The organism is Actinomyces bouchesdurhonensis (assembly GCF_900128465.1).
Taxonomy (GTDB): domain Bacteria; phylum Actinomycetota; class Actinomycetes; order Actinomycetales; family Actinomycetaceae; genus Pauljensenia; species Pauljensenia bouchesdurhonensis.
Map to the genome: position 1 here is coordinate 513,519 of NZ_LT635868.1, position 57,671 is coordinate 571,189.

Here is a 57,671-nt window from a genome sequence, read left to right on the forward strand (position 1 = left end):
TGCCGCGGCGACGCCCCGTCGGGCGCGAGCGGCACCGCGCACTCCACCTCGCGCGCGGCGCGCATATCCCGCGAAAACACCTCGCGATCAGGCCAGACAAGACACGCATCCGGACCGGCGAAGAGGGAGGCAACATGCCCCCGCCCATTGACGAGCGCACGCGGATGGGAGCGATCGCGCACCGCCGAGGCGAGGACGCGCGCCCACGCACGCCGATCATCCGCCACGCGCGAATCAAGCCCACCTGGCCCGACCAGCACGAACTGGTAACTCACGATGACATCGGCGGGCAGAGCGCACGACAACACCCATGGCTCCACTCCGCGCACCCGCTCCATACGAAAGAGCTCCAGGCGATCGCGCGCCCGATCCGTCACCGTATTGAGGACCAGATAGGCCCCCGAGGCACCATCCCCGGCGCATCGGAAGGTCACCCGAACGGCCTCACGACCATCGATCACCATCCGCGCGCCGACAAGCGGCCCGGTTGAGACGCCAGCGCGCAGCAACTCGGAGCGCTCCGCAGCGAGACGGAGAAAACCCGTCTCAGAAAACGAAGGTGCGTCGATGATCGGGCGATCAGTCAAAGAGCGAGATGTCGCCCGCGCCCACGCGAGCAACAACCGCGTCGCCGCCCGCAAAGTCGATAACTGTCGTCGGCTCAGCCACGCCGACCGGCCCAACGACGACGAGATCAACCTGGTGACCGATGCGCTCATCCACGTCGAATCCATCCGTCAGAGGCTCAGTCTCACCGGGCATGATGAGAGTCGAACACGCGAGGGGCTCGCCGAGCGCCTCGACGATCGTCTGCGTGATGACGTGATCCGGAATGCGCACGCCGACCGTGTGCTTCTTCTTGTTGAGCATCACGCGCGGTACCTCCTTGGTGCCACGGAGAATGAACGTGTAAGGTCCGGGCGTCAGGGCCTTCATCGTGCGGAACTCGTGATTATCCACGATTACCAGCTCACCGAGCTGAGCGAACGAGTGACACAGCAATGAAAAGTTGTGCTTGTCGTCGAGCTTGCGCACCGCGCGAATCGTATCCATGCCCGACTTATTGCCGATCTTAGTCGCGATCGCATAACCGGAGTCCGTGGGCAGCGCAATCGTGCCGCCGCGCTCCAGCAGGTCAACGACCGTGTTTACCAGACGTGCTTGAGGATTTACCGGATGCATCTCAACGTACGACATGACTCTATTGTGCACGAAACCCCCTCCGACCGGGGCCGGATGGGGGTTTCGTGGACAAGACTTCCGAGAGCTAGATCACTTCTTTGCCTCGTCGGTGGATTCCTCGCCACGCTTCTTCGGCTTGGCATCCACGCCCGCCTCCTTACGCTGCGCGGGCGTGATCGGGGCCGGGGCCTCGGTCAGCGGATCGAAACCGCCACCGGACTTCGGGAAAGCGATGACGTCGCGGATCGACTCGGACTTCGTCAGCAGCGAGACGATACGGTCCCAGCCAAAAGCGACGCCGCCGTGCGGCGGGGCGCCGAACTTGAAGGCATCCAGCAGGAAGCCGAACTGCGCCTGGGCTTCCTCCTCACCAATCCCCATCACGTTGAACACGCGGTTCTGGATGTCGCGGCGGTGGATACGGATCGAGCCGCCGCCGATCTCGTTGCCGTTGCAGACGATGTCGTAGGCGTAGGCCAGGGCGTTGCCCGGGTCCTTGTCGAAGGAGTCGATCCACTCGGGCTTGGGCGAGGTGAAGGCGTGGTGGACAGCCGTCCACGCGCTGTGGCCCAGCGCGACATCGCCCTCGGCCTCGGCATCGCCGGTGGGCTTAAAGAGCGGGGCGTCCACGACCCAGGTGAAGACCCAGGCGTCGGGATCAATGAGGTCGCAGCGCTTGCCGATCTCCAGGCGGGCAGCGCCGAGCAGCTCGCGCGAGGGGGTGGGTTTGCCTGCTGCGAAGAAGATGCAGTCACCGGGCTTGGCGCCGGTGGCGGCCGCCAGGCCCTCGCGTTCGGCCTCGGTGATGTTCTTGGCCACGGGTCCGCCCAGCGTGCCATCCTCGGCGATCGTGACGTAGGCCAGGCCCTTGGCGCCGCGCGCCTTGGCCCACTCCTGCCACTTGTCGAAGGTGCGACGCGGCTGCGAGCCGCCACCGGGCATGACGACGGCGCCAACATACGGCGCCTGGAATACACGGAACGTCGTGTCCTTGAAGTACTCGGTGAGTTCGGTCAGCTCCAGGCCGAAACGCAGGTCAGGCTTATCGGAGCCGTAACGCTCCATCGCATCCTTGTAGGTCATGCGCGGGATCGGCGTGGACAGATCATAACCGATGAGCGCCCAGACGTTCTTCAAAACGTCCTCGGCGACCTCGATGACGTCGTCTTGGTCCACGAAGCTCATCTCGATGTCAAGCTGGGTGAACTCGGGCTGGCGATCGGCGCGGAAATCCTCGTCGCGATAGCAGCGCGCGATCTGAAAGTAGCGCTCCATACCTGCCACCATGAGCAGCTGCTTGAAGAGCTGGGGCGACTGAGGCAGGGCGTACCAGGAACCCGGGGACAGACGGGCAGGGACGATGAAGTCGCGGGCACCCTCGGGGGTCGAACGCGTCAGGGTCGGGGTCTCGATCTCGACGAAGTCGCGAGCGTAAAGCGCCTCACGGGCGGCGCGCGAGACCTTGGAGCGCAGACGGATCGCGTACTGCTCGGGTTCGCGGCGCAGGTCGAGGTAGCGGTACTTTAGGCGAGTTTCCTCACCCACGTTGCCGGAATCTTCAGCATTGGAGGAGACCTGGAAGGGTAGAGGCGCGCTGGTGTTGAGGATCTCGATGTCGTCGCCCATGACCTCGATGGCGCCGGTGGCCAGATGGGGGTTCTCATTGCCCTCGGGGCGTGCGCAGACCTCGCCAGTGACCTTCAGGACGAACTCGGAGCGCAGCTCGTGGGCGACGCGCTCGTCGCGCACGACCACCTGGGCGATGCCGGAGGCGTCACGCAGGTCGATGAAGGCGACGCCACCATGATCGCGGCGGCGGTCCACCCAACCGGTGAGCGTCACGGTCTGACCAACCAGGTCGGTGCCGAGAGTTCCAATGTTGTGAGTGCGAAGCACTGTGATTCCTTTCGTAGTTACCATCCGCGAGACAGGCGGCGGCAGTGTCATTGTACGCCTGACGTCCGAAGAGTCGCGTGTGCCGTGAGTAGGATAGTCAACATGCCCGCCGCCGATTCCTCCTCCCCCGCCCGCGCCTCGTGGGCCCCGTCCGAAATTGGCTTGGCCATCGGGTCCGTGCTTCTCATTACCCTCGTGGCCTTCGAGGAGCTCGCCGCCACGACGATCATGCCGGTCGTCGTCGAGTCTTTTAACGCGGCGCCCTGGTACCCGATCGCATCGGGTGCGGCACTGGCCACGCAGCTGAGCGCCACCGTGGTCGCGGGCGCCCTGGCCGATTGGAAGGGCCCCCGTGTCGTCCTGCTCGCGGGGCTGGTGCTCTTCGCCGTCGGCCTGCTGGTGTGCGCCGTCGGCTCACACGTCATCGTCTTCGTCGTCGGGCGCGCGCTGCAGGGGCTGGGGGGTGGCCTCCTCATCGTCCCGCTCTACGTGCTCGTGGGCTCGGTTGCTTCCCCTCCGCACCGCCCCACGTTCTTCGCATCTTTCTCCCTGGCGTGGGTGCTTCCCTCCCTGGTCGGCCCCGCGATCGCCGGTCACGTCACCCAGGAGTGGGGCTGGCGCTACGTCTTCGGCGTCGTTCCCCTCCTCGTGCTGATCGCAGCCCTTCCCATCGCCTACGTCCTGCGTTCCGTGCCGACCGCGCAGGGACAGCGCTCCCCCGTCCTCGCGGCCCTGTCTCGTGATGCCGGGCTCGTCGGCGTCGGGGTCATGCTGCTTCAGCTCGCAGGAGCCCTCGCCTCGCCCGTCGCGCAATTCGGTGTCTTCGCCCTCGGCGCGGTCATCACGGTGTGGGCGCTCCCCCGTCTCCTCCCGCGCGGCACCTTCGTGTCGCGCCCAGGCATGCCCTCGGCGATCCTGGCGAGGCTCGGCGCACTCGCGTCCCAGGTCGGCCTCGCCGTCATGATCCCCCTGATCCTCCAGCGCGTGCACGGCTGGTCCGAGGCCTCCTCCGCCTGGTGGGTCACCCTCGGTTCGATCACGTGGTCCATCGGCGCGGTCGNGGACCAGGGCCTGGACGTCGCGCTCGTCGGCGTCGACGATGGCCAGCAGCGGCAGGCCGAAGGCGGCCGTCTTGCCGGTTCCCGTCTGGGCGATACCCACGACGTCGCGCAGCTCTAGGAGCGGCGGGATCGCGGCGGCCTGGATCGGTGTGGGGACGCGGAACCCCATATCGGTGACGGCCTGGAGAATCTCCTCGGGCAGTCCGAGGCTCGCGAAGGTCACGGTATCGCCGTCTTCGCCGTCGGCTTCCTGCCCGGCGTCGCGGTCCTCGCCGTCGGCCTCGTCGACGAGATCGAACTCGTCGTCCATGTCCATGATGTCATCGCGTTCGTCGCGGTCCATGTAGTCGTCGGAGGGCATAGTCATTCCTTGCGTGCTGCGTGTGGGGTAGCAAAACCATCGGGGCGGGCCATCGAGGCTCCTCAGCGCGGCCTCACCCATAACAACAAATCCCGCGTCCCGCGGGGCACCATAACAAGGGGCTGCGCCTCATCGCTGCCACCAGCATAGCGTGCGCTTGCTCGGAAAAGGTACACGTGGTTGGCGACGTCACTGTTCGCGCACACCGATGCGTTCCGCTTCACACCCGCGGGTTGAGGGGCAGACGGGCCACGAACGAGGCAATCGTAACTTGACGGGTATCCTCCGCCCGCAGTGGGGCGACAACAAGGCGATCAACTTCGTCACGGCACAGCGCCCTGACATCCGCCATGACCGCACGCCGACGACGTGAGGCTACCCAAGCGGATGCGACACGGCTGACAAACGCACACAGCACCGTCACCGCGAGGCCGCAGCCGATCAGCGCAGTAGGCATCGGGACGGGACCGAGGGCGGGCACAGAAACATCGATGAGTACCGCCCGACCGAGGTGAATCGCCAGGATCCAGACCCCGCCAATGAGACACACTATCCATGCGATCAGCTGCATGGCACCGAAATACTTCGCAAGTGCCGGCGCGCTCGAACTCACACGCAAGTGTGCGGACACCTCACGGTGAGCGCTGTGAGGAACCTTCGTCGCTCCGCCCAGTGCGCGATCAACGAGACGGCGACGCCAGGACTCGGGCCTGCCCGTCGAGCGCGCAGCGACCTCACTGCGAACCGCATTTGCAAAGGCCGCTTCATCGAAAGCCGAACGTGTAGGCAGCGTCGGAGTAGTCGCGCTTTCCTCGCGCGCCTCCTCGCCCAGGTGCAAGCGTCGCAAAGGATCAGCGCCCATACGTGCCATCCAACGCAAGGGAAGCCACCCACCCGCACGAATGCACGCGCGTCGCGTCGCCCCAGCCACGGCCTCAGCAATGATCGGTGCCCCCGCAAGCTCGGCGGCAGCGCTCGCCAATTCAGTGGCCATTCCCTCTGTCTCAATGCCGCGAATCGGCCCCTCTAATCCGATAGCATCACGCACGAGAACAGCGGCCTCGGCGAGTGCAGCCCGAGCGCGCAACGCCTGCCGTGACACGCGCCGAGCCTCGCTCGCCAGGTGAGCGCGCAGCGCGTCAATCCCCTCCCCTGTGGTTGCTGACACGGCCACGACGGGCGCGTCCATCAGGCCGCGTTCATCCAGGACGCGACGCAGGTCCGTCTCGATCGCGCCGCGCGAAGGAGCATCCAGCATATCGATGTGGGTAAGAGCAACCGTCACGGACGCGTGAGAAGAACCAAGACGCGCCAACCACTCGTCGTGCAGGCACGCATCCGCGTACTTCTGCGGATCAACGACGACGACAAGGGCATCAACACGCGATGCCAAACGGCTGACCACCTCACCGTGCGATTCTATGACCGAGTCAATGTCGGGCAGGTCAATGATCACGGTATCGCCTGCACGATCTCCGGGAGCGTCGACGCGAGATCGCACGCCCAGCCACTCGAGAAGCTCCTTCGGCTCGCGCCCCTTGGGCAAGACAGCGCACGCCTCATTTGTGGTCGGCCGCAGGACGCCCGCACGTACGACCTCTCCCCCGCTGAGCGCATTAACAAGAGAAGACTTGCCCGCTCCCGTACCGCCGAGCATGCCGATCACGCACCACGTCGGATCCATCTCGCTGCGCTCAGAGGTCACGTCGATGAGCTCGCGCACCCGCGCCAGGGTCGCCGGCTCAATGTCGGAAGCGGCGAGCGTCGCAATCTGGTCGAGTTGCGTCGCTGCCGACGCAACAAAGGTCGCTGTGCGCCTCATGTCAGCACTTCCCGTGCCTTGTCGAGCGCCGACGCGAGCGCCTCGATGCGTTCCCTTTCCTGCGAGCGATCCAACCCCGCGGCAATGGGAGCGACGACTTCCGCCAGTGAACTGGCCGCCAGCGATTCCAAGGCCTCACGGGCCTGCACGGTGAGCGAACGCACCGTGCGCTCACCGAAATACGATTCGAGAATCGTCTGCGACAGCGCGGCCGAAGCACCCGCCACGCCGACCTCGACGCCCGTCACACCGCCCGTCATCGCGAAAACACTGACCATGAGCGACACCGTCACGACGTTGATTCCTCCGGCCAGGAGCCGACCCGTCACGCGCGAGGACTCCGCCTGGCCGCGCACAATCTGCGTGACCTCGCTGGTCCAGGCCTGCGCTGTCCTGCGCGCACGCTCAAGGCTCGCCTGAGTGTCCAACAGCTCCTCGAACTCGCCGATCGCGGCGACCGGCTCGGCCAGACGCAGAGCCTCAGTCCACGCGCGGTGATACTGATCGCTCAAACGCTGAGCCAGCCCGCCGGTAAGGTCCCGACGCACTTGTTCCTCGGGAGCGGCACTGCCGCGCACGGCACCCATGATGCGCTCGCGCACGCTACCGAGCACCCTGGCCAGAGTGCGCGTCATATCCCACGAACCCAACACCTCAGAGATGCGGGCGCTCACCTCGCCGCGCAGCACATCGTCGCTCGAGGAGGAGGCAACGTCACGCGCACACGATGCAACCAGGTGATCAATGCCCTCACGAGCTGACGTGACGGCACTCAACGCCAAGCGGGATTCATCCAATGCCCTGAACGCTTCTTCCAGAGCAGAAGCAACAGCTCCAGCAAGGGAACTGCGAACGATTGCCGCGCGCTCGTGCGCATCATCGCCAATACCGCGTAAGAACGCCCCCGCAGGAGCAATCGCTTCGAAAGGCAACCGACCGCGAGTCAGCTCCTGCTCAGCAATCACAATAATCGGAACCTCCCCCAAGCCTCGGCGCTGAGCGAGCGAAGACAGGTCCGCGCGAATCTCCTCCTGGACACCCGCGGGCACCCGGTTGAGCACGATTGCAACGCGCAATCCCCGACGGGCAGCCTCCTCCAGGTGCCGCCACGCGACAGCGTCCGCGTAACGAGCAGCAGTCGTAACAAAAATCCACAGGTCAGCGCTGTCGAGAAGCTCCGAGGCGAGCCGACGGTTACCCTCCTCAACCGAATCTATGTCGGGGGCGTCCAAGATGCCGATCGACGGCCACATCATGTCGTCCACGACGATGGTCACAGCATCGAGACTCGTTCCCTGTCCGCCTTCGTGCTTGGCCAAGCGCGGAAGCACACGATCCGACATGAACCACGCACGCGCCTGCAGCGAACACACCAGGACAGGGCGGCGCGTCGTTGGACGAAGTGTGCCCGACCTGCTGACGTCACGGTCTAGGAGCGAGTTCACGAGGGTCGACTTACCTGCCCCCGTTGAACCCCCTACCACGACGAGGAGGGGCGCTTGCGCATCCTCCAAGCGTGGCACAACCACATCCTGCAGACGACGCAGCGCACGCTCGCCATCGCCGCGGGCAGCCTGTGGCATCGCCTCGAGCGAATGCTCGAGCGCGCCCGCGAGACCGCGTGCTGCGTCAACGGCGGTAGTGGGCACTCAGGCCATCACCTTCTCAATCGACGGAGCTACATCCTCCGCGGGCACAACCCACGTCGCCGCATCGGCATCCACCTGCTCGCCGCTTCGAATGTCCTTCACCGTATCTGCCTTCCCGTCATCACCCGGGAACCAAACGAAAGGAATGCCACGCTTATCTGCGAACTTAATCTGCTTACCGAACTTGGCGGCGCTCGGGGCGACGTCGGTCGAGATGCCGCGCCCGCGCAGCGTCGCCGCGATCTGTTCGGACCGCTCGCGCTGTTCCTCATTCGTTACAGCGACGACCACGACCGTGGGAACCTTACGCGAAGCGCGCACCAGAGGCGCAGAAATCATGCGTGAGACGAGGCGCGAGACACCGATGGACAGGCCGACGCCTGGAAAGGTACGTTTTCCGTCCTTCGCGAGAGAGTCGTAGCGTCCGCCCGAGCAGATCGAGCCGAGGTCCTCGTGGCCCTCGATTTCGGACTCGTAGACGCTTCCCGTGTAGTAGTCGAGGCCTCGCGCGATCTTCAGGTCGGCGACCAGCGCCCCCGGCATGCGCTTGTTGGCGGTGTCGAGCAGCTCCGCAAGCTCGTTCAGGCCCTCGTCCAGCAGCTCTCCGCTCACGCTCAGAGCAGCCAGGCGTTCGCGCACCTCAGCTGAATCAGACGTGCGAATCTGGGCCATCTGGAGTAGGACGGAGGCCTGATCGCCGTTGATACCCGACTCAGACAGCTCCCTAGCTACACCCGCGGACCCGATCTTGTCGATCTTATCCAGCCCGCGCAACGCCGCCTCGACATCACTAACACCCACCGATTCGCACACGCCCTGGACAACCTTGCGGTTATTGACGAGCACGCGCACCGGCGGAATCGGCAAACTGTTAAGCGCCTCCGCCATGACGAGCGGCAGATCCACCTCGAAATGGAATGGCAACTCACCATTGCCGACAACATCAATATCAGCCTGCGTAAACTCGCGGAAACGCCCCTCCTGCGGACGCTCGCCACGCCAGACCTTCTGTATCTGGTAGCGCTTGAACGGAAAATCCAGCTCATTGGCGTTCTCCACGACGTAGCGAGCAAAGGGAACAGTCAGGTCGAAGTGCAGACCCATGCCCTTGTCCTTAAGCGTGCGCGGTCCGGACGCTGCAGCCTTCAGAGCCTGAAGGCGATCGAGGACGTAGATCTCCTTGGAAGTCTCGCCCTTGGCCTCGAGCTGTGCCAGTGTCTCGACCGCGCGCGTCTCAATTCCCACGAAACCGTGGAGTTCAAAGACACGACGCAACACGTCCAGGACGCGCATCTCAATGATGCGTCCCTCGGGGAGCCATTCGGGGAAACCAGACAGAGACGTGCGAGCCATGACGTTATCCTTGAAATCGCGTGGTTGCGGCGCTAACCGATGCGGCGAGCGCGGATCAAATACTGATTTGAGCGTATCTCATCCGCGAGCGTTGTAGCCGGACCATGGCCGGGAATGAGAACTGTTGTCGGGTCAATCGCATTGGAAATAGTGCGCAGCGAATGCCTCATTTGTGTTTCATCGCCGCCAGGCATATCGGTGCGCCCAACGCTGCCCTTGAATACAACGTCCGCGCTCAGCGCCCACGGCACCGAATCCTCGCTGGCAAAGAACGACCGATTACTCACGCGAATGTCCAACGGGCTGTGTCCAAGGAACACCGCCGAACCCTCGGTGTGACCGGGCGCGGGTACCATGCGCAAACACACACCCGGAGTAATCTCGATTGACTCAGCAGGCATCTCGCGCAGGGAGATGGGTTTGACCCACTCCCCAACGAAGTCGGGCGGCGCCATGGGCAAGAATGAAGCCGGATCATCCATACGGTACATGTCCGGCCCCGGCAGGTACACGGGCACGGGAACGCCCGCCTCACCCCACGTCGACACCTGGGCCGCGTCCCACACGTGATCCGGATGCCCGTGGGTCAACAACACGGCACCGACACTGACCCCTTCGCAGTCAAGCACCTCGCGAATAAGGCGCTGGATACCGGCGGAAGGGTCGACAACAAGGGCTGTGCCCGCCCCAGAAGGGACGAGCACAAGCCCATTCGCCGCGTAGAAAGGCGACGGAATCACGTGAAGACGCATGTCACTCCATTGACGAAGAGATCTGCGCGAGCCACGCGCGCTTGGTCTCGAGGGTCTCACGCACGGCGGAAGCTGACTTGTTATCGCCCGTTGACTCCGCATCGGCGAGGGAACGCTCGAGTTGAGCAATCTGTTCTTGAAGCTGTCCCACCATGCCGGCGGCGCGGGCGCGTGTCTCAGGGTTCGTGCGCCTCCACTCCTTTTCTTCGGCTTCGCGAACCGCGGCCTCAACAGCACGCAAACGTCCCTCAACGCGATGTAGATCGGAGGAGGGAACACGACCGACCTCTTCCCAGCGATCCTGAATAAGACGCAGCTGAGCCTTAGCTCGCTCAATGTCTGTCACTGGAAGGATTTTCTCAGCATCAGCCAGGATCGCTTCCTTGGCAACGAGGTTCTCTCGGTACTGTGCGTCCGTAGCCTCGTCCTTAGCGCGACGCGCATCAAAGAACACCTGCTGGGCGGCGCGGAAACGCGCCCACAGCGCGTCATCCTCCTTGCGCGAGGCACGCGGGGCAGCCTTCCAGCGGTTCATAAGCTCACGGTAGGCTCCGGCGGTCCGCGACCAATCCACCGAAGACGACAACGCCTCGGCTTCAGCAATCAATGCTTCCTTTACTCGCTTGGCCTCGGACTGAGCCTGATCAAGCTGAGAGAAGAACTGACGGCGGTGACGGTCAAACTGAGTGCGAGCGGAGGAAAAACGCTTCCACAGTTCGTCCTCGACGGACTTTTCCAGGCGAGGACCGCGACGCTGCAAGGCCTTCCACTCCTCCAGGAGGTCACGCAGGGTCTGACCCGATTGCTTCCAGTGGGTCTTGGCGGGATCCTGGGCGACAACTGCCTCAGCACGCTCGACGACGGCGGTGCGGTCAGCCAGGGCCTGCGCCTTGGCGGCCTTGCGCTCCTCGCGGGCAACTTCCTTACGTTCCTCAGCGGCCTTCTCGACTGCCTCGACGCGGCGTCTCAGCGCCGGAATGTCCCCGATGACGTTCGGTGAGACAACCTGTTCGCGCAGCGTCGCGAGGGTCTGATCAATGTCGCGCGGATTCAAAGAGGCGAGGCGGTCCTCGAAAAGCTTGATTGTCGCCTCAAGATCAGCATAGCGACGCTCGTACAAAGCGAAAGGAGAAGAAGGGATACCCTCCGGGAAGCCACCGATGACACGCTCGTCATCCCCGTCCTTCACGTAGACGGTCCCATCCTCATCGATACGCGCAAAGGGGTGCTCGGGCACCTGGGACGCACTGATCGTCGAGGCCTGGGCCTCCTGGGGCGAAGCCGTGGAAGCTTCAGGGGTGGATTCGTTGTTCGGAATCGACGTTTCGGTCACGATATTCCTTCTCAGACGAGGGCTAATGCCCGGCGCGGTCGTGTGCCTATGTGACACACAAAGCTAGTGTGTCACATCTAACGACAAAATGGGCATAAAACGCCGAAAAAGGGGACGGATGTAACACCGTTACCTGCTCTCTGGAGCGATCGCACCACGGCCTCGTCTATGAAACGGCGCCGATACGCACCGCCTCAAAAACCCCGTCCACCCGACGCAACGCCGACAGCACTGCGTTAAGGTGCGCCAGGTCAGCAAGCTCGAATGAGAAGTTACCCGACGCGACCTGATCACCGTCCGTCTTCAAGGAAGCAGCCAGAATATTGACACGATAATCCGACAGAACCTTCGTCAGATCAGACAGTAGGCCGCCACGGTCGAGTGCGCGCACCTCGATCTGGACGCGGAACGGGGCAGAAGAGCCATCTGAATTCCATGACACATCAACGAAACGCTCCGGCTGAATCTGCCCCAGGCGCACGGCGTTCGCACACGTCCTGCGATGCACCGAAACACCCTGCCCACGCGTGATGAATCCGACGATCGCATCGCCGGGAACGGGCGTACAGCACTTGGCGAGCTTCACCCAAATCTCGTTGGGACTCAGGCCCGACACCGTGATCGCACTATCCCCCGATGCTTCCGAACGCGGCTTCGCCGACCCTGGAGTCACTCCCTCGGAGAGAGTTTCCTCCGTGCCATCTCCCCCTCCCAGGTTGTCAACGAGCCTATTGACCACACTCTGAGCAGACACATGGTTCTCGCCCACAGCCGCGTACAAGCCCGACACATCGGGATAGCCAAAGGATGTAGCCACCGACAGGATCGACTGATGACTCATGAGGCGCTGCAACGGAAGATTCTGCTTGCGCATCGCACGGGCGAGCGCTTCCTTCCCCGACTCAATTGCCTCCTCGCGGCGTTCCTTGGAGAACCACGCCTTAATCTTCGAGCGAGCACGCGGAGAGGCGACAAAAGCCAACCAATCACGCGAAGGACCCGCCTTATCGGACTTTGAGGTCACGACCTCGACCGTCTCACCAGACTCCAAGCGCGTGTCAAGCGAAACCAGACGTCCGTTCACCTTCGCACCCACCGTCCGGTGTCCAACCTCCGTATGGACCGCGTAGGCGAAGTCCACCGGAGTGGCACGCGCCGGCAGCACGATAACCTCACCCTTGGGGGTGAACACATAAACCTCGTCGCCCGCAATTTCGTAGCGCAGCGAATCAAGGAACTCCTCCGGGTCCCCCGTCTCACGCTCCATTTCCACAAGAGCGCGCAACCAGTTCGCTTGTTCTTCGGAACTCATACGATCCGAGTCGCCACTCGAAGCATTCGGGTTCTGCTTGTACTTCCAGTGGGCAGCAACACCATGCTCGGCCCGCTCATGCATGTCGAAGGTGCGGATCTGGATTTCCACGGGCTTGCCGCCTGGACCGATCACCGTCGTATGCAGCGACTGATACAGGTTAAACTTCGGCATCGCGATGTAGTCTTTGAAGCGGCCAGGGATCGGGTTCCAACGCCCATGCAACGCGCCGAGGACTCCGTAACAGTCCTTGATCGAGTCAACCAGCACGCGCACCGCGACCAGGTCAAACACCTCATCGAAGGCCTTGCCGCGCACAATCATCTTCTGGTAGATCGAGTAGTGACTCTTCGGACGGCCACTCACCGTGCCCTTTGTCCCCGAGCGACGCAGGTCCTCCTCGATCTGGTCGATGACATCACGCAGGTATTCTTCGCGCTGAGGGGCTCGTTCGGCGACCAGCCGATCAATCTCCTCGTAAATCTCCGGATAGAGAGTTTTGAAAGAGAGTTCCTCAAGCTCCCACTTCACCATATTCATGCCCAGGCGGTGAGCCAGCGGAGCATAAATCTCAAGGGTTTCCTTCGCCTTCTTCGCCGCCGACGCGGCCGGGACGAAGCGCCACGTCCGGGCGTTATGGAGACGATCGCCGAGCTTGATGAGCAGCACCCGGATGTCGCGGCTCATCGCAACGAGCATCTTGCGCAAAGTTTCAGATTGCGCGGCAGCACCGTAACGCACCTTGTCCAGCTTGGTAACTCCATCGACGAGGTTCGCGATGGGTTCACCGAAGTCAGCGGCGAGCTGCTCGAGGGTGTAATCCGTGTCTTCAACGGTGTCATGGAGCAACGCAGCGACCAACGTCGGAGTCGTCATACCCATTTCCGCGAGGATCGTCGCCACAGCCACCGGGTGAGTGATATACGGCTCCCCGGATTTGCGCATTTGTCCCCGGTGACATTCCTCAGCTGTGCGGTAGGCCCGTTCCACCACGCTGATGTCAGCCTTCGGGTGATTTGCGCGCAAAGCACGAACAAGAGGCTCAATTTCGGGAATCGTCGCGCGCCCGCGAGAACCGAACCACACCAGGCCGGAGCGCACCCGAGAAACCGCCGCAGGCAATGCGGACCCTGAAGTCGTGTCGTCGCTGCTCATGTCCACATGATAGCGACATGCAGGCGGGTCCGGGAATCATCGTAGATCCCTGGACCCGCTCGCATGCGTGACGTGGACGCTCAGACGTACAGAGCGGTCTCCACGTTGATGCTTTCCAACTTGCTCCGACCGTTCAGCCCCTTCAACTCCATCAACACGGCGAGAGCCTCAACCGATGCTCCGCACTGGTTGAGCAGATCGACCGCCGCGCGGGCTGTTCCGCCGGTGGCCAAAACGTCGTCAATGATGAGGACGCGCTGGCCTTCACGCACGGTCTGAGGGCGGATTTCCATGCGGGCGCTGCCGTATTCGAGCGAGTAGTCGACGCCGATGACCTCGCCGGGGAGCTTGCCCGCTTTACGGATCGTCAACATGCCCAAGCCCAGCTCAGCGGCAACGGGCGCACCGAGGATAAATCCACGCGACTCGAGGCCGGCCACCGTGTCGATACGGCCCGCGTAACGGGCACCGATCAACTCCACGAGTTCCTTGAACGCCGGTCCGTTAGCAAACAGGCCCGTAATGTCGCGGAATAGAACGCCCGGCTCAGGAAAGTCCGGGATCTCGACCAGGTTATCCTGCACGAGGGTGGCGATGTGCTCACCAAGTTCACCGATCATCGATGAGTCTTCTTCCTGTGAGGCTGATTCTCGTTGCCCAGACGCTTGCCGGGCTTAATCGGAGCCACCTTAAGTGCCTTCGGGGAGGACGCTTTGTCGGTGGTGTGACGGCTGGCGCGCTCGCGCTCGACAGCCGCATTGTGTTCGCGGGTCTTGCTCGACAGCTCCTGGAACGTCACGAGGAGCGGCGATGCAATAAAGATCGACGAGTAAGTACCCGCGATCATGCCGATGAACAGGGCGAGCGAAATATCTACCAGCGTGCCCGGCCCCAACGCGACAGAACCAATGATGAGAATGGAACCGACCGGCAGAAGCGCCACAACCGAGGTGTTGATCGAGCGGACCATCGTCTGATTGACCGCAAGATTGACGTACTCGACGAAAGTGTAATGCTTTTGATCGTACACGTCGGCGGTGAGTTCACGAACCTTATCGAAGACAACCACCGTATCGTAAAGCGAATAGCCAAGGATCGTCAGGAAGCCGATGACCGTGGCTGGGGACACCTCGACCTGAAGAATGGCGAACACACCGACCGTAACCGCGATGTCGTGAACGAGAGCGAGGAGTGCCGATGCGGCCATCCTCCACGAACGGAAGTACGCGGTCATCAGGAGGGCCACGAGTGCCATGAAGATGGCAAGAGACTGGGCGGCCTTGGTCGTGACCGATGAACCCCATGAGGGGCCGATGGACGAGGACTGAACCTCAGATGTATCCACGCCGTAGGCGCTGGCCAGCGCTTCGCGCATCTGCGCGGTCTGGGCTGAGTCGAGCGAGGTCGTCTGGATACGCACGGAATCCGAACCCACGCGGGTCACCTTCGGAGCGCCCTCAACGAGGCCTGTCGAGCTCACGGTGTGCGAGGCGAATGATTCGCTCTGGTCACTCACGTGAGCGACATCGAACTGGGATCCACCCGTGAACTCGATGGAGCGGTTCAGGCCCATGATCGCAACCAGCGCGAAGCCGATGACGATGACCGCTGCAGCTAGCCCCACGAAGCGCTTGCGGTTGGGCACGACGCGGTAGGACTTGTCGCCGGAGTACAGGGCATTACCCCACTGAGCAAAACTCATCATGTCAGTTCTCCTCTTCCTGGGTCACTGCGTCGGTGGCACCGCTCGTTTCAGGTGCGGATGCCACCTTTTCGGCCTCACGCTGAGCCAAACGAGCCGCACGGCGACGCTCAGCGATCGACAAGCCATCTCCGGCTTCGCCCTCCACACGAGCAGACGAATCGCCGCGCGCGACGAGGCGACCGCGGCCCCCGTACACGAGCGCGTTCTTCGCACCCAAGTGTTCAGGATCAAGGCCCGAGAACTTGTGACCCTCACCGAAGAAGCGCGTGCGAATGAGCAGCTCCATCATCGGGTGCGTGAAAAGGAAGATCACAGCAATGTCGATAACAGTCGTGACACCCAGCGTAAAGGCGAAGCCCTGAACACCACCCACCGCAAGCAGGTAGAGGACGACGGCTGCAACCAGGTTGACCGCGTCGGAGACCAAAATCGTACGCTTGGCTCGATCCCAGCCTTCTTCAACCGCTGCGCGCAGCGGGCGACCATCGCGTACCTCGTCGCGGACTCGCTCAAAATAGACGATGAAGGAGTCGGTGGTCACGCCGATTGCCATGATCAGACCCGCAACACCGGCCAACGAGAGGCGGTAGCCCATCGCCCACGAGAGCAGTGCAATAACCAAGTAGGTAATGATCGAGGCGACGATGAGCGAGCCGGCGGAGATGACGGCCAAGCCTCGATACTGCCAGATCAGGTAGATGATGACCAGCAGGAAACCAATCAACGCAGCCCATAGACCGATTGTCAAGTGGTCGGTGCCAATCGTCGCGGAAATCTGTTGTTCGGACTCGACTTCGAAGTTCAGAGGCAGCGAGCCGAAGCTGAGCTGATTGGCCAGGACTTTCGCCGACTGCGGCGTGAAGTTTCCGGTGATCTCGGCCTGGCCGTTCGGAATGATCGCGTTCATTGAGGGGGCGGTAATAACCGTCCCATCAAGAACGACGGCGAAAGAGTTACGGTCGGGACGCCCCTGGTAGAAGGACGAACCTTGCGGATCGGAATCGTGATAGCCGTATAGGATCGACGAGGTGTCCTTGAACTTTTCGGTTCCAGCGTCGTTGAACTGCAACGAGACAGCCCACTGTCCAGTCACGCCCCCAGTCTGGGTACGGACAGGACCCGAGGTCGCAGACTTCAGATCGGAGCCGGGAACCGCGACCGGGCCGAGGATGTATTTGACCTGACCAGAATCGTCACACGCGGCGTAGGGCTTGTCCGCCGAGCCTTCAACATGTTTCACATCAGCTGAGGCCGAGCAATCGAGTGTGAGGAAGTCATACATCACCTGTTCGGTGATCCACTCCAGAGAAGACGCGTTGTCGGGCGTCTGCGCGGGAGCATCTGAGAGCACGCCGTCGCCATTCGTGTCGGCGACACTCATCGCGGTCGCCTCGTCGAGAGCAGTCGACTGAACGGTTGCTTCCTCCTGTCCGCCGCTCTCAGCGCCGCTCTGCGCGGCTCCCGATTGAGCGCCCGACTGCGCCACGACCTCGTCACCCGACTGAGAGCCGGACTGCCCGCTGACATTATCGCCGGACGTGACCTGCGTGGTTTGCGGGTTACGGACACTGCCCTGCGCCGCACCGATGCGCAGCACGGGGCGGAAGTTCATCTGTGAGGATGAACGGATCAGATCGAGCTGTTCCTGTGAAGGTGTCCCCGGAATCGCCACCATGATATTGGAGTTACCCATGGAGGAAATTTCGGACTCGGACACACCCGAGGCATCAATACGATTACGAATAATCGAAATCGCCTGGGTAATATCGTCGTCGGTGATCTCGCGCTGCCCCTCCGCCGTCACAGTGGGTGTCAGGATCAGCTGAGTACCGCCCTTCAGGTCAAGGGCCAGGTCGGGGTACGGTGATACGCCCTTGACGAAGTGCCCGATCGCCAGCGCCGCGCATGCCGCCACGATGGCGACAATGAGCGTCACGAGCGCGCGCACAGGGCGTCGCTTATGAGATGCCACGGTTCTACTTTCCGTTCAGCCTTGTCTTACTTCTGCTGCTCGTCGGAGTCCTGGGTCGAGGACTGCGCGCCCGTGTCGTCGAGCCCGAGGACGGCCTCATCCTCGTCCGCCGACTCTGGGGCGTCAGATGTCTCCTCCGCCTCGCTTTCTTCAGTCGTGGCCAAGGGCGGTTGGCCGCCAATTTCGGCGATCATTTCACGCTCCCAGTACATCTCGTGGCCATCGCTGGTTTCCAGGACAACAATGTCGCCGTCCAGGTCGACGAACCGACCCCAGAAGCCGACGCGGGTACGCACCCACTTTCCGGGGGTAACAGCGGCGAGCTGGTCACGTTTCTCTTGCTCCATCTTCTCCATCTGCTTCTTGCGGGAGCGCGATGTCCACACCATGAACAAGATGGCGGCGGCGGCCATGAGGTAGAAGGGTAGGTTGTTGCTCATAAAGGCTGTTTCACTTTCGATGACGGTTGGGCGCGTCGAGCGCACCTTGCCAGTCTAATGCCGAGGGAGGATTTTGGCCTAAGCGGTGTCCATGCGGCGCGGCGCATCAACCGACACTTCGTGCGCTGTCATCAGGTGTACGCCTTCGTGTCATACCGGTGGACGAGGCCCGCTCCCCTAGTCGAAGAGTGATCCGACGGGGGTTGGTGGGTTCAGGCCCAGATGGTCCCAGGCTTTCGGGGTGGCCATGCGTCCACGATTGGTTCGTATCAGGAATCCTTCGCGCACGAGATAGGGTTCAGCGACGGTTTCGACGGTTTCTGCCTCTTCGCCTATGGTGACGGACAGGGTTGTGAGGCCCACCGGCCCCCCCGCAAAACGACGACACACAGCATCGAGAACGGCTCGGTCCAGACGATCGAGTCCCGAGGGATCAACCTCGAAAAGCTCCAGGGCGCCGCGCGCCGCCTCCAGTGTCAGTGTTCCATCACCGTGCACTTGCGCGTAGTCGACGACGCGACGCAGCAGGCGATTGGCGATGCGAGGAGTCCCACGCGAGCGAGATGCAATCTCGTGAGCGGCGCGCGCATCAATGGGCGATCCCAGGAGAGAAGCCGACCGCGTGACGACCGACTGGAGTTCCTCGGTTTCGTAGAACTCGAGGTGGGCGGTGAAGCCGAAGCGGTCACGCAGCGGCGCGGGCAGCAGGCCCGAACGAGTCGTCGCACCGACGACTGTGAAAGGTGGCAGGGTCAGCGGGATAGATGTTGCACCGGGACCTTTACCCACGACCACATCCACGCGAAAGTCTTCCATCGCAAGGTAGAGCATTTCCTCGGCGGTGCGCGCCAGGCGGTGGATCTCGTCGATAAAGAGGATGTCGCCTTCCTGCAGGCCCGACAGGATCGCGGCCAGGTCACCGGCGTGTTGAATCGCGGGTCCGGAGGTCAGGCGCAAAGACGTACCCATCTCAGCGGCGATGATCATCGCGAGGGTTGTCTTGCCTAGTCCCGGTGGACCTGCGAGCAGAACATGATCGGGGGACGCCGAGCGCATACGCGCAGCGTCCAGGACAAGCTGGAGCTGGCCGCGTACAACACGCTGGCCAACGAACTCAGAGAGCTTCTTCGGGCGCAATGCCGCCTCGGCGGCGCGCTCCAGCTCGCCAGCATCCGGAGCGACGATACGCATCGTCTCAATATCTGGCTGCTCAGCCACGACCGCCTCCCAAGGCGACCAGCGCGGCACGCAGCATATCGGAGGCTCCCAGTCCGCTGCCCGCGAGTTTCTCGATGGCCTTGGCGGCCTGCGCCTCGGACCAGCCTAAGCCGACGAGGGCGGCGCTGACTTCGGTGGCGACCGCATCCTGACTGGGTGCGGGGGCGGGGGCTGCCTCGGGCAGACTCGCAGGAGTGCCCAGCTTGTCACCTATTTCGAGGGCCATGCGCTGGGCGGACTTCTTGCCGACTCCGGGGATGCGCTGGAGGGCTACCAGGTCCTGGTCTCGCACGGCGCGGCGCAGGTCGTCGGGGCGCAGGACGGCCAGAGCGGCCAGGGCGATCTTCGGGCCGATACCGGAGACGGACATCAGCGTCGTGAAGACGTCGCGCTCGTCCGCCGACTCGAAGCCGTACAGCGTCATCGAATCCTCGCGCACGATCATCGAGGTGTACACGGTGATCTCCTCATCGCGCGGGGCCGCCTGCGCGAAGGCGGGGGTCACGTGGACGCGGAAGCCGATGCCTCCCACCACGACATCGATATGGTCGAGTCCGACGCTCACGGCAATGCCGCGCAGAATCGAGATCACTGCGGTCCTTTCCCTGACGAATCACTCGGCGATTGCGCGAGCGAACATATGTACGATTCTAACCGCGACGCCGGCGCGGATCGACGGCACCTGTTCGGCGTTGCGCCGCCTGCGCCTCGGCCCACGCCCGCTGCGCCGGGGTCATAGACCCGCGCGACGTCAGGCGACCCGAGATCGAAATCGCGACCGCGGAATCCTCGGGCGCTCCCAGCAGGCCGGTCCCCCTCCATGCGTGCGTGATTGCGATCGCGAGCGCATCCGCGGCATCCGCGGGCTTGGGTGCCTTGGCGAGGCCAAGAATGCGAGCGACCATCGTCTGCACCTGGGCCTTGCCAGCGTTTCCGTTGCCGGATACAGCGGATTTGACTTCCGACGGTGTATGGACCGCCATCGGCAGGCCTGCTCGGCCCACGCACGTCATAGCCGCACCCATCACCTGCATGGTCGTCGTCACCGACTGTAGGTTGTCCTGCGCGAACACGCGCTCAATCGCGACGACCTCGGGCCGGTACTGCTCAATGACGGTGTCTATCGCGTCGGCGATAGTGCGCAGGCGAAAGTGCGTGGCCAGGTCCTTGTCGGTGCGCGCGACGCCCACGTAGACGAGGCTCGCGCGCCGCGACTCATCGACGTCGACGACACCGAGGCCGCAGCGCGTCAGGCCAGGGTCGATGCCCATCACGCGCATCAGGCGCGGGCCACCATGTCGACGAAGAGGCCGTGGATACGGTCGTCGCCACCTACCTCGGGGTGGAAAGACGTCGCCATGATGCGACCGCGGCGCACCGCGACGATCGGACCGTCAGCACTGTTACCGGCGCGCGCAATGACCTCGACTCCCTCGCCCACCGACTCAACCCATGGGGCACGGATAAAGACGGCGTGGAAGGGACCGCCCTGAAGACCAGTCACGTCCAGGTCCTCCTCGTAGGAGTCCACCTGGCGCCCAAAGGCGTTGCGGCGAACGACCATGTCAAGCGCGCCGAAGGAACGCTGGTCTTCGCGTCCGTCCAGAATGGTGGAAGCGAGCATGATCATGCCCGCGCACGTCCCGTAAACGGGCATTCCGGCCCTAATGCGCGCACCCAGCGCATCGAATAGGTCAAAAGAGAGCAGCAAATTCGACATGGTCGTCGATTCGCCGCCGGGGATGACCAGGCCATCGACTGCTTCGAGTTCACTCTGCCTGCGCACTAGCAGCACGCGGGCGCCGGAGTTTTCCAGCGCCCGCACGTGCTCTGCGACATCGCCCTGCAGGGCGAGAACGCCGATGGTCACCATCCGCGCTCCGCGAGGCGGTGATCGACCGGCAGGTCGTCGACGTTAATGCCGACCATGGCCTCACCCAGGCCGCGCGAGACCTCGGCGATGACGGACGGATCGTCGTAGAAGGTCGTGGCCTTGACGATGGCGGCAGCACGCTTGGCAGGGTCACCCGACTTAAAGATGCCCGAACCAACGAAGACGCCCTCAGCGCCCAGCTGCATCATCATGGCTGCGTCGGCGGGGGTGGCGATACCGCCAGCCGTGAAGAGCACGACGGGCAGACGTCCCTCGCGGGCGACCTCGGCGACGAGTTCGTATGGGGCCTGCAGTTCCTTGGCCGCGACGTAGAGTTCATCTTCGGGCAGGGAGGTCAGGTGACGGATCTCGTCGCGGATCTTGCGCATGTGCGTGGTCGCATTGGAGACGTCGCCGGTGCCGGCCTCGCCCTTCGAGCGGATCATGGCCGCGCCCTCGTTGATGCGGCGCAGGGCCTCACCGAGGTTAGTGGCACCACACACGAAGGGAACGGTGAAGTTCCACTTGTCGATGTGGTGACTGTAGTCAGCGGGAGTGAGAACCTCGGACTCGTCGATGTAGTCGACACCCAGGGACTGCAGGACTTGGGCCTCGACGAAGTGACCGATGCGGGCCTTGGCCATGACGGGGATCGACACGGCCTCGATGATGCCTTCGATCAGATCGGGGTCGGACATACGGGCCACGCCACCCTGCGCACGGATGTCGGCGGGGACGCGCTCAAGTGCCATGACGGCGACGGCACCAGCGTCCTCGGCGATCTTGGCTTGCTCGGGGGTGACGACGTCCATGATGACGCCGCCCTTGAGCATCTGTGCCATTCCACGCTTGACCTGCGGGGTACCGACCTCACGCTTCGGTGTGTTATCGCTCACGCTCACTCCTGTTCTTCTAGTTGGGCGCGGACCTCGTCGCTCAGCGACATGTTCGTGTAAATATTCTGCACATCGTCGGAGTCCTCGAGGACGTCGATAAGCTTGTTGACCTTGAGGGCAGCTTCAAGGTCGAGCTCTACCTCGGTGGAAGCGACGAACTGGACTTCGGCGGAATCGTAATCGATGCCGGCCTCCTGCAGGGCAGTGCGCACAGCGACGACGTCCTTAGGGTCGGACTCGATGATGAAAAGCTCGCCGGCGTCCTCGACTTCCTCGGCTCCGGCGTCGAGGACGGCCATCATGATGGCCTCCTCATCGACACCGTCGGCGGCAGGCACTTCGACGACACCGCGGCGGGAGAACAGGTAGGAAACCGAACCCGGATCGGCCAGCGAGCCGCCGTGGCGGGTGAAACCCAGGCGCACGTCGGAGGCGGCGCGATTACGATTATCCGTCAGGCATTCAACGAGGAACGCCACACCGCTCGGGCCGTAGCCCTCGTACATGATGGTCTCGTAGTTGGCGCCACCGGCCTCGGCACCGGAGCCACGCTTGACGGCGCGGTCGATGTTGTCGGCGGGAACTGAGTTCTTCTTTGCCTTCTGGATGGCGTCGTACAGCGTCGGGTTACCAGCGGGGTCGCCGCCGCCCGTGCGAGCTGCAACCTCGATGTTCTTGATGAGGCGCGCGAAGAGCTTGCCGCGCTTGGCGTCAATGGCGGCCTTCTTGTGCTTAGTGGTCGCCCACTTAGAGTGTCCCGACATCACTTCTCCCTGTTGGGTGGATAGATACCGGCACATTCTATCGCGTTGAGGGGAGCCTTCCAGGTGTGTGGCGCTCACGCGAACAAACGTAAAGACCGTCACAGGACGGCAACGAGGTCGTGGCCTTTCCCCAGGGGCATGTCGACTATCGGGTAGTCGGGGTGTAGAAGACCCGCATGGCGCACGTTCCGGGCGCGAGGTCCTCCCACGTGCCGTCGAACGTCAGCACGAGGGCAGTGGCGGTGGGCACTCCCCTGTCGGCTGCCCCTCGGTCCTCCTGGCGGGCGAGGATGTATCCGGCGTAGGAGATGACGGGTTCGTGCCCGACGATCAGGCCGGCCTGCCCGGTGAAGGTTCGGGCCAGCTCGATGATTTCTTCCTCGCCGCCGTCGTAGATGGAGCGGTCGTACCAGGCATCGTCGGCGCCCGCGCGCGTGAGGATCGCCGCGAAGGTTTCGCGGGCGCGCTGGGCGTCGGAGGAGACGGCGACGCTGAATGTGCCGACCTCGCGGGCGAGGGTCGCTCCGAGGCGCGCGGCCTGGTCGACGCCGGCCTCGGTGAGGGGGCGGGAGCGGTCGGGGTAGCTGTAGGCGGCCTGCGCGTGGCGAACGAGTACGAGGGTTGGCATACTTCCAAGCGTAACCGCATCGGGAGGACACCATGGCTCTGGGAGTCGAAAGCGCCTCGGGCATCTGCTCGGCGCGCGAATGTACGAACGCCGCGATCTATCGGATCGACTGGCGCAACCCGGCGATCCACCGCGCCCGCACGAAGACGTGGCTGGCGTGCGAGGAGCACCGCTCCTACCTGGAGGGCTACTTCACGTACCGGTCCTTCCCCTACGAGGTCTCAGAGTTCGTCGCCCCCACCGACGGACCGTCAGGCGAGGAGCGCCAGCCTCAGTCCCACTGATCGAGGGCACGGTCGTTCCAGGTCAGGGCGTGCAGGCCCTTGGCCAGCTCGGAGGCCGAGGCCGGGGCGAAGCCGGGAGCCCACTCGAAGATGGTCGTGCCCGTATTAGACANGTCGAGGACGGACATCATGATGGCCTCCTCATCGACACCGTCGGCGGCAGGCACTTCGACGACACCGCGGCGGGAGAACAGGTAGGAAACCGAACCCGGATCGGCAAGCGAGCCGCCGTGGCGGGTGAAACCCAGGCGCACGTCGGAGGCGGCGCGATTACGATTATCCGTCAGGCATTCAACGAGGAACGCCACACCGCTCGGGCCGTAGCCCTCGTACATGATGGTCTCGTAGTTGGCGCCACCGGCCTCGGCACCGGAGCCACGCTTGACGGCGCGGTCGATGTTGTCGGCGGGAACTGAGTTCTTCTTTGCCTTCTGGATGGCGTCGTACAGCGTCGGGTTACCAGCGGGGTCGCCGCCGCCCGTGCGAGCTGCAACCTCGATGTTCTTGATGAGGCGCGCGAAGAGCTTGCCGCGCTTGGCGTCAATGGCGGCCTTCTTGTGCTTAGTGGTCGCCCACTTAGAGTGTCCCGACATCACTTCTCCCTGTTGGGTGGATAGATACCGGCACATTCTATCGCGTTGAGGGGAGCCTTCCAGGTGTGTGGCGCTCACGCGAACAAACGTAAAGACCGTCACAGGACGGCAACGAGGTCGTGGCCTTTCCCCAGGGGCATGTCGACTATCGGGTAGTCGGGGTGTAGAAGACCCGCATGGCGCACGTTCCGGGCGCGAGGTCCTCCCACGTGCCGTCGAACGTCAGCACGAGGGCAGTGGCGGTGGGCACTCCCCTGTCGGCTGCCCCTCGGTCCTCCTGNCCCGAGCGCAGTTCGCGGATCCCCGGGCACACGAGCGGCGTGAGCCCGTAGCGCGCAGCCAGCGGCGCGGCCGTCAGGCGCGTACGATGCAGGCCAGACAAGGCGATGAGAGTAGGAGGAGCGGCAACCTCCACCTCCCACCGCTGTGCGAGGCGGCTTGCCTGAACCATGCCCTCGACGGTCAGGCCGAGGCCGGGGCGGACCGTGTCGAGGGCCCCCAGTCGATTTGCTGGGGTCTGTCCGTGCCGTACCAGCACAATCTTCACTGCTGCTCCCAGAAAGTTCGTTCCATCACGTCGCGCGCTTGTCGTGCACCACGCAACCAGTCCTCTTCGAGGGCGGTCAGCCCGCCACTCCCGTATCCGAGGATAGCGGCAAGCGCACCCAGCTCCGCGCTGTCACGAGGCAAAACGTCAAGCTTCACACCGCTCATACGCCCACTCGCCAAGGTGTTACCCGCGCGGATGCGAGCGGCAAGATCCCAGGCGTTTAGGAGGATGTCAGCGTCACTGGCGGCCAGGAGTCCCTCGTCTCGGGCCGCAACGATGGCTCTGATCGTCGAAGGGGTTCGCAGGGCCGCAACATCGCGCCCAAAGCGCATCTGAATCAGCTGGATCGTCCACTCGACATCGGAGAGGCCACCGGGGCCGAGCTTAACGTGTCGGGCAGGCTCGCTGCCGCGCGGCAGGCGTTCGTTCTCCATCCGGGCCTTCAGCAGACGAATGTCACGCACCTCAGCCTCGCTCACCTCCCGGTAGGCCATAGACTCGAAAAGGGCGCGGGCACGCTCGTCCAGCTCACTGTCACCAATGGGACGTGCGCGCACAGCCGCCTGGCGCTCCCACGTGGACGCCCAACGCGCGGCGTATTCCTCGTGGGATTCTAACGTGCGGCTCATCGGACCGTTCTTACCCTCGGGGCGCAGGTCCAAGTCAACGACGATGCCGAGCTGACTGGTCGCAGATCCGAGTAAGTTCTTCACACGGTTCACAATGACAGTGGCGCTGGCCGCGGCCTCAGAGTCGGAGGCGCCGCCGACCGCCTCGTGCACAGCGATGACGTCTGCGTCGGAGGCATAGGAGCATTCGCGACCACCGTATCGCCCCATCGCGACGAAGACGACTCTGGCCCGCGTGCTCCCCCAGCGCTTGGCATCCTCCCGCNGCGGCGTCCGCCGCATCGTCGTGGCGGTCAATGAGCGCACCGACCTCTCGCTCGAGCCGTTCCCGTGGGCGCGGCGCTAGCTCCGCATCATCGTCCAACCAGGCGACAGCCTCGGGACGCTTAGAGAGGGCATCGGCAATCCAACGGGAGTTCGGCAGCATCGTCATCAGCCTGCGGGCAGCCACGCCGGAGTCGCGCAGAAGCGCCAGATACCAGTGCGATTCTCCGATGTTTTCAGAGAGGATACGGAAATTCAGCAGGCCCATATCGGGGTCCGCGCCGTCCGCCAGCCACGAGATGAACACAGGTAACAAATGACGTTGAATGGCGGCACGGCGACTCGTTCCTCGCGTGAGCGCACCGATGTGTGTGAGGGCACCGACAGGGTCGCGGTAGCCGATGGCGGCCAGGCGATCGCGCGCGCCATCGGCATGCAGGGAGGCCTCGTCGTCGCGAAGCGACGCGGTGGCGGCAACAATCGGACGGTAGAAAACATCCTCGTGCAAGGCACGGACACGCGAGCGCACGTCGTCAATGGCCACTCGAATCGAATCGGCATCCGGATAACGCACCGGATCCATGGCGCGCCCGAGAATACGCAGGTCGCGGTCCCTGTCAGGAATCAGGTGGTTGCGGTGCATGCGTGGCAGCTGCGTGCGATGCTCGAAGGCGCGCAGGAAGCGGTAGCAGGAGGACAGCTGGTCAGCGTCGGAACGAGCGATGTAGCCGCCCTCACGCAGCGCTTCGATAGCTTCCAGCGTCGAGCGTACGCGCAAGAAGGCGTCGGTGCGCCCGTGGACCAGCTGCAGGAGCTGCACGGTAAACTCGACGTCGCGTAGTCCACCCCGGCCTAGTTTGAGTTCACGTGAGGCATGGGTGCGCGAAATGTTGTCCTCGACGCGACGACGCATCGCACGCGCTGCCTCGACGAAACCGTCCCTGCCCGACGCGCTCCACACGTAAGGCTGAGCGGCCTCCTCGAACGACCGACCAAGCTTCACATCACCCGCACAGGCGCGCGCTTTGAGCAGCGCCTGGAACTCCCACGTCTGCGCCCACTTATCCCAGTACTGGTGATAGGACTCGATTGTGCGCACCAGAACACCGTTACGTCCCTCGGGTCGCAGATTCACGTCGATCGTCCACAGAGGAGCTTCGTTGCCGGGACCCGAGCAGGCCGAGGCCGCGCTCGAAGCCAGACGAGTGGCTACCTCGAGGGCAGCTCGTTCGTCACCATCGGCCCCCGCTTCGGCAACGTAGACGACGTCCACGTCCGAGATGTAGTTGAGTTCGCGCGCACCCGTCTTCCCCATCGCGATGACCGCGAATGGCACCAACCCCTCCGGGTCGATGTCGCGCCGAGCCAGAGCGAGCGCCGCGTCGAGTGTGGCATCCACCAGGTCGGAGAGACGCCTTCCCACGCTCGGCATCACTTCCTGCGGGTCACCACTGGTCAAGTCATCTGCGGCAATGGCAAGGAGCACCCGACGATAAGCGGCGCGAAGGTCGTCGGAGCTGGCTGCCGGATCCGCGACCCACGCGCCCGTACCGACCGCGTGGGCCCCCACTGCCTCGTACAAGACATCCCGGGCCGCGCCCGGATCCTCGTTGATGGACGCCGCGCGCGCGGGCTGTGCGATCACGTAATCACCGAGCCACCCGCTGCCGCCCATGATCGCGCACAAGCGCTTCCTTGCCCGTTCATCTCGCGTCAAAGAATCGACGAGGCCGGGGTCCGCCTCACGCAGGCGAACAACCTGAAGCAACGCCTGGTCAGGGTCAGCCGATGCGCTCAGATCCCCCACCCACAATTCGCCCCTCGGCAGCTCGTCAAGAAATGACTGGGTGCGCCTCGCGTCAAGGAATCCGGCAAGCCGCAGATCGTCGGGCATCACCGGGGCACAACCTTCAGGAATTGCTCAAGCTCCTGGCGCGTAATCTGCTGACGATACTCCGTCCATTCCTTACGTTTGTTACGGATGACATAGTCAAAAACCTGCTCACCGAGCGTAGAAGCCACCAGCTCCGACTTCTTCATCGCCCGAACAGCATCCGACAACGACGCGGGCAACGCGTGGATACCCATGACTTGACGCTCACGATCAGACAGATCCCACACATTGTCCTCGGCCTCGGGCATAAGATCCATCTTCTTCTCAATGCCATCCAAACCTGCCGCAATCATCACGGCGAAAGCCAAATAGGGGTTGGCGCTCGGGTCGGGAGCACGATACTCAATACGAGCGGACGCGCTCTTCTTCGGCTTGTACAGGGGCACACGCACCAGCGCCGAACGATTCAAGTGTCCCCAACACACATAGGAAGGAGCCTCTCCCCCACCCCACAGTCGCTTGTAAGAGTTCACGTGCTGATTCGTAACCGCCGCAATCTCTTCGGCATGCGCGAGCAGACCCGCAATGAACCGTCTCCCCGTCTCCGACAGCCGATACTGACCCGACGGCGAAAAGAACGCATTCTCCTCGCCCTCAAAAAGCGAGACATGCGTGTGCATGCCCGACCCCGGGTGCTCGATGAAAGGCTTGGGCATGAATGTGGCGACCAGATCCTCACGCAGGGCCACCTCCTCAATGACGGTACGCGCCGTCATGATATTGTCAGCCGCGCGCACCGGATCAACGGCACGCAAATCGATCTCGTTTTGGCCGGGCCCTCCCTCGTGGTGTGAAAACTCGACGGGGATCCCCATGTCCTCCAGCATGCCCACGGCGCGCCGCCTGAAATCGTTCGAATCCCCGCGCGCAACATGATCGAAGTAACCAGCCTGGTCCACCGGAATCATCCGCTCGGGAGTAACTGGCTGACGCAACAGATAAAACTCAATCTCCGGGTGCATCATGACGCGGAAGCCCGCGTCAGCCGCGCGTTCGACGACGCGCTCAAGGACGCCGCGAGGGTCGGAAGGGGCGTGACGACCGTCCGGCATGAGCACGTCGCAGAACATGCTCGCCACAGGATCCTCGTGAGAACGCCACGGCAACAGCTGGAAGGTCGAAGCGTCGGGCATCAGGAGCATGTCGGACTCGAACACTCGCGTAAGGCCCTCGACGGCTGAGCCGTCGAAACCAATCCCCTCGCTAAAGGCATCCTCCAGCTCACCCGGATCGATCGAAATCGACTTCAAGACACCAGCGACATCCGTGAACCAGAGACGAATGAAACGGATATTCTTCTGCGCAACCTCGCGCAGCACGTATTCCTGATGAGAATCCACCGTAACCCTCCCGTTTAATAGACCACGGGCCGACCGCGGACTGCGGTCGGCCCGGCGTGGCTTCCAGTCTACTTGCCCAGGTTGAAACCCTTCGAGATGGATTCCAGTGCGCCAGTCAGATCGGATGGCAGCATCCACAGCTTAGATGCCTGGCCGTCGGCAATCTTCGGCAACATCTCAAGATACTTGTAGGAGAGCAGCTCCGGCGTCGCCTTGCCCGCGTTGATCGCGGCGAAGACCGTCTGGATGGCCTCAGCCTCACCCTGAGCGCGCAAGATCTGGGCCTGGCGCGCACCCTCAGCCTGGAGAATCAAGGCCTCCTTCTGACCCCTAGCCTGCAGAACCTGCGCCTCCTGCTGGGCGGACGCAGCTAGGACAGCAGCCTGCTTGGCGCCCTCGGCCTTCTTGATCTGCGACTCACGCTCGGCCTCGGCCGTCAGAATCGTCGCACGCTTCGTACGCTCTGCCGTGATTTGCTGTTCCATGGCAGCCAACACTCGCGGCGGCGGCTCAATGGACTTCAGTTCCACGCGGGTCACGCGAATGCCCCACGGTCCCGTGGCCTCGTCGAGAACTCCGCGCAGCTGCTTGTTGATCGACTCACGCGAAGTCTGTGTCTGCTCCAGATCAAGGGAACCGATCAGGTTACGCAGGGTCGTGGCCGTCAGCTGTTCGATCGCCTGGAGGAAATTCGCTACCTCATAGGTCGCACCGCGCGGGTCAGTGATCTGGAAGTAGATCACCGAATCGATTGAGACCATGGCCTGGTCGGCTGTGATCACGGGCTGGGGCGGAAAGTTCGCGACCTGCTCACGCAGGTCGACATTCGCGGCAACACGATCCACAAAGGGAACCAGGAGATGAAAGCCGCCACGGAGAATCGACTGGTAACGGCCCAGCCGTTCAATCACGAATGCGCGCGACTGCGGAACGATCCTCACCGCCCGCACAAGCGCCACGACGACGAAGACGATCACCGCGAAAATAACAACCAGCGCGATGTTAGCGACAAGTTCACCAGAATTCATCGCATCTTTCCTTTCTTAGTAGAAGACTAACGAACACGCGTCAGGAGACGTGACCGGCGTAAGGATTCGTCGGACCGCCCGTGGGATTTAGCGCGCTAACCACTGCAGTGGCACCGTCGATACGCTCAACGCACACCTCGACACCCACCGGAATTGACGGACCCTCCGTCCGGGCACTCCACTCCCCACCAGAGAACTGAATGCGCCCGTTACGCTCGCCAACGATCTCTGTCACGTAACCTGTCCGACCGATCAACGCGTCCGCATTCGTTCGCACATCGGGCGTCGAGCGTTCCACGCGGCCCTTGAGGAAGGGACGCACCACGAAAAGGAGAGCAACCGCGACGACCACAAAAATGATCATCTGCACCGCAAGGCTAGCTCCCAGCGCACCGGCAATCCCGGCCGCCAGCGCGCCGATCGCAAGCATGAGGAAGACGAAACTGACCGCCATCACCTCGACGATGCCGCACACAAGGGCAGCGAGTATCCACATCCACCACATGGCCACACTCCTATTCGGTGACGCCGCGCGCCCACCAGCGCCCGTCCGTGCGTCCGGCAAGCAGGGGCATGCCATAGACTTCAGAAAGATTGACACCCGTCAGAACGTCCTCGATGGGACCCTGGTGGGCGATCGTCCCCTTCAACATGATCGCGCAGTGCGTCGCGCCGTCGGGAATCTCCTCGATCTGGTGAGTCACGAGAATAATTTGCGGGGACTTCGAACCCTTCATGATCTCGGACAGTGCCGTGATGAGCAGCTCGCGGGCCCCCAGGTCAAGCCCGGACGTCGGCTCGTCGAGAATGAGCACCTCCGGGTCTGTCATGAGCGCGCGGGCCAGCATCACCCGCTGCGCTTCGCCCTCGGAGAGCGTGGAAAACTCGTGCTCTGCGAGGTGATCGATGCCGAAGATCTCCATGAGCGCACGTGCGCGCTCATCGTCGACCTGCTCATATTCTTCGTCGTGTGCGACAGCGAGGCCCCAGGCCGCGCTGCGCACGGTGTCCAACACCGACTGCGTGGGAACGATTTTCGCTGCCACGGCTGCCGAAGCCAATCCGACTCGTGTCGCCGCCTCAGCAGGATCCACTTGAGCGAGATCCGTCTCGGACAGGGCTACCTCACCCGCATCGGGGGCAACCCGACCGGAAGCGACGCGCGCGAGCGTCGTCTTACCCGCACCGTTAGGACCAACGATAACCCAGTGCTGGCGCGGACGTGTTGACCACGAGACGTCGGATAGTACCTGAGTGTCTCCTCGCTGGAGAGACACGTGAGAGAGATTCAGGACGTAAGTCATGCATCAAGCCTAGTCGTGTTGGACACCGAGCGCGCCTCAGACGAGCGAGCGGTACAGCTCGGCGGTCTTGACGCCGATCGCTTGCCAAGAGAAGTGCTCGCGAGCACGCACGAGTCCTGCCTCGCCCATGCGGCGACCAAGCTCGGGGTCGTCCAGCACGCGGATGAGGCGGTCGGCCATGTCACGCTCGAAGGTCTCGGGGTCAAGCGGCGTGCCGGTACCGTCCTGCATCTGCTCGATAGGAACGAGGTAGCCAGTCTTTCCGTCGACGATAACGTCGGGGATACCGCCGGTCGCAGTGCCAACGACGGGCAGGCCAAGCGCCATCGCCTCGAGGTTGACAATACCAAGAGGCTCGTAGACGGAGGGGGTGATAAAAACCTGGGCGGCTGACAGGATGGCAGCAACCTCGGGCTGCGGGAGCATCTCGGAGATGAGCACGACACCGGAGCGCGTGGCACGCAGCTCGGCGACGAGGCCCTCAACTTCCGCGGCGATCTCGGGGGTGTCCGGGGCGCCGGCGCACAGGACCAGCTGGACATCGTCTGGAAGCAGGCGGGCGGCGCGCAGGAAGTAAGGCAGACCCTTCTGACGCGTGATACGACCGACGAAGACCACTGTGCGGCGCGTCGGGTCGATGCCATGCTCGGTCAGAACGCGCGAACGCAGCTCTTCCCCGGCCTCGCCAACCGGCGCGTGCCACTTACTCAGGTCAATACCGTTGTGGATGACGTGAACGCGGGCTGGGTCGACGCTCGGGTAGCAGCGCAGGATGTCCTCTCGCATACCATTGGAAACAGCAACGATAGCGGCGGCAGCCTCGTAAGCAGTCTTTTCCACGTAGGAGGACAGGCGGTACCCGCCGCCGAGCTGCTCAGCCTTCCAGGGGCGCAGCGGCTCCAGTGAGTGCGCAGAAACGACGTGAGGAATGTCGCCCAGAAGCGAAGCGACATGGCCCGCGAAGTTGGCGTACCACGTGTGCGAGTGCACCAGGTCCGAACCTTCGCACGCAGCTGCGATCTCAAGATCGACGCCGAGGGTACGCAACGCTGCGTTCGCCCCATCCAGCTGCGGCAGATCCGCATGGCCGGTGACCCCCGGGTCTGCACCATCGGTCCCCGGGGCGCGGGGGCCGTCAAATGCCTGCACTCGCAGGTCATCGACGAGTCCGCGCAGTACCTTAGCCAATTCGAGAACATGGACACCCGCTCCGCCGTACACGTGAGGCGGGTATTCGCGGGTAAGTAGATCGACGCGCATGATGTGGTCCTTCCGACAGTAGCGACGCGTGTAACACATAGTATCGGAAATCACCGCGACCGAAATTGAAACGAGACGGTGTAGCAATCCATAGACATTTGTAATACAGTGTGACTACACCCACGGTCTGCGGCGATGCAGGCCACGTCGACCAACGAAGAGGTGCCGTATGGCAAAGAACCACGTTCTGGCAATCGTTCTTGCGGGCGGTGAGGGTAAGCGTCTGATGCCGCTGACGGCAGATCGCGCGAAACCGGCCGTTCCATTTGGAGGTCATTTCCGTCTGATCGATTTCGCCCTGTCGAACATCGTCAACTCCGGATACCTCAAGATCGTTGTCCTGACCCAGTACAAGTCCCACTCTCTCGACCGCCATATCTCGACGACCTGGTACACCTCTCCCCTGCTCGGCGACTTCATTTCTCCCGTTCCCGCTCAGCAGCGACGTGGGCCGCACTGGTATCTGGGCAGTGCGGATGCGATTTACCAGTCGCTGAACATCGTGGACGATGAGCAGCCCGACTATATCGTCATCATCGGAGCGGACAACATCTACCGCATGGACTTCTCTCAGATGGTCCAGCACCATATCGACTCTGGCCTGCCGGCTACAGTCGCGGGCATCCGCCAGCCGATTGAACTTGCTCCCGCGTTGGGCGTCATCGACGGTGAAGGCGGAGTCGTCAAGAATTTCCTCGAGAAGCCCAAGCATGCCGAAGGTCTGCCGGATGACCCCACAAAGGTGCTCGCGTCGATGGGTAACTACGTGTTTACCACGAAGGACCTGGTGAACGCGCTGCGCGAGGACGCCCAGGACCCCGACTCGAAACACGACATGGGTGGCAACATCATCCCGTGGTTCGTCTCGCGCGGCGAGTGCGGCGTCTACGACTTCCAGGACAACGACGTGCCAGGTTCGACCGACCGCGACCGCGACTACTGGCGCGACGTTGGCACACTGGACGCCTACTACGAGGCGAACATGGACCTGATCTCGGTGCACCCGGTGTTCAACCTGTACAACCGCAGGTGGCCGACGATGACAATGATCGACGGCTCGCTGCCGCCGGCTAAGTTCGTCTACGGCGACCAGGATCGTATGGGTCACGCAATGGATTCTTTTGTTTCGCCCGGCGTGATCGTCTCGGGCGGCGAGATCGTGCGCTCGATTATTTCCCCGAACACCTACATCCACTCGTGGGCGCAGCTCTCGGATTCGGTCGTGATGCATGGCACGCGCGTGGGTCGACATTCGAAGGTTGTCAAGGCGATTCTGGACAAGAACGTCGTTGTCGAGGAAGGTGCCGTCGTTGGTGTTGACCTCGAGCATGACGTTGAGCGCGGCTTCACGGTCACTGAGTCTGGTATCACAGTCGTCCCCAAGGGGACGGTCGTTCGCAAGTGAGCGTGACTCGCCTTCTTGACGAGCCGGGTGTTCCGTTGCTGTCACGCAGTGGGGCACCCGGCCTCGTCGTTACCGATGTCGATTCGACATTGATTACTCAGGAAGTCATTGAGGAGCTGGCAGACGCCGCTGGCACGCGCGAGCGAGTCGCCGAGATTACTGCGCGCGCCATGAACGGCGAACTTGACTTCGCCCAGTCGCTGCGTAAGCGCGTCGCGACCCTCGCGGGTGTTCCAACCACGGTTTTTACCCAGGTTCTGGCGCAAATCACGCCGACGCCAGGGGCGCGCGAATTGATTAACGCCGTGCATGGCGCGGGCGGAAAATTCGGCGTCGTCTCCGGCGGCTTCGAAGAGGTAGTCGCGCCTCTCGCCGCTTCGCTCGGCATCGACTTCTACGCCGCTAACCGTTTAGAAGCGATCGACGGTGTCTTGACGGGCCGCGTTCTCGGGCGCATCGTCACCGCCCAGGTCAAGGTGGAGTGCCTACGTCAGTGGGCCTCGTCCCTCGGTGTCCCCCGTGAGCGCACGGTTGCGATCGGCGATGGGGCCAACGACATCCCCATGATGAACGAGGCCGGTGTCGGTATCGCGTTTTGCGCGAAACCAGCAGTACGCGAGCAGGTCGGCGTCCAACTCAACGTACCTGACCTGTCTCTGACGATCGCCCCACTAGGCATGTCCACCGCCTCACAATAGCCTACGGTTCGCGGGCATCGGTCAGCTCGAGGAGTTCGCCGTCCCATCCGCGCTTCCATTGCCTGGCGCAGTCGAGGATGCACGCAGGGTAGACGTCGCCGTCAATGCTGGCTGCCGCCTCGTCAATGTCCCACCACTTTTGCGCGTCGATAACTGAGCGTTCGAGATCAGTCCACCCGTTAGCGTTCAGGGTTGTTGAGGGAGCACGAGCGATAAAGAACCATTCATCCTGACGCGCGGTGACGGCCAGGAAATCAAACTGGGCACGGCGATACAGAACAGGACCGAGAAGATCATCCACATCCAGGCGTAAGCCGGTTTCCTCATAGACCTCACGGACGGCGGCCTCGCGGGGTTCCTCACCCGCCTCAATACCTCCTCCGATCGTGAACCACCATGAGCGTTCAGGCTGGTCCTCGTCATGTCCCTTCGCCAGCAGCACCCTGCCCTCACCGTCGAATAACAGGACGCGGGCAGCTTCCCGGTGAGGGTAGCCGTCCGCGTCCACTGGCCAATCGAGTGCGCTCATGCCTCCACAATAGTTCGTCGGCGTCGCATTCCCCAGACGAGAAGTACCACGCCGAGGATGAGCACAGGCAATTCGACGCAGCCGTAGACGAGGTTCCAGTTCTCATCCGGGGCAAGGAAACCCACCGCATTAGCCTGTGAGTGAGCCAGGACGGCCACCAAATACCCTCCGATTCCAACGAGAACGCCAGAGAGGACGTTTCGCCGGCGCAACGAAGCCCACGCAAGTGCCCAGCCAAGAATTCCCGCGTAAACGGCGTGTCCGTACCCTCCGAGGAGAGCGCGAGCAAGGAAGGACTCCCACAACCCGCTCATGCCCTGGTCAAGAGCACTCACGTAGTAGCCAATATCCTCTCCCCATGCGAAACCGGCGCCAACGAGCGCTCCGAACACCGCACCTTGTGCAGGGTGCTCCAAGAGACGACGGACAGCGAGGATGATGATGAGCACACCGATGCCTTTCGCCGCTTCCTCGACGAGGGGTCCAGTCACAACAGATGTCACAACGTCAGCGGCATCCTCGCCCAGCGACGTGGCCTCCACAGCCGCGTCGATCATTCCGTTTCCGATGCCGGCAATAATGAGTGCACCACCGCTGCCCCAACTGAACGCCGCGATCCACGAAGAGACCGATGGAGTGAAGCGTGCCAGCCACGCGAGGAACAGGATGCAGACGAGAGCGCTCGTGCACGAAGCGCCCACGGCGAGGCCCGCCGTGGAGGCGACCGCGCCATAGACGCCGCCTACCACTTCATGGGCAGCTGCTAGAACATTCACACTGATGAACAGAATCGAACACACGGTCAGCTTCCGCGAAGTGACGCGGGATGACAAAGCATGAGTCACAGGGTTTCCTTTCTGTTGGCACCAGTATGACCCATTACTCTATGAATGCGCTGTGAGGGCACCATGCCAGCTAGCGGACGCGCACGCCCATGAGCCGCTGGAAGACGGCACGATGCTCGGTCGCCTGCTGAACTGTCTCCCTTGTTGCGTCGATTCGTTTGGCTTCGGACCCTCGCACGTTCATGATGAACTGGTTGAGACCGAGGGAGGCGAGGGAACGCATAAACTCCTTCATCGCACGCTTCGCTGTCGGACCACCGCGAGAAACCCATGCCAGAGCAGCACGACGCGAGGATGACTCACAGGTCATCTGAACCTCGCTGGGAATGATCCACCCCTGCCGAACGTAGGGCATCAGGCCGGCTGCAGCGTCACGCCTCTCGCGTTTGAGCGCCGATGCGACGAACCAAAGCCACGCGCAAAACAGTGGAATCTGAATAACTCCATAGAGGACAAACCACTGTCCATCGGAGGATACGATCGCCGCGGAGCCGTTCCACGTGCCATGCATGGTCACTCCGATCAGGTAACCAAGCGTCACGACACCGCATCCGACGCCCAGCGAGCGCGTACGCGTGACAGCCCATCCGATTGCCCAACCCGTACAGCTCGTGTACATGACGTGCCCAAAAACACCGAGGAAAACACGGATGAAATAAGTTTGTGGGAGCGTACCGTTGAATGTTGAGTTCACAAAGTAGGTGAAGTCCTCGACGACGAGGAAGCCAGCCGCAGAAAATCCACCGTAGACCAAACCATCGACGGGCGAAGAAACGTTGTTACGCCGAAGCATGACGATGGCGATGACACCGAGGGCTTTCAGAAGTTCCTCACCCAGGGGAGCGCCAACCACGGAGCGGAAGACGGCACCCGCGGTGTCGCTGCCCGACAAGTTAGCGAAAGACATAAAGGACAGCTCATTAAACATGCCCGCAAAAAAGACAGCAACGCCCCCGCCCCACAGGAACGCGGCGATTTTCGTCCACCACGGTTCGGGCTCAAAACGGTCGATGAACTGCAGGAAAGAGATGACGATAGAGAGCGGAACGATACACATGATCGCCAGGAAGACGGTTAGAACCGGGCCGCTGGCCACCATGAAACCGAAGACACCGAGAAGCATGAGGGCCGCTCCCGCACCGATCACAACCGCTTCGAAGACGGGCACCGGTTGACGCTTGAGCGTCGGCACGGACCAGACCTGAGCCGCCTGCGGCGCAGCCTGCGGGTACTGAACGGCGCCAGGTCCGGGCATTGCTGGAGCTGCGTGCACAAATGAACGGAAGCTCGGGGTAAATTGCCCGGGGGCGGGCGCGCCTGTTAGATTTCCCGCTCCGTTGAAGGGGTGCGCTTGGGCAATTCTTTCGGCACTGTTGTGCCCCGACGCGGCGTAACGGTTCCCCGCTGGGGTCTGATGTGGGATCTGCGTGGGGGCCGAGGCCGGGGCAGGCTGCGGGATTGAGTCAGCCCGACCAGACGGCACCTTTCCCGGCGACGCAGGCTGCGTCGCGGAGGAAGGAGCGGGAATCGGCGCGCTTCGTGCAGCACCCGGCTGGGGAATGGCGGGTTCACTCGGAGCAGGAACGCGATACTGTGGAATGTCTGTCACTGTGGAACTTCCTGCGGTCAGGCAACGGCTGAGCGCGAGGACACAGCCTTGGTCACGTCGTCCTGTTGCGCGGCAATGGACGTCAGGCGCAGGAATTCACGCCGGTTCTCGGCTGCATCCGCCAGCATCTGACGGTCATTATCGATACGGGCCGGATCAGGTCCGTGCTTGGCCATAATATGTTGGTCGAGTCCGAGCGACGCCAGATCCGACAGGAACGAACGCATTGCCTTCTTGGCGTCTCGCCCGCCGCGCGCAACCCATTTCATAGCGGCCTTGCGTGAGCGCCTATCCGTCGCCATCGTAACCTCTCCGGGAAGGACCCAGCCGGTACGAACGTAGGGAACCAAGCCCTTGCGAATCTTGTCTGCTTCTTTGCGTGTCGCACGCAAGAGTAGGACCGACCATACGATAAAGCACGGCACTTGCACAACAAAATACAGGATAATGAACCATCCGCCGCCGAAGGAGGCGCTGCCGTTCCACAGGAGGTGGATGAGCATGGCTAAGGTCCAGAAGACCACGACAATTCCGGCCTTAGACCAGCCGCGCTTGAACTTCAGCAGAGCCAGGGCTAAACCGATGCCGGTCATCGAGGTTGCCATGACGTGCAGGAAGGGACTGAAAACGCCGCGCATAACGACGAGCACGATGAGGCTCGCTGTGCCTTCGGCCTCGCCGCGCAGGAAATAGAGAATGTCCTCAGTGAACATAAAGCCCGCTGCCGAAAATCCTGCATAGACCACGCCGTCAAGAACGGAGTTAATGCTGGTGCGACGCACAACGACGACGATCAGCACGCCGATCGCCTTAAGGGTTTCCTCGACGAGGGGGGCAACGAAGGTCGCAGATATTGCCGAGGCCGATTGAGCATCGCCCGTGGTGTAGGCGATGTTCACGTGCAACGCTGTATTGAGGATGCCGGCTGACAGGGTCGCAACACCGGCGCCCCAGAGGAACATCGTGAGTTTAGTCTTCCACGGTTCGGGCTCCCACCGGTCGATGCGGATGAGGAATCCGACGACGATGGCAAGTGGAATGAGCGCGAGTAGCGTCGTCTTGACGAGCGCGAAGTATCCCGACGCTGCCGGGCTGAGCATGTAGAAGGTCAAGCCAATGAGACCAAGAATACCGACAACGGTGAGCACCATTTCGAGCCACGGGAAGGAATGAATCGCCTTCGGTGGCTGCCAGACAGGTGCCGCATCGTCAGGAGCGGGTGCCCCGATGCCATTATTGTCACTAATGGCTGCTGCACTTATCTTGCGCAGGCGGTAGTCCTCTCCTGGCCCGCCCCAGTGGGTGGTCTGCATGTCAGTATCCCCGTCCGCCAGTTTGTGTGTCGTCATCAAAATCAATGGACTCTGGAACCGGAGCGTATCCGGCGAGCCGTAGCAATTTTACCATTCGTGCGGAACGAAGGGCGCGCACACTTGATACGTCCACGTTATGCACGTTTCGAGTTAGTTCTATTCGGTAGCAGGTTGCATCAAGGGCATTAAGACGCCCGACTGCCTGCGGATCGGTCGCAAGCCGGGCACGAACAGCGGGGGTAAGCGTGTCCCTGATGGAACGCGACAAACTGGAAGCACGCTCAAGCCGAGCAGCGACCTTCACCCGATCGCCCTGACGGCTCCCGCTCGTCCGACGATCAAGTCCGTCAGTCGTAAGCTGATCCCCGTCATCGTGGATGCATGCGCGCGCAATGTCGCGCATCATATCCGCCTCTCCCGCGACGAAAGGCGCCGTCTGAGCGAGAAGCGAGGCCTCGGAGGCGCGACGCAACAACAGGCGCGACAGCGCGTCACGCGACGCGATGATCCGTTGATGAAGCCGATCGAGCCGACGCGCCCGACTGACGGCAGCAGCGACAACAATAGCGAGCGCAATGACAGCGAGCACTGCTGCCAGGAGCGCCCAAGGCGACATTAAAATCACAGGGACTCCTCCTCTCGCTCCCGCCGTCCCCGGATCAAATCAAGTGGACGACGAGAACCTGATTCAGCAGGACTACCCATGTCGATAGCGAGCTTGTAGACCTCAAAAACCTTATCCGCCACGACCTCCCAATCGTATTGCGCGGAGGAACGCTGCCCAGCCTCCGACAGCGCATCGAGCCGATCCCGATCCTCCAAAAGGTCGTTGAGTGCCGCGGCGAGCGACTCGCAGCTGCCTGTCTCAAAGAGCACACCCGCGCGACCATCCTCCAGGACAGCTCGGAAAGCGGGAATGTCGGAAGCGATCACCGCTGTGCGAGCAGCCATAGCCTCGACCAGCACAATTCCGAAGGACTCCCCTCCCGTCTGAGGGGCGACGTACACGCTCGCGCCAGCCAGCAATGACTCCTTCTCCTCGTCGCTGATTCCACCGAGAAAGGACACAGACTCACCAAAACGCGCCACAGCGGCGCGAATCTCGGGAGCGTCTCCCCTGCCCGCGATCAGGAAACGGGCACCCGGGAAATGCTCCAGAACAGGCCCGATTGCGCCGGTGAAGACCCCCAAGCCCTTACGAGGTTCGTCAAGGCGCCCCAGAAACACAACAACCGGACTGCCCTCGCGGGCCTGCCATCGGGGAAGAGGCTGCGCGGCGCGAAACGCAGCCGTTTCAACACCGTTGGGAATAATGACCGCGTCACCGCCGTGATGCTCAATGAGGGTGCGGCGCGCCTCCTCAGATACTGCGATGCGCACTCCGATACGTTCCATGTACAGGCGCATCGGTGCCGACGCAAGAGTACGGGAGACCGAACGACCCAGCGCAGCGTGGAAGGTGCCCACCAGCGGCGCGCTCGATAGCATCGCCGCCGCCATTGATACGGATGGAACAACCGGCTCATGCACGTGGACAACATCGAAGTCATTGTCAGCCAGCCAGCGGCGCGTTCGTTTCAGCGTCGTCGGCTTCACCGAAATGTTGGCGACCGAACCGTTGAAGGGAATCGACACCGACGAACCCGCTGACGTGATCCACTCGGGTAAGTCCGACGACGTCGAAGGAGTCAACACACGCACGTCGTGTCCACGCGAACGGAACTTCAACGCCAGATCACGAATGTGGAAACCCACTCCCCCGGGTACATCCCACGAATAGGGATTCACGATTCCAATCTTCACCGATTCTTCCTCTCGTGCTGCGCGCGGGCGCGTGCCAAGCGTTGCGGATCGAGGTCCTCCACGAACACTCGCTGCATCATGTGCCAATCCTGAGGTTTATCGGCCATCATGGCAGCAAACTCGCGAACCCACGCCGCCGTCAGTGCCTCCACGCGGTTGACACCTGCGCCGAGTTCGTCGGGGACGGTCACCGGGCCAACGCATCGAACACGCACGTCCGCTCCGGTGGCACTCTCGTTCTCGTAGGTAATGCATGCAACAAAGAGCGGGCGACCCAGCTTTGTCGCAAGAGCAGCAGGGCCGGCCGCGACGAGCGCACGCCGGGTCCCCAGGTCAACCTCGATGCCGGAACCAGAAATGTCACGATCTGCTAGGAGCGGCACGATGACGCTGCGTGCGCGCACACGCTCAACGAGGGCGGAAAAAACAGAGTCACCCTTGCCCACACCAATAACTTCCATGCCCAGGCCCTCACGCAGGGCCACGAAGCGCGCAAAGAGCGAGGGCGGCTCAACCTTTTCAGCCACCGTGACGATAGTTCGTCCGTTCGCACACACCCATGCGCCCGCACGGTCCCAACTCCCCGAATGTCCCAAGGCAAGGACAACTGGGCCGTCGACGCTCGCACGGACAAGTTCGTCAAAGCCTTCGAAGGTCACCCCCGCCAGCAAGGAACAACCCCTGCGCGAACCCAGCATCAGCTCTTCAGCATAGTTGCGGATGTGTGAACGCACCGCGGCGGTGAGTTCTTCTGGTGACGGCTCCCTGCCCGTCAGGCGTGTCATATTCGCCCGCAAACGCTCAATGGGTTCTCCTCCACGACGCGCGAGCACGCCGGCACCAACATGGGCGAGGCGCATCACGGCACGCAGGGGCAGGCGGGGCGCCAGTGCAAAAGCGGTCGACAGGGGCGAAAAGGTCACTGCGCTCCCTCGTCGATGTGACGCGCGGTGAACCAGATGCGCTGGCAGACAGTAATGAAAGACGCAAACGCAACCCACGTCAGGCCAAGAGCCAACACCCACGCGGGCGCGCCCACACTCATGACGATCGCCGACCCCATTCCAACAATCAGACGGTCTGTCCGTTCCGCGATTCCCAGCTTCGCGACCACGCCGACGGACTCCGCTCGGGCGCGCGCGTAGGGGACGGCTGCCGCGCCAATGATCGAGCAGATCCCAGCGACAATCACCCACGTACGCACTGGAGACTCATTCATCCGGAAGACCGCGAAAGCCGTGAGCGAACCGAAAACCGCGCCGTCGGCGAGGCGGTCGAGCGTCGAATCCAGGAAGGCACCGAAGCGCGTTCCGCCGGTCGTCATCCGCGCCAGCGTTCCGTCGACCGAATCGCCGAACATCACGACCGCCAGGGCGATACCACCCTGCCAGATCCACCCCTGCGGGATGCAGATGACCGCCACCGCCACGGAGGCAACAGTTCCAGCCACTGTCACCATGTTCGGTGTCACGCCGAGTCGAGCGAGAACACGAGCGAGCGGGGTAAAGACCGCCTTGGTGATCGACCGTCCGTGATTACCAAGCATCACTTCTCCTTCGGCCAGGCGGCGGCAAGGCGGGCGCGCGCGTCCTCCAAGAGTTCCGGCACCGCCTTCGTGCGCGCAATGATGGGCAGAAAATTGGCATCCCCCGCCCACCGGGGCACGATGTGCTGATGCAGGTGAGCGGCGATTCCTGCCCCCGCCACCTCGCCCTGGTTCATACCCAGATTGAAGCCGTGCGGGGCGGCAACCTCGCGTGTCACTCGCATCGCGGTTGCCGTTAGCTCCCCCAGCTCGATGCGCTCCGGGGCAGACAGCTCCGTGTAATCAGAAACGTGTCGATATGGACACACGAGCAAGTGACCAGAGTTGTATGGGAAGAGGTTCATGAGCACGAAGCACGTGGCGCCTCGGTGAACGATGAGTCCATCGTCGTCGGCCTTACCGGGCGCGGCGCAGAAAGGACACGTGCGGTCACTCGCGTCGGCGGGTTTGCCCTCCCCGTGGATGTAGGCCATCCGGTAGGGGGTCCAGAAGCGAGAGAAGCCGTCCGGGACGCCCGCAAGCTCGCGGGCGTCCTCGGTGGGCAACGGTTGGTGGGGCGTGCCCTGCTCCGTCATGTCGCTCACGCCTCGTCGAGGCCGTCGATCTGGTCCGCGTTGTTGCGCTGCTCAATGTGCGCGGCGATCAGCTCGACGGCGCGGTCGACGGCAATGCCGTTGTGCTGCGAGCCGTCGCGCAGGCGGAAGGACACGGCCCCGGCCTCGACGTCCTCGCCACCGGCGATGAGCGTAAAGGGAACCTTGTCCTTGGACGCGTTGCGGATCTTCTTGCCGAAGCGATCGTCGGACAGGTCGGTCTCGACGCGCACGCCGCGCTCACGCAGTTTCGCGGCGACGTCCTTGACGTAGCCGTCGAAGGCCTCGGCGACGGGGATGAGGCGGACCTGGACGGGCGAGAGCCACGCCGGGAACGCGCCCGCATAGTGCTCGGTGAGGACGCCGATGAAGCGCTCAACGGAACCCAGCTTCGCGGAGTGGATCATGACGGGGCGCTGACGGGTGCCGTCGGCGGCCGTGTACTCCAGGTCGAAGCGCTCGGGCTGGTTGAAGTCGTACTGAATCGTCGACATCTGCCAGGTGCGGCCGATCGCATCCTTGACCTGGACGGAGACCTTCGGGCCGTAGAAGGCGGCGCCGCCCGGATCGGGCACGAGGTCCAGGCCGGTGGCCGCGCAGGCGTCCTCAAGCGCCTTGGTGGCGGCCGCCCAGTCCTCGTCCGAGCCGATGAACTTGTCCTTCTTCTTGCCGTCCTCGTCGCGCGTGGACAGCTCCAGGTAGAAGTCTTTGAGGCCGAAGGCGGAGAGGATGGAGAGGAAAAACTCGATCTGCGTGCGAATTTCCTCGGAGGCCTGCTCAGGCGTGCAGTAGGTGTGCGAATCGTCCTGCGTGAAGCCGCGCATGCGGGTTAGGCCGTGCACGACGCCGCTCTTCTCGTAGCGGTAGTCGTGGCCCAGCTCGTAGAAGCGCAGAGGCAGCTCGCGGTAGGAGCGGCCGCGCGAACGGAAGATGAGGTTATGCATCGGGCAGTTCATGGCCTTGAGGTAGTACTCCTGGCCTGCCTTGGTCACGTTGCCGTCCTCGTCGCGTTCCTCGTCAACGAGCATGGGTGGGAACATCGTGTCCGCGTAGTAGGGCAGGTGACCCGACGTGTGGAACAGACCGCCCTTGGAGATCTCGGGGGTGTGGACGAAGTCGAAGCCTGCCTGCTTATGACGGTCGGTCACGTAGGACTCGATCTCGTGGCGCAGGATGCCTCCCTTGGGGTGGAAGATGACCAGGCCGGGGCCGATCTCCTCGGGGAAGGAGTACAGGTCCAGCTCGACTCCGAGGCGGCGGTGGTCGCGGCGCTCGGCTTCCTTGATGCGTTCCTGGTAGGCGACGAGGTCCTCCTTGGAAGCCCAGGCCGTGCCGTAGATGCGCTGGAGCTGGTCGTTCGACTGGTCGCCCTTCCAGTAGGCGGCTGAAGCCTTGGTGAGCGCGAAGCCGTTGCCGATCAGTTTCGTGGAGGGCAGGTGGGGGCCGCGGCACAGGTCCTTCCAGGCGACGGAGCCGTCGCGGCGGACGTTGTCGTACATGGTCAGAGTTGCGCCGTCAACCTCGACGGAGGCGCCCTCCGCGCCCTTGCCTTTCGTGGTCACGAGTTCGAGCTTGTAGGGCTGCTCGGCCAACTCAACGACGGCCTCGTCCTCGGAGACCTCACGGCGCACGAAGCGCTGCCCTTCCTTGACGATGCGCTTCATGCGCTTTTCGAGGTCGCGCAGCAGCTCGGGGGTGACCGCGTCGATGTTGCCGAAGTCGTAGTAGAAGCCGTCTGTGATGAACGGGCCGATGCCGAGGTTGACGTCGGGGAAGACGTCCTGAACGGCCTGGGCGAGCACGTGGGTTGCGCTGTGACGCAGGATGTTCAGGCCGTCTTCGCTGGCCAGTGTGATGGCCTCGACGGTCGTGCCCTCTTCGAAGGGGGTCGCGAGGTCGCGCGGGATGCCGTCGACCTTGATGGCGACGACGTCGCGGGACTTCTCGAACCACGTCGTGCCCGTGGTCCCCGCCGGTACGGTCTGGTTTTCTCCGTCGATGACGAGCGAGATGTCGGGCACAGTGTCTCCTTGGTCGATACGGTCGATGCAGTTAGGTGCTAGTGGGATTCTAACGCCCGGGGGCGGGCGATTCAGGAGCGGGCGCGCCAGTCCTTGATCGCTTTTGCGGCGCTCAGGGCGCGATAGGTGTTCTTTTTGACGGGCATATCCCATCCGCCGGGGACGTCGGTGAAGTGCGCCGCAAAGGCGCTCTTGTACTTGCCGACGCTGTAGAGATCGGGGCAGCGCGGGGAGTGTGCGCCCATGAGGTCGAATTCGCGCACGCCGTCGCGGGCGAGGAACTCGGCGGCCAGGAAGTCCAGGACCGGGGGTTGGCGCAGGCGTCGACCGGCCTCGGTGGAGGCGCCGTATTCGGCCTGCGCGCGGATCCCCTCCACGAGGCAAAAGTCCCAGCACAGGATGGCGCCGTCGGCGTCGCGCATGGAGAAGATGCGCGCGTGCTTGGGTCCCAGCGTGGTGAGCAGGCTCATGTAGTAGGCCTTGGGGTGAGGACGGAAACCGTCACGCTCGGCGGTCTCCTCCATCACCGCGTAGTACTCGTCGATGACGTCAGTGGCGTTCGCCGTGTCCTCGTGGAAGGTGATGCCTTCCGCTTTGCCTTTCTTCAGGCCGGAACGGATGGAGCGCTTGCCGGACTTCGGCATTGCCGCGAGGATCGCCTCCTCGGTCTTGCCGGAGGTATCAATGACGACGGTTCGGTCGTAGGAGATGGTCTGCAGGGGCATCACCAGATCCGGGTGCTGGTAGATGGCGTGCAGGCGCACGAAGACGACGGACTTGTCCCGCTTCTTGATCTCGCGCAGCAGGTCCGCGCGCAATGCGGCCTCACGTTCGGGGGTCGCTTCCTTGACCCATGTGGGTCCCCACTTGGCCCACAGGTAATGCACGCCTCGCACCGCGTATTTGTAGAGGGTGATGAAAGCGACCTTGGTGTCGTCCTCGCACCATGCGTACCGTCCCCACACACCGTGCCCCTGGGACTTTTCGAAAGCCTCCCACACGCAGGCCTGTTCGATGGGCAGGGAACGGTCCTGGAAACCCGAGACTGCTGCGATTTTGTCTTCTTGGGAGATAGGCACGAGAGAGGTGGTCGTCATGGTGTCCTCGTTAGTCGAAACGTACGGTCGCGTGTCGCAGGCCAGTTTAGCAGGGGCCGTTCCCCCATCGACGAGGCCGAGGCCGAGTGAGGGGGCCAAGCTCGGTCAGTACGAGGTTTGGGTCGGCTCGGGATAGAAGCGCGCGAACTTACGCCGATGGTTTTGCTTTTGAAGCCATACGGTGATGTTGCGGCGCAGATCCTTCTCGGTGGGATTGAGGAGTAGGTCGAAGCGGCGCCCCTCGCGGATAATGCGCTTCACGCGTGCACGCAACTGCGTGTCAGTGATGTAACGGAGCAGGAGGGAGTCGGGAACCATCGTGTATAGGATCTCGTCCTTCGCTTGTGTTTGCTCGCAGGCTTGACCGTCGATGAGGTCGGCGACCATGGGAATCATCGGATTTGCGCCCGCGGCTGCCATGTACCAGTTGTTGCGTCCGATGCGCGGGTTAACCTCGAAGAAGACGGCCCGACCGTCACGCGGATCGATCTTGACATCGAAGTTTGCAAATCCGCGGTAGCCGTTGTCGGTAAGCAGCGTGCAGGCGTCCTCCCACAGTGAGGGGAAATCCTCGGTGATCATGGCAACGGGGTTACCAATCATTGTCGGGGCGTGATCCTCTAGGAGCACACGGGCAGAGCCGATGAGGGTGACCTCACCGCGGGAGTCCACGTAGGCGGTGATTGAACGCATCGCGGTGTTGTCGCCGGGGATCAGTTCCTGAACCAGGAAGGTGTCCCGGAACCCCGAAGCCTTGAGGGTCTCCCACAGCTGGGCGAGCTCGTCGGGCGTGTCGATGAACCAGATCTTGCGTTTGCCCTCGAATTCGAGGACGTCGTAGGGCTCGCCGTTGGCGGGCTTGGCGACCACGGGGAAAGCAAAGGGAATCTCCGGGCCAACCCAGGCCTCGTCCAACGCGTGCGAGAAATCGACGACGACTGTGCGCGGCGTATCGATACCCGCCCGCTCGCAGGCGCGCGCGAACTCCGCCTTATCCGTGAGCCGATTCATGACTTCCTCGCTGGGGAAGGGCAGCGCGTAGTGACGCGAGAGCGCATCCATGTTGCGCGCCACGAACGCAGAGAAAATGTCGTGGTTCGCCATCAGGATGAGCTTCTTGTCCGGGTGGCTCCCCGCGATCGTCATGAGAGTGTCAAGCAACTGAGCATCGGTCGCGTGAGCGCTCACGTGGTGGACATCAAAAAAGTGTGACCGTGTGATCGAATCGGTGGGCTGCGACCCCACGCAGATGCAGCGACACCCAAAGGCCTCGTTGAAACAACGCCCAATACCGTAGACCCCGAAGTCTCCACCGATGATGACGGGGAGGATGTCTTGACGGGGAGTGAGCGGGCGAGGCCGCGTCAAGTAGTCGATTGTCATGCCCCCAGCCTAGCGCCTGGTAGGATACAGAACGATCCCTGAGACCTGACTCACCACCACGAAAGTAGCGTATGAGCACCCCTTTCCCCCCTAACAACCAGCAGCCCTTCCCCAACCAGCAGGTGAGTGGCCTCCCCCCACAGTCCGGCTACCAGCAGGGTGCACCGCAGGGCTTTGGGGCCGCGACGCCCGCACAGGGTCCGTACGGCGGCCAACCAATGGGCCGCACACCCAACAAATCCAACGGCGGCCTCATCGCAGCAATCATCGCAGGAGTGTTTGTCATCACCCTTATCGGCGGCATCGTCGTCATGGGAATATTCTCAGCCGCCACGGAGGAACGCTCCGCCGGGGACCGTTCTTCCTCTCCCTCACCCACCTCAACCTACTCCCCCACGCAAAACCCCCAGCCTTCAACAACACCCAGCCCGCGCTCGACATCGACATCCAGCCCTCGTCCGACGGCAACAAGTTCCTCTGGCACCGGCCTCACGTCCTCCGAAGAAACGGGCGTTATGAACGAGTGCAAGGCCGCGCTGGGCCAGTCAATTTCCAACGGATACATCACAGAGCGCACGGTTAAGAGGTACGGCACGAATAGCGATGGCTTGCCCCAGTACACCGTGGACGGCACCCTGACCGGCACATACCTGACGACTGGAAAGACGGGCACGTACAACTTCACCTGCACCGTCGTCTACCACACCGACAGCAAACTGTACGAAGCCTGGGCGTTCATCAGCGCGAAGTAACCCCATGATTGTCCGACCCAGCCTCTTACCCGCCGCCAGGGTCCACGCGGACCCATGGTGGATGAACGCCATCCTGTACCAGATCTATCCGCGTTCTTTCCAGGACATGAACGGGGACGGGGTCGGCGACCTGGAGGGGATTGATCGCCGCCTCGATTACCTGGCGGACCTCGGTATCGACATCGTCTGGATTTCACCTATCTACCGCTCACCTCAGGCGGACAACGGGTATGACATCTCCGACTACCGCGACATCGATCCGCTGTTCGGCGACCTCACCACTTTTGATGCCCTTGTAAGCCACGCTCACGAACTCGGTATACGTGTCGTCATGGATCTGGTAGTGAACCACACCTCGGTGGAGCATCCGTGGTTCGTGCAGTCCGCCTCGGGAATCGACTCACCGCGTCGCGACTGGTACTACTGGCGCGACCCCAGACCCGGCACAGTCCCTGGCTCCGCGGGTGCTGAGCCCAACAACTGGGAGTCTTTTTTCGGTGGTCCCGCGTGGGAGTACGATCCAGCGTCGGGCCAGTACTATCTTCATTTGTTTGCACGCGAGCAGCCTGACCTGAACTGGGAGAATCCCCAGGTCCGCGACGCTGTGTACGACATGATGAACTGGTGGCTGGATCGGGGCGTGGATGGTTTCCGTGTCGATGCGATCGACGTCATCTCGAAGTTCCCAGGATTGCCCGACGGCGGACCCGCCCGGGCGCCGTTCGGTGTGGGACACGAGTGTTTCGCGGACGGCCCGCGCCTACATGAGTTTCTTCAGGAGATGCACGAGCGCACTTTTGCCCTGCATCCCGGATCGTTTACGGTCGGTGAGGCGTCCAACGCGTCACCTGAATCTGCGCTCTTGTTCTGCGATCCCGCTCGGCGAGAGTTCAACATGCTGATTCAGTTCGAGCACGTCAACCTCGGCCAGGAGGCCGGTAAGTTCTCGCCACGCCCCCTTGCCGAGGGAGAGCTAGCCGATGTTCTGACACGCTGGCAAGAGACTCTCGCAGATCGAGGATGGAACGCCCTGTACGTGGAGAACCACGATCAGCCACGCGCGGTGACCCGCTTCGGGGATCCCGATGCTTTCTGGTTCGAATCCGCGACTGCTCTCGCCACCGCCTACTTCCTTCAGCGCGGCACCCCCTTCATCTACCAGGGCCAGGAGATCGGTATGCTCGGCGGGTGCTTCACGCGAGCGAGCGATTTCCGGGATGTTGAATCACTCAACTACCTGCGTGCGAGCGGTTCCACCCTCGTCCCGGCTGGCTTAGCTGCCATCTCGCGCGACAACGGGCGCACCCCCATGCAGTGGGATGATTCACCGAACGCAGGCTTCACGTCGGGAATACCGTGGATCGACGTGCCGACCTCGGCGACACGCATCAACGTTGACGCTCAGCTCCACGATCCTTCTTCCGTCCTCGCTTATTACCGTGCGCTCATCGAGGCACGCCATCGCATCCCGGCTCTTACTTTCGGGTCCTTTGAACGGATCGACGCTGGCTCACCCGCGATCTTCGCGTACATGCGCGCGTGTGAGGGCAGCGCCGTTCTCGTCGTGGTTAATCTGTCGGGGCGCGCCCTCACTCCTGCTCGTACCCTCCAGGACGAGGCCTACTGCGCTTCTCGCTGGAGCCTGTACTTGAGCAACGCTACAGAGGAAGTCAGAGACGGTTCTTCGGGCTGTGCCGAGCACGACCCATCCCCTGCTTCTGTTCTTGCTCCGTGGGAGGCCCGGGTCTACGTGAGTTCACGCTAGGACCCTTGCGTGTGCACCGCACGGTCGGCGATTTGTTGTGCTGGAACGATTCTACCTGCACCAAACCGTTCGAGTTCCCTCCCGCTTTCTTATCGTTCCGCGGTCGTGTCCACTGTGGCGTCCGCTGCCATAGTCGCGATGTCTGCGCTCGCACCTTTATCGGTTCTATCAACGACCGTGGGTGGGAGGAACATCGTTCCTCCCACCCACGGTGAGGCGGTCGTTAATCCGGTGCTTTCAGTTCAGCCGCGATGACGCTTGGCCGCTATGAACGACAGGCCGACAATCGCGATGATTCCCGCCAGAGCACCCAGTCCTGACGCGTCGGCACCTGTCGTTGCAAGCTTGGGTGCGGGCGACGGCGAAACCGAAGGCGTTGGCGCAGGACTCGACGGGGTGGCCGAAGGCGTGGGGGTCGGGGTAGGAGCGAGTGTATTCGTCAACGTCAGTGAATAGACGTGGTCGTCGCTCAGAGTGAACGTCGCCTCACGATTGTCGGCTGCGAGCGTAACACCGTCAGCAGTTTCGAAGACTCGGCTGGCCGCGTCGTTCCACGTGATCTCAGCGGACGCGGGCAGATCACCCTCGGTGACGGTAACGACGGTTCCCAGAGGTAGGGACTCTGGGTAACTGTACGTCTCCCCCGCCTTGATGGTTGTCTCAAAGGTCTTATCCACGGACGGGTCGGCGACGTTCTTCAGAGTGATGACCAGGGTGTAGTCGAGATCCTTGGCTGATTCGGGAAGATCGCCCTCGACTTTCTTGGTCACGGAGAACGTCTGATGCGCGTAAGCGTCTGCGGTCGCACCGTAACGCAGGACCTTCCTGACGGGTTCAACAGTCTTACCGGGAACGTTGAACGTCACTGTGTTGGCGAATTCACCAAGGACGTCTCCTGCACGCTTCGCACCCTCGACGCGAGCAGGAAGCAGAATAATTGCCGACTGGTTGGCGGGGATTTCGGCGAGCGTGACAGTGACTTTCGTGGAGGTGCACTCAATCTGGGCGGCGTTACCGAAGGCCCCGTTCGACGTATCGTTCACCTGGCGCAGACCGTCGGAAGTCGTCGGGTCGGTCACCAGGTAGGTGTGGGTCTTCGTGTAATCGTTGACGGTGTTACAGTCGAAGCTCCAGCGGGAACCTGCGGGGACCTCATCGACGATCGAAGCACCGGAGACCGCGGCATCACCGGCGGGCACAATGACTCGCCACATGATTGCCTTATTCTCGTCGCCGTCTTCGTTTTCTGTCAGATTCAGCCATCCGTCCTTCTGATAGTGGGCTTCACCAGGAGTCCGGCGAGTCATCTCGAGGTTGCGTGTCACCTTCCCGCCGACCGTCACAACGTAGTGTTCGCCGCCGGGGCCGCTGTACTGCGCCAAACCGTGCGTCGTCACCGTACCGTACCACTGGGCAGCGGATTCAACCCTGTCGTTGAAAACGACGGTCACATTGCCATCGGCACCCCAGGTACCACAACCGACCACGATATTGTCGTGCGAGACCACATCGAAGGCACGGGCGACGTTTGGACGAAGCACCGACTCGCCGTTCGCTTGGTTGACAACGTTCGCGTTATAGGTGAAGTAGTCGCCTGCCTTGACATGCCCTGTGCTCTTCCAGGGAAGCTTGACACCCAGGTCCCACCAGTCGCCCACCGAGTGAATCTCGTGGTCGCTCTGGTCGACCAACTGGGCATTGTTCCAATCAAGCGTGACCTTATCGCTTACATTCGTCACCGCGCCAGGACATGCGGGAGCGTCTGCGTAAGCGGGAACCTGTGCGCCAACGAATTGCGTGAAGCCAAGAAAACTCAGTATCAAAGCAACGGCTGCTAAGTATGCGCCCAGATGACGGCGCTTCACGGCGACCATAGATAACTCCTGTCAACGGGATATGCGACGATGTCGCTTCATGCATTGCCAGTCTATGTCACCGTCCTGCAATTTGGTCAAGAATAGGAAGAATGAGTTCACCGTAACCAATATTTCTTGACTTCGACAAGGCATATATACCGCAGTTTCATTAGTATCAATCAGGATGTGTCAACTTTTATTGTTCCGGCGTGTCGCTAATTTTAACAACACTAATTAACAGGGACGAAGTCGCATGCTTTAAAATAATATGGGATCATTTTATTAGCGCATGGTTCAACACTGCCGAAGACTGACAAACCAATGAATAGGGACGGCGCACACACAGGTATCAATTGCCTATAGGCCAACATGTATAGATGGCGATGAGCGTTCACTTATATACCGGTGCGCACACGCAACAGAACGGGCATAACCCACCGGATAGCATTCGGACGGTAGATGACAGCCCAAGCTCTTAGACGCGCATCTCAAGGACGGAATGGGTTGCCACTACTACCCATTGGATCCGTTCGGGAGCCACGCCACGAGCCGCGGCCCACAACAGGCTAAGAACCTCGAGTTTCAGACAGAAGCGCCACCACACCCCAGCTCCATCCCATGGGGAAATGGCACCATTAGAGTCGCGACACGCCGACAAGCCACCCCTAATGAGGCATCACAACCAACAAAAACACCGGCTTTCCCGCATCGACAAGCCGAAAAGTCACCCCTCCAGCAACACGTAGCGTCCTACAACTCGAAAGAGGGGTTCGAAACAGTAAAGGCCGGATCACAGTGATCCGGCTTACCTGGTGGGCGATACTGGGATCGAACCAGTGACCTCTTCCGTGTGAAGGAAGCGCGCTACCCCTGCGCCAATCGCCCGAGGTGGGTACGGGATTCGAACCCGTGTATACGGCTTTGCAGGCCGCTGCCTCGCCTCTCGGCCAACCCACCACGCCCAATGGGATCGTGTGGATTCCCGATTGAGAGCGGATGACGGGACTCGAACCCGCGACCCTCACCTTGGCAAGGTGATGCTCTACCAACTGAGCCACATCCGCGTGAACCGCTTGTGCGGCCGGGCATATGCCCGCCAAACCCGTAAAGGTTGACCGTGGGCGATACTGGGATCGAACCAGTGACCTCTTCCGTGTCAGGGAAGCGCGCTCCCGCTGCGCCAATCGCCCGAGCGGATGACGGGACTCGAACCCGCGACCCTCACCTTGGCAAGGTGATGCTCTACCAACTGAGCCACATCCGCAGTTCTCAGAGCGTTTACCGCTCTTCGCAACGGGTAAAACCTTAACAGACCTACGGGCAGAAATGCAAAACCAAACGATAGTTATCCAAGTCACATGCTCATTTTTATGCGGATTATCGCCACTCGCGCTGCATTCGTGCCACCCTTGTCGGTATGGAAACTCGACCTGGTAAGGCTTACCCACTGGGTGCCACCTTTGACGGAACCGGCACGAACTTCGCGATCTACTCATCGGTTGCAACGTCTGTGACGCTGTGCCTGCTCGACGAGAAACGCAATGAAATACGCATCCCCATGACCGAGGTGGATGCCTACGTCTGGCACGTGTACGTACCGCAAGTGCGCGCCGGTCAGCGCTACGGCTATCGCATCGAAGGCCCCTGGGATCCGGCCAACGGTCTACGCTGCGACTCATCCAAGCTGCTCCTCGATCCCTACGCGAAGGCCATCGAAGGACAACTCAGCGATTCGCTCGACCTCCTGTCCTACCAAGCCAACGACCCACTCAAGCTCAAAGGAGGTGACTCCAGTAAGGCGACCATGCTCTCCATCGTCGTTAACCCATTCTTCGACTGGGAGGGTGACCACAGCCCAGGACACGACTATTCAGAGTCGATCATTTATGAGGCCCACGTCAAGGGCATGACGATGCGGCATCCTGACGTCCCCAAAGAGCTGCGCGGAACCTACGCAGGCATGGCACACCCGGCCATCATCGAGCACCTCACCAAGCTCGGCGTCACCACGGTCGAGCTGATGCCGATCCACCAGTTCACAAACGACACGACACTGCAGGCAAAGGGTCTTTCAAACTACTGGGGTTACAACACCATCGGCTACTTCGCCCCACACAACGCCTACGCGGCGTCGAAAGAACCGGGCGCCCAAGTCTCCGAGTTCAAGGCGATGGTCAAAGCACTGCACGCAGCAAACATCGAGGTCATCCTGGACGTGGTCTACAACCACACGGCCGAGGGTAACCACATGGGTCCGACCCTGTCCTTCCGCGGCATCGACAACCCCTCCTACTACCGCCTCGTGGACGGCGACCGTCAGCACTACTTCGACACAACAGGCACAGGTAACTCCCTCCTGATGAGTTCCCCGCAGGTCCTCCAGCTCATCATGGACTCCCTGCGCTACTGGGTCACTGAGATGCACGTTGACGGGTTCCGCTTCGATCTGGCCTCCACGCTGGCCCGCCAGTTCGCTGAAGTCGACCGCCTCTCCGCGTTCTTCGACCTCATCCACCAGGATCCGGTTGTCTCACAGGTAAAGCTGATCGCCGAGCCGTGGGATGTTGGTTCCGATGGCTATCAGGTGGGTGGATTCCCTCCTTTGTGGTCAGAGTGGAACGGCAAGTACCGCGACACCGTTCGCGACTTTTGGCGCGGCGAGTTCTCCTCGCTCCCCGGCTTCGCTTCGCGACTGGCCGGCTCCTCCGACCTGTATGGGACGACGGGACGCAAGCCGATGGCGTCCATCAACTTCGTCATCGCCCACGACGGGTTCACGCTTCGTGATCTCGTCTCCTACAACGAAAAGCACAACGAGGCGAACGGAGAGGGAGGCGCGGACGGCGCAAACGACAACCGCTCGTGGAACTGCGGGGCAGAGGGCGACACGGATGACAAAGAAATTATCGAGTTGCGCTACCGTCAGCAGCGTAACTTCCTGACAACGCTCATGTTCTCCCAGGGCGTGCCGATGATCGCACACGGCGACGAACTCGGACGCACGCAGCGAGGTAACAATAACGTCTACTGTCAGGACAATGAGCTTTCCTGGATCAACTGGGACCTGGACGAACACGACTACAAGCTCCTGCGTTTCACGCGCCACCTCATCCACCTGCGCCGCGATCACCCAGTAATGCGCCGTCGGCGTTTTCTCGAGGGACCAGCCAAGCGCGGTGGCGAGTCAGACCTGGCCGAAATTGAGTGGTTCACTCCCAGCGGCACACACATGACCGAGGAAGAGTGGAATCAGCCTTGGGCGCGCTCCACGATGGTCTTCTATAACGGGGATGCGATTCGAGAACCCGATGCGAACGGACAACGGATTCTCGACGACGATTTCTTACTCCTGATTAACGCGGCTCCGGAAGCAGTTGATTTCACACTGCCGGACGCCAAGTACGGACACCTGTGGCACACGGTCGTTGACACGGGAGGAGATGACGACCGCAAGGACTACCGTTCCGGAGACACCGTGCATGTAGGGCCACGCACCGCTTACATACTGCGTAATCCGCGCGGATTGTAAAACACTAGGGCCATCTCGATGCGTCACGGGCAACACGTACCCACTACTTATCGAGATGGCCCTTAGCGGCGCGTCTGAAGCAAAAAGAAAGATGACACTCGTACGATTTAACCGTGAATGAGAACGCGGTGCCCGAGGAGTTTATCCGGGCTCTGCTGTCCCTACGACAGGCCGACCACCTGCCGCATATCGTCCTCGAAGAGGTGCCCCCGCCTCGTCGTTTGGCGCCGTTCACGGCTGCGCTCGCAATGCGCACGATTGACGAGGACAGTGCGGGGCAACCCCTATCGACTGGTCGCATGATCATCCTTCACGATCCTGTCGAGCAGATCGGTTGGAACGGTGTTTTTCGCATCGTGTGCCAGATGCGCACTCAGGTTGATGCGGACATGGCGATCGATCCGATGCTCGCCGAGGGCGTGTGGGGGTGGATGATTGACTGCCTTGACGGCGCAGGTGCTGGCTTCCATGACCTGACGGGCACGGTTACCCGCGAGATGAGTGAGACTTTCGGCGGCCTGGAGCTGCGAGGATCATCTCTGTTTGTCGAGGTTCGCGCCTCGTGGACGCCCAACAGTGAGTATCTCGGGGAGCATCTATCCGGATGGGCAGATGTGATGCGCCGAACAGCCGGCATTGTTCCGATCCGTCATCTTGAAGGAGTCTGAGTGCTGGTCAACAACGGCGGCGGCTTGCCGCGGGGCGATACGGATAACCCGGAACTTGTTGCACAGCCGCGTGGGGGGATCCCCACCGTTGTTAATACCCGACGGGACCTTCAGGCAGCCGCGCGAGTCCTCGCCTCAGGTTCGACTCCGATCGCGCTGGATGTGGAGCGCGCACAGGGATTCCGCTACGGAGCTGACCCCTACCTGGTGCAGCTCCGACGTGAAGACGTCGGAACTTTCCTCTTTGACACACATGCCCTACCCAATCTTGCTGAGCTGCAGCCGGGCGTGGAGGACGTGTGGCTCCTGCATGATTCCCTCCAGGACCTGCCGAATCTGCGGCAGGTCGGCCTGCGAGTCCCGGCCCTCTTCGACACGGAGGTCGCCGCGCGCCTGGTGGGATTGGAGCGTTTCGGCCTGGCGGCGGTCGCTGAGCAGGTGCTGGGCCTGGGCCTCGTGAAGGACCACCAGGCGTCGGACTGGTCGGTGCGCCCCCTACCTAAGGAGTGGCTGCGCTACGCGGCTCTGGATGTTGAACTGCTGACGGAACTGTACTATCGCCTTTCGAAGCGACTCGATCAGATGGGGCGCTGGGAGTGGGCGCAGCAAGAATTCTCGTATGCGCTCACGGTAACTCCCCCAACTGCGAAGCCTGATCGGTGGCGGTCGCTGCCAGGCGCAGGCAAGATTCGCTCGCGGCGAGGCTTAGGAGTCTTGAAGGCCCTGTGGGAGACCAGAGAGTCGATCGCGCGCCGCATCGACATGTCCCCCGGTCGCCTGGTGCGTAACGCTGCACTCGTGCGTGCAGCCTCGAACCCGCCTCGCAATAGGCGCGCGCTCATGTCCATCAACGAGTTCCGCTCCCCCATTGCCCGCCAGTTCGAGGACGAGTGGATGCGCGCGCTCGCTTCTGTGGCCACGATGACCGAGGATGAATTGCCGCCCAAGCGTAAGCCTGTGCAGCCAGGGTCGATCCCTGAGCCTCGCCAGTGGGCACGCATCGACGAGGCCTCGGCCGCGCGCTTGGGAACGGTCCGATCCGCGGTTGCGAGTGTCGCGTCATCATTGGGCTTGGCACCGGAGGTCGTGCTTGCCCCACAGGTACAGCGCTACCTTGCGTGGGCTCCCCTGGATCCTTCACGCCCGTCGGGAGACGAGGTTGAGGAGCGGATGGTTGCGCGCGGCGCGCGCGACTGGCAGATTGATCTGACCCTCGACCCGATCTGCGACGCGCTCGGCGTCTGAGGACTCCCAACCAGTTTCCTGCTTGCCCTCCCGCTTGGCGGTAAGAATTCCCTGGGGCATCGACGTGTATATCCCAGGGAACTTCGCTCGCGCGTCAGTTCGTTGAAACCTTGTCAGCGAGGTCTCGCGCAGAACGCTCGATGCCGTCCGCATCGTAGCCGAAGCCTGCGATCATCTGGGTGCGATCGCCGTGTTCAGGAAACACCTGTGGGACTCCCAGGCACCGCACGGGAATGCCAGAGCCGACTAAAGCCTCACGCAGCGCCCATCCGAAGCCGCCGTGAACGATTCCGTCTTCCACGGTGATCACGGCATCGTAGGTGGATGCCATCTGCGTCAGGTCACGCGAAATAGGCAGAAGCCAGCGCGGGTCGACAACAGTGACGCTGATACCATCCGCGGCCAGACGCTTCCCGGCTTCGATGGCGTCTGGGGCGCATGCGCCGGCCCCCACGATCAGGAGCTTAACGGACGAATCCACGCAGGCTTCATCAAG

Annotated in this window: 50 protein-coding genes, 5 tRNA genes and 3 pseudogenes (1 of these 58 only partly in view); 9 read left to right on the forward strand and 49 right to left on the reverse strand. The window is 62.4% G+C overall.

Going from position 1 to position 57,671, the window contains the following annotated elements:
• The 3 genes from BQ7477_RS07200 to aspS form a co-directional block, all read right to left on the reverse strand.
• Positions 1 to 587, reverse strand: a 587-nt coding sequence (locus tag BQ7477_RS07200; RefSeq protein WP_234968720.1) for an enterochelin esterase domain-containing protein, incomplete at its 3' end; no start/stop codon positions are given.
• Positions 580 to 1,197 (reverse strand): L-threonylcarbamoyladenylate synthase, encoded by a 618-nt coding sequence (locus BQ7477_RS07205; RefSeq protein WP_073983366.1) that lies wholly within the window; start codon positions 1,195 to 1,197, stop codon positions 580 to 582. The genes BQ7477_RS07205 and BQ7477_RS07200, both read right to left, overlap by 8 nt.
• A gap of 75 nt (positions 1,198 to 1,272) precedes the next feature.
• A complete protein-coding gene (gene aspS, locus BQ7477_RS07210) occupies positions 1,273 to 3,078 on the reverse strand; it encodes an aspartate--tRNA ligase (RefSeq protein WP_200783489.1) in 1,806 nt (601 codons plus the stop codon).
• A gap of 102 nt (positions 3,079 to 3,180) precedes the next feature.
• Between aspS and BQ7477_RS07215 the strand changes: the two are divergent.
• A pseudogene (locus BQ7477_RS07215) lies at positions 3,181 to 4,137 on the forward strand (MFS transporter); the annotation flags it as partial.
• Between the two features lie 3 nt (positions 4,138 to 4,140).
• Here BQ7477_RS07215 and BQ7477_RS11090 read toward each other — a convergent pair.
• The 18 genes and pseudogenes from BQ7477_RS11090 to BQ7477_RS07305 all read right to left on the reverse strand — a co-directional run.
• Positions 4,141 to 4,500: pseudogene (locus tag BQ7477_RS11090) on the reverse strand (DEAD/DEAH box helicase); the annotation flags it as partial.
• A gap of 220 nt (positions 4,501 to 4,720) precedes the next feature.
• Complete coding sequence (locus BQ7477_RS07225; protein ID WP_073983368.1) at positions 4,721 to 6,322, reverse strand: GTPase; 1,602 nt, start codon at positions 6,320 to 6,322, stop codon at positions 4,721 to 4,723.
• Positions 6,319 to 7,971 carry a GTPase family protein gene (locus tag BQ7477_RS07230; protein WP_073983369.1) on the reverse strand — a complete coding sequence of 551 codons (1,653 nt, stop codon included), beginning with the start codon at positions 7,969 to 7,971 and terminating at the stop codon, positions 6,319 to 6,321. The genes BQ7477_RS07225 and BQ7477_RS07230 overlap by 4 nt, the downstream gene beginning before the upstream one ends.
• Positions 7,972 to 9,324: a histidine--tRNA ligase gene (gene hisS / locus BQ7477_RS07235; protein ID WP_073983370.1), complete on the reverse strand. Its 1,353-nt coding sequence runs from the start codon at positions 9,322 to 9,324 to the stop codon at positions 7,972 to 7,974. It abuts the gene before it with no gap.
• Between the two features lie 32 nt (positions 9,325 to 9,356).
• Positions 9,357 to 10,076 (reverse strand): MBL fold metallo-hydrolase, encoded by a 720-nt coding sequence (locus tag BQ7477_RS07240; protein ID WP_073983371.1) that lies wholly within the window; start codon positions 10,074 to 10,076, stop codon positions 9,357 to 9,359.
• Between the two features lies 1 nt (position 10,077).
• Complete coding sequence (locus BQ7477_RS07245) at positions 10,078 to 11,409, reverse strand: DUF349 domain-containing protein (RefSeq protein WP_073983372.1); 1,332 nt, start codon at positions 11,407 to 11,409, stop codon at positions 10,078 to 10,080.
• 166 nt (positions 11,410 to 11,575) lie between these two features.
• On the reverse strand, positions 11,576 to 13,876 hold the full coding sequence (locus BQ7477_RS07250) for a RelA/SpoT family protein (protein ID WP_200783490.1): 2,301 nt from the start codon (positions 13,874 to 13,876) through the stop codon (positions 11,576 to 11,578).
• 80 nt (positions 13,877 to 13,956) lie between these two features.
• On the reverse strand, positions 13,957 to 14,496 hold the full coding sequence (locus tag BQ7477_RS07255) for an adenine phosphoribosyltransferase (RefSeq protein ID WP_073983373.1): 540 nt from the start codon (positions 14,494 to 14,496) through the stop codon (positions 13,957 to 13,959).
• Entirely contained in the window at positions 14,493 to 15,581 is a 1,089-nt protein-coding gene (secF, locus tag BQ7477_RS07260) for a protein translocase subunit SecF (RefSeq protein WP_073983374.1), read from the reverse strand. The genes BQ7477_RS07255 and secF overlap by 4 nt, the downstream gene beginning before the upstream one ends.
• Position 15,582: 1 nt before the next feature.
• Positions 15,583 to 17,553, reverse strand: coding sequence for a protein translocase subunit SecD (secD, locus tag BQ7477_RS07265; protein ID WP_073983375.1), 1,971 nt, complete (start codon positions 17,551 to 17,553; stop codon positions 15,583 to 15,585).
• A gap of 26 nt (positions 17,554 to 17,579) precedes the next feature.
• A complete protein-coding gene (yajC, locus tag BQ7477_RS07270; protein ID WP_073983376.1) occupies positions 17,580 to 17,993 on the reverse strand; it encodes a preprotein translocase subunit YajC in 414 nt (137 codons plus the stop codon).
• Between the two features lie 177 nt (positions 17,994 to 18,170).
• Complete coding sequence (gene ruvB, locus BQ7477_RS07275) at positions 18,171 to 19,184, reverse strand: Holliday junction branch migration DNA helicase RuvB (RefSeq protein WP_129582534.1); 1,014 nt, start codon at positions 19,182 to 19,184, stop codon at positions 18,171 to 18,173.
• 19 nt (positions 19,185 to 19,203) lie between these two features.
• Complete coding sequence (gene ruvA, locus BQ7477_RS07280) at positions 19,204 to 19,803, reverse strand: Holliday junction branch migration protein RuvA (RefSeq protein WP_073983378.1); 600 nt, start codon at positions 19,801 to 19,803, stop codon at positions 19,204 to 19,206.
• 58 nt (positions 19,804 to 19,861) lie between these two features.
• Positions 19,862 to 20,491, reverse strand: coding sequence for a crossover junction endodeoxyribonuclease RuvC (ruvC, locus tag BQ7477_RS07285; protein WP_073983379.1), 630 nt, complete (start codon positions 20,489 to 20,491; stop codon positions 19,862 to 19,864).
• On the reverse strand, positions 20,491 to 21,084 hold the full coding sequence (pdxT, locus tag BQ7477_RS07290) for a pyridoxal 5'-phosphate synthase glutaminase subunit PdxT (protein ID WP_073983380.1): 594 nt from the start codon (positions 21,082 to 21,084) through the stop codon (positions 20,491 to 20,493). Before pdxT ends, ruvC begins: the two co-directional genes overlap by 1 nt.
• The gene (gene pdxS, locus BQ7477_RS07295; protein ID WP_390883761.1) at positions 21,078 to 21,986 is read right to left on the reverse strand and encodes a pyridoxal 5'-phosphate synthase lyase subunit PdxS; all 909 of its coding nucleotides are present in this window, start codon (positions 21,984 to 21,986) and stop codon (positions 21,078 to 21,080) included. Before pdxS ends, pdxT begins: the two co-directional genes overlap by 7 nt.
• Positions 21,983 to 22,744: a YebC/PmpR family DNA-binding transcriptional regulator gene (locus BQ7477_RS07300; RefSeq protein WP_073983382.1), complete on the reverse strand. Its 762-nt coding sequence runs from the start codon at positions 22,742 to 22,744 to the stop codon at positions 21,983 to 21,985. Before BQ7477_RS07300 ends, pdxS begins: the two co-directional genes overlap by 4 nt.
• Positions 22,745 to 22,889: 145 nt before the next feature.
• Entirely contained in the window at positions 22,890 to 23,372 is a 483-nt protein-coding gene (locus tag BQ7477_RS07305) for a SixA phosphatase family protein (RefSeq protein ID WP_073983383.1), read from the reverse strand.
• Positions 23,373 to 23,404: 32 nt separating this feature from the next.
• Here BQ7477_RS07305 and BQ7477_RS07310 point away from each other — a divergent pair, with 32 nt between their 5' ends.
• A complete protein-coding gene (locus BQ7477_RS07310; protein ID WP_073983384.1) occupies positions 23,405 to 23,656 on the forward strand; it encodes a hypothetical protein in 252 nt (83 codons plus the stop codon).
• On the opposite strand, the gene BQ7477_RS07315 is transcribed toward BQ7477_RS07310, so the two are convergent.
• The 9 genes and pseudogenes from BQ7477_RS07315 to glgA form a co-directional block, all read right to left on the reverse strand.
• Complete coding sequence (locus BQ7477_RS07315) at positions 23,644 to 24,249, reverse strand: YebC/PmpR family DNA-binding transcriptional regulator (protein WP_234968721.1); 606 nt, start codon at positions 24,247 to 24,249, stop codon at positions 23,644 to 23,646. The genes BQ7477_RS07310 and BQ7477_RS07315 overlap by 13 nt on opposite strands.
• Before the next feature lie 262 nt (positions 24,250 to 24,511).
• Positions 24,512 to 24,796, reverse strand: a pseudogene (locus BQ7477_RS07320) (histidine phosphatase family protein); the annotation flags it as partial.
• Positions 24,793 to 25,638, reverse strand: coding sequence for a [protein-PII] uridylyltransferase family protein (locus BQ7477_RS12420; RefSeq protein ID WP_234968722.1), 846 nt, complete (start codon positions 25,636 to 25,638; stop codon positions 24,793 to 24,795). The gene BQ7477_RS12420 and the pseudogene BQ7477_RS07320, both read right to left, overlap by 4 nt.
• Positions 25,547 to 27,586 (reverse strand): bifunctional [glutamine synthetase] adenylyltransferase/[glutamine synthetase]-adenylyl-L-tyrosine phosphorylase, encoded by a 2,040-nt coding sequence (locus BQ7477_RS07325; RefSeq protein WP_234968723.1) that lies wholly within the window; start codon positions 27,584 to 27,586, stop codon positions 25,547 to 25,549. The genes BQ7477_RS12420 and BQ7477_RS07325 overlap by 92 nt, the downstream gene beginning before the upstream one ends.
• Complete coding sequence (locus BQ7477_RS07330; protein WP_073983385.1) at positions 27,586 to 28,926, reverse strand: glutamine synthetase family protein; 1,341 nt, start codon at positions 28,924 to 28,926, stop codon at positions 27,586 to 27,588. The genes BQ7477_RS07325 and BQ7477_RS07330 overlap by 1 nt, the downstream gene beginning before the upstream one ends.
• A gap of 68 nt (positions 28,927 to 28,994) precedes the next feature.
• On the reverse strand, positions 28,995 to 29,954 hold the full coding sequence (locus BQ7477_RS07335; RefSeq protein WP_073983386.1) for an SPFH domain-containing protein: 960 nt from the start codon (positions 29,952 to 29,954) through the stop codon (positions 28,995 to 28,997).
• Between the two features lie 40 nt (positions 29,955 to 29,994).
• Entirely contained in the window at positions 29,995 to 30,459 is a 465-nt protein-coding gene (locus BQ7477_RS07340) for an NfeD family protein (protein ID WP_073983387.1), read from the reverse strand.
• A gap of 10 nt (positions 30,460 to 30,469) precedes the next feature.
• On the reverse strand, positions 30,470 to 31,258 hold the full coding sequence (locus BQ7477_RS07345) for an ABC transporter ATP-binding protein (protein ID WP_073983388.1): 789 nt from the start codon (positions 31,256 to 31,258) through the stop codon (positions 30,470 to 30,472).
• Positions 31,259 to 31,294: 36 nt separating this feature from the next.
• The gene (glgA, locus tag BQ7477_RS07350; RefSeq protein ID WP_073983389.1) at positions 31,295 to 32,518 is read right to left on the reverse strand and encodes a glycogen synthase; all 1,224 of its coding nucleotides are present in this window, start codon (positions 32,516 to 32,518) and stop codon (positions 31,295 to 31,297) included.
• Between the two features lie 169 nt (positions 32,519 to 32,687).
• Between glgA and BQ7477_RS07355 the strand changes: the two genes are divergently transcribed.
• Together BQ7477_RS07355 and serB are read left to right on the forward strand one after the other, a co-directional pair.
• Positions 32,688 to 33,923: a glucose-1-phosphate adenylyltransferase gene (locus BQ7477_RS07355; RefSeq protein WP_073983390.1), complete on the forward strand. Its 1,236-nt coding sequence runs from the start codon at positions 32,688 to 32,690 to the stop codon at positions 33,921 to 33,923.
• 2 nt (positions 33,924 to 33,925) lie between these two features.
• Positions 33,926 to 34,621: a phosphoserine phosphatase SerB gene (gene serB, locus BQ7477_RS07360; RefSeq protein ID WP_073983391.1), complete on the forward strand. Its 696-nt coding sequence runs from the start codon at positions 33,926 to 33,928 to the stop codon at positions 34,619 to 34,621.
• 1 nt (position 34,622) lies between these two features.
• Here serB and BQ7477_RS07365 read toward each other — a convergent pair whose 3' ends face one another.
• The 12 genes from BQ7477_RS07365 to BQ7477_RS07420 all read right to left on the reverse strand — a co-directional run bounded on the left by BQ7477_RS07365 (position 34,623) and on the right by BQ7477_RS07420 (position 47,360).
• Positions 34,623 to 35,150, reverse strand: coding sequence for an NUDIX hydrolase (locus BQ7477_RS07365; RefSeq protein WP_073983392.1), 528 nt, complete (start codon positions 35,148 to 35,150; stop codon positions 34,623 to 34,625).
• Positions 35,147 to 35,995 (reverse strand): PrsW family intramembrane metalloprotease, encoded by an 849-nt coding sequence (locus BQ7477_RS07370; protein WP_073983393.1) that lies wholly within the window; start codon positions 35,993 to 35,995, stop codon positions 35,147 to 35,149. Before BQ7477_RS07370 ends, BQ7477_RS07365 begins: the two co-directional genes overlap by 4 nt.
• A 70-nt stretch (positions 35,996 to 36,065) precedes the next feature.
• Complete coding sequence (locus BQ7477_RS07375) at positions 36,066 to 37,250, reverse strand: PrsW family intramembrane metalloprotease (protein ID WP_073983394.1); 1,185 nt, start codon at positions 37,248 to 37,250, stop codon at positions 36,066 to 36,068.
• 371 nt (positions 37,251 to 37,621) lie between these two features.
• Positions 37,622 to 38,953, reverse strand: a complete 1,332-nt coding sequence (locus tag BQ7477_RS07380) for a PrsW family intramembrane metalloprotease (RefSeq protein WP_084795710.1) — start codon at positions 38,951 to 38,953, stop codon at positions 37,622 to 37,624.
• A complete protein-coding gene (locus BQ7477_RS12425) occupies positions 38,919 to 39,542 on the reverse strand; it encodes a hypothetical protein (protein WP_073983396.1) in 624 nt (207 codons plus the stop codon). Before BQ7477_RS12425 ends, BQ7477_RS07380 begins: the two co-directional genes overlap by 35 nt.
• Positions 39,539 to 40,720, reverse strand: a complete 1,182-nt coding sequence (locus BQ7477_RS07390; RefSeq protein ID WP_073983397.1) for a glycosyltransferase family 4 protein — start codon at positions 40,718 to 40,720, stop codon at positions 39,539 to 39,541. The genes BQ7477_RS12425 and BQ7477_RS07390 overlap by 4 nt, the downstream gene beginning before the upstream one ends.
• On the reverse strand, positions 40,717 to 41,643 hold the full coding sequence (locus tag BQ7477_RS07395; protein WP_073983398.1) for a phosphatidylinositol mannoside acyltransferase: 927 nt from the start codon (positions 41,641 to 41,643) through the stop codon (positions 40,717 to 40,719). Before BQ7477_RS07395 ends, BQ7477_RS07390 begins: the two co-directional genes overlap by 4 nt.
• Positions 41,640 to 42,266 (reverse strand): phosphatidylinositol phosphate synthase, encoded by a 627-nt coding sequence (gene pgsA, locus BQ7477_RS07400; RefSeq protein WP_073983399.1) that lies wholly within the window; start codon positions 42,264 to 42,266, stop codon positions 41,640 to 41,642. Before pgsA ends, BQ7477_RS07395 begins: the two co-directional genes overlap by 4 nt.
• Entirely contained in the window at positions 42,266 to 42,841 is a 576-nt protein-coding gene (locus tag BQ7477_RS07405) for an HIT family protein (protein WP_073983568.1), read from the reverse strand. Before BQ7477_RS07405 ends, pgsA begins: the two co-directional genes overlap by 1 nt.
• Positions 42,842 to 42,846: 5 nt before the next feature.
• A complete protein-coding gene (gene thrS, locus BQ7477_RS07410; RefSeq protein WP_073983400.1) occupies positions 42,847 to 44,880 on the reverse strand; it encodes a threonine--tRNA ligase in 2,034 nt (677 codons plus the stop codon).
• Positions 44,881 to 44,951: 71 nt separating this feature from the next.
• Positions 44,952 to 45,977 carry a lipid II:glycine glycyltransferase FemX gene (locus tag BQ7477_RS07415; protein ID WP_073983401.1) on the reverse strand — a complete coding sequence of 342 codons (1,026 nt, stop codon included), beginning with the start codon at positions 45,975 to 45,977 and terminating at the stop codon, positions 44,952 to 44,954.
• A 105-nt stretch (positions 45,978 to 46,082) separates the two neighbouring features.
• Positions 46,083 to 47,360: a carboxylate--amine ligase gene (locus BQ7477_RS07420; RefSeq protein WP_073983402.1), complete on the reverse strand. Its 1,278-nt coding sequence runs from the start codon at positions 47,358 to 47,360 to the stop codon at positions 46,083 to 46,085.
• A gap of 71 nt (positions 47,361 to 47,431) precedes the next feature.
• On the opposite strand from BQ7477_RS07420, the gene BQ7477_RS11095 reads away from it, so the two are divergent.
• Together BQ7477_RS11095 and BQ7477_RS07430 are read left to right on the forward strand one after the other, a co-directional pair.
• Positions 47,432 to 48,112 (forward strand): hypothetical protein, encoded by a 681-nt coding sequence (locus BQ7477_RS11095; protein ID WP_084795712.1) that lies wholly within the window; start codon positions 47,432 to 47,434, stop codon positions 48,110 to 48,112.
• Between the two features lie 4 nt (positions 48,113 to 48,116).
• Positions 48,117 to 49,877 (forward strand): glycoside hydrolase family 13 protein, encoded by a 1,761-nt coding sequence (locus BQ7477_RS07430; protein ID WP_073983403.1) that lies wholly within the window; start codon positions 48,117 to 48,119, stop codon positions 49,875 to 49,877.
• 242 nt (positions 49,878 to 50,119) lie between these two features.
• Here the strand turns inward: BQ7477_RS07430 and BQ7477_RS07435 are convergent, their stop codons facing one another.
• From BQ7477_RS07435 to BQ7477_RS07460, 6 genes are all read right to left on the reverse strand, one after another.
• On the reverse strand, positions 50,120 to 51,751 hold the full coding sequence (locus BQ7477_RS07435; RefSeq protein ID WP_073983404.1) for a DUF5979 domain-containing protein: 1,632 nt from the start codon (positions 51,749 to 51,751) through the stop codon (positions 50,120 to 50,122).
• A 792-nt stretch (positions 51,752 to 52,543) separates the two neighbouring features.
• Positions 52,544 to 52,618 (reverse strand) — tRNA-Val (locus BQ7477_RS07440).
• Between the two features lies 1 nt (position 52,619).
• Positions 52,620 to 52,690 (reverse strand) — tRNA-Cys (locus BQ7477_RS07445).
• A gap of 34 nt (positions 52,691 to 52,724) precedes the next feature.
• A tRNA-Gly gene (locus tag BQ7477_RS07450) sits at positions 52,725 to 52,797 on the reverse strand.
• Positions 52,798 to 52,851: 54 nt separating this feature from the next.
• A tRNA-Val gene (locus BQ7477_RS07455) sits at positions 52,852 to 52,923 on the reverse strand.
• Between the two features lies 1 nt (position 52,924).
• Positions 52,925 to 52,997: transfer RNA gene (locus BQ7477_RS07460), tRNA-Gly, on the reverse strand.
• A 153-nt stretch (positions 52,998 to 53,150) separates the two neighbouring features.
• On the opposite strand from BQ7477_RS07460, the gene glgX reads away from it, so the two are divergent.
• From glgX to BQ7477_RS07475, 3 genes are all read left to right on the forward strand, one after another.
• Positions 53,151 to 55,262 (forward strand): glycogen debranching protein GlgX, encoded by a 2,112-nt coding sequence (glgX, locus tag BQ7477_RS07465; RefSeq protein ID WP_073983405.1) that lies wholly within the window; start codon positions 53,151 to 53,153, stop codon positions 55,260 to 55,262.
• A gap of 113 nt (positions 55,263 to 55,375) precedes the next feature.
• Positions 55,376 to 55,930: a DUF3000 family protein gene (locus tag BQ7477_RS07470; protein ID WP_073983406.1), complete on the forward strand. Its 555-nt coding sequence runs from the start codon at positions 55,376 to 55,378 to the stop codon at positions 55,928 to 55,930.
• Complete coding sequence (locus tag BQ7477_RS07475; protein ID WP_073983407.1) at positions 55,931 to 57,175, forward strand: HRDC domain-containing protein; 1,245 nt, start codon at positions 55,931 to 55,933, stop codon at positions 57,173 to 57,175. It begins immediately after the preceding gene.
• A gap of 94 nt (positions 57,176 to 57,269) precedes the next feature.
• On the opposite strand, the gene dxs is transcribed toward BQ7477_RS07475, so the two are convergent.
• Positions 57,270 to 57,671, reverse strand: the 3' end of a protein-coding gene (gene dxs, locus BQ7477_RS07480; RefSeq protein ID WP_073983408.1) for a 1-deoxy-D-xylulose-5-phosphate synthase. The gene runs 1,500 nt beyond the window's last position; the window shows 402 of its 1,902 coding nt (coding positions 1,501-1,902); the start codon falls outside the window, past its right edge; it ends in the stop codon at positions 57,270 to 57,272.

Bases quoted from the DNA above. Each gene is read 5' to 3' on its own strand.
- BQ7477_RS07205 (WP_073983366.1), bottom strand. From the start codon at position 1,197: ATGTCGTACGTTGAGATGCATCCGGTAAATCCTCAAGCACGTCTGGTA.
- BQ7477_RS07225 (WP_073983368.1), bottom strand. From the start codon at position 6,322: ATGAGGCGCACAGCGACCTTTGTTGCGTCGGCAGCGACGCAACTCGAC.
- hisS (WP_073983370.1), bottom strand. From the start codon at position 9,324: ATGGCTCGCACGTCTCTGTCTGGTTTCCCCGAATGGCTCCCCGAGGGA.
- BQ7477_RS07240 (WP_073983371.1), bottom strand. From the start codon at position 10,076: ATGCGTCTTCACGTGATTCCGTCGCCTTTCTACGCGGCGAATGGGCTT.
- BQ7477_RS07250 (WP_200783490.1), bottom strand. From the start codon at position 13,876: ATGAGCAGCGACGACACGACTTCAGGGTCCGCATTGCCTGCGGCGGTT.
- BQ7477_RS07255 (WP_073983373.1), bottom strand. From the start codon at position 14,496: ATGATCGGTGAACTTGGTGAGCACATCGCCACCCTCGTGCAGGATAAC.
- secF (WP_073983374.1), bottom strand. From the start codon at position 15,581: ATGATGAGTTTTGCTCAGTGGGGTAATGCCCTGTACTCCGGCGACAAG.
- yajC (WP_073983376.1), bottom strand. From the start codon at position 17,993: ATGAGCAACAACCTACCCTTCTACCTCATGGCCGCCGCCGCCATCTTG.
- ruvB (WP_129582534.1), bottom strand. From the start codon at position 19,184: ATGCGTATCGTCGCTCCGGATGCTGGCGAGCTGGAGCGCGCCGCCGAG.
- ruvC (WP_073983379.1), bottom strand. From the start codon at position 20,491: ATGCGCGTGATGGGCATCGACCCTGGCCTGACGCGCTGCGGCCTCGGT.
- pdxT (WP_073983380.1), bottom strand. From the start codon at position 21,084: ATGGTGACCATCGGCGTTCTCGCCCTGCAGGGCGATGTCGCAGAGCAC.
- BQ7477_RS07300 (WP_073983382.1), bottom strand. From the start codon at position 22,744: ATGTCGGGACACTCTAAGTGGGCGACCACTAAGCACAAGAAGGCCGCC.
- BQ7477_RS07305 (WP_073983383.1), bottom strand. From the start codon at position 23,372: ATGCCAACCCTCGTACTCGTTCGCCACGCGCAGGCCGCCTACAGCTAC.
- BQ7477_RS07310 (WP_073983384.1), top strand. From the start codon at position 23,405: ATGGCTCTGGGAGTCGAAAGCGCCTCGGGCATCTGCTCGGCGCGCGAA.
- BQ7477_RS12420 (WP_234968722.1), bottom strand. From the start codon at position 25,638: ATGGGGCGATACGGTGGTCGCGAATGCTCCTATGCCTCCGACGCAGAC.
- BQ7477_RS07335 (WP_073983386.1), bottom strand. From the start codon at position 29,954: ATGAATTCTGGTGAACTTGTCGCTAACATCGCGCTGGTTGTTATTTTC.
- BQ7477_RS07340 (WP_073983387.1), bottom strand. From the start codon at position 30,459: ATGTGGTGGATGTGGATACTCGCTGCCCTTGTGTGCGGCATCGTCGAG.
- BQ7477_RS07345 (WP_073983388.1), bottom strand. From the start codon at position 31,258: ATGACTTACGTCCTGAATCTCTCTCACGTGTCTCTCCAGCGAGGAGAC.
- glgA (WP_073983389.1), bottom strand. From the start codon at position 32,518: ATGCGCGTCGATCTACTTACCCGCGAATACCCGCCTCACGTGTACGGC.
- BQ7477_RS07355 (WP_073983390.1), top strand. From the start codon at position 32,688: ATGGCAAAGAACCACGTTCTGGCAATCGTTCTTGCGGGCGGTGAGGGT.
- BQ7477_RS07365 (WP_073983392.1), bottom strand. From the start codon at position 35,150: ATGAGCGCACTCGATTGGCCAGTGGACGCGGACGGCTACCCTCACCGG.
- BQ7477_RS07375 (WP_073983394.1), bottom strand. From the start codon at position 37,250: ATGCCCGGACCTGGCGCCGTTCAGTACCCGCAGGCTGCGCCGCAGGCG.
- BQ7477_RS07380 (WP_084795710.1), bottom strand. From the start codon at position 38,953: ATGACGACACACAAACTGGCGGACGGGGATACTGACATGCAGACCACC.
- pgsA (WP_073983399.1), bottom strand. From the start codon at position 42,266: ATGCTTGGTAATCACGGACGGTCGATCACCAAGGCGGTCTTTACCCCG.
- BQ7477_RS07405 (WP_073983568.1), bottom strand. From the start codon at position 42,841: ATGACGGAGCAGGGCACGCCCCACCAACCGTTGCCCACCGAGGACGCC.
- BQ7477_RS07415 (WP_073983401.1), bottom strand. From the start codon at position 45,977: ATGACGACCACCTCTCTCGTGCCTATCTCCCAAGAAGACAAAATCGCA.
- BQ7477_RS07420 (WP_073983402.1), bottom strand. From the start codon at position 47,360: ATGACAATCGACTACTTGACGCGGCCTCGCCCGCTCACTCCCCGTCAA.
- BQ7477_RS11095 (WP_084795712.1), top strand. From the start codon at position 47,432: ATGAGCACCCCTTTCCCCCCTAACAACCAGCAGCCCTTCCCCAACCAG.
- BQ7477_RS07430 (WP_073983403.1), top strand. From the start codon at position 48,117: ATGATTGTCCGACCCAGCCTCTTACCCGCCGCCAGGGTCCACGCGGAC.
- BQ7477_RS07435 (WP_073983404.1), bottom strand. From the start codon at position 51,751: ATGGTCGCCGTGAAGCGCCGTCATCTGGGCGCATACTTAGCAGCCGTT.
- glgX (WP_073983405.1), top strand. From the start codon at position 53,151: ATGGAAACTCGACCTGGTAAGGCTTACCCACTGGGTGCCACCTTTGAC.